This is a genomic window from Frateuria sp. Soil773, from assembly GCF_001428405.1.
Classification (GTDB): domain Bacteria; phylum Pseudomonadota; class Gammaproteobacteria; order Xanthomonadales; family Rhodanobacteraceae; genus LMSL01.
In genome coordinates this window covers 46,310-101,172 of the sequence record NZ_LMSL01000006.1, presented here as the reverse complement: position 1 = coordinate 101,172, position 54,863 = coordinate 46,310, and the positions used below count along the sequence as shown (strand labels likewise).

At 68.8% G+C, this 54,863-nt stretch carries 50 protein-coding genes and 12 tRNA genes (1 of these 62 cut by a window edge); 13 read left to right on the top strand and 49 right to left on the bottom strand.

Features of this window, described 5'->3' with window-relative positions:
• The 8 genes from ASG87_RS04470 to ASG87_RS04435 all read right to left on the bottom strand — a co-directional run.
• On the bottom strand, positions 1–45 hold the beginning of the coding sequence (locus ASG87_RS04470; RefSeq protein WP_056001427.1) for an S-methyl-5'-thioinosine phosphorylase. 708 nt of this gene lie to the left of the window's left edge; only the first 45 of its 753 coding nucleotides appear in the window; its start codon is at positions 43–45; its stop codon lies beyond the left edge, outside the window.
• A complete protein-coding gene (locus ASG87_RS04465; protein ID WP_056001424.1) occupies positions 42–584 on the bottom strand; it encodes an NADPH-dependent FMN reductase in 543 nt (180 codons plus the stop codon). The genes ASG87_RS04470 and ASG87_RS04465 overlap by 4 nt, the downstream gene beginning before the upstream one ends.
• 23 nt (positions 585–607) lie before the next feature.
• Positions 608–1,156 carry a hypoxanthine-guanine phosphoribosyltransferase gene (locus ASG87_RS04460; protein WP_056001421.1) on the bottom strand — a complete coding sequence of 183 codons (549 nt, stop codon included), beginning with the start codon at positions 1,154–1,156 and terminating at the stop codon, positions 608–610.
• Positions 1,153–2,169 (bottom strand): beta-N-acetylhexosaminidase, encoded by a 1,017-nt coding sequence (gene nagZ, locus ASG87_RS04455; protein ID WP_056001418.1) that lies wholly within the window; start codon positions 2,167–2,169, stop codon positions 1,153–1,155. The genes ASG87_RS04460 and nagZ overlap by 4 nt, the downstream gene beginning before the upstream one ends.
• Entirely contained in the window at positions 2,169–2,693 is a 525-nt protein-coding gene (locus ASG87_RS04450; protein WP_056001415.1) for a CYTH domain-containing protein, read from the bottom strand. The genes nagZ and ASG87_RS04450 overlap by 1 nt, the downstream gene beginning before the upstream one ends.
• A 272-nt stretch (positions 2,694–2,965) precedes the next feature.
• Complete coding sequence (rlmD, locus tag ASG87_RS04445) at positions 2,966–4,276, bottom strand: 23S rRNA (uracil(1939)-C(5))-methyltransferase RlmD (RefSeq protein WP_056001412.1); 1,311 nt, start codon at positions 4,274–4,276, stop codon at positions 2,966–2,968.
• 104 nt (positions 4,277–4,380) lie between these two features.
• Entirely contained in the window at positions 4,381–4,986 is a 606-nt protein-coding gene (locus ASG87_RS04440; protein ID WP_056001507.1) for a YdbL family protein, read from the bottom strand.
• A gap of 27 nt (positions 4,987–5,013) precedes the next feature.
• Entirely contained in the window at positions 5,014–7,032 is a 2,019-nt protein-coding gene (locus tag ASG87_RS04435; RefSeq protein WP_056001409.1) for a hypothetical protein, read from the bottom strand.
• Between the two features lie 45 nt (positions 7,033–7,077).
• On the opposite strand from ASG87_RS04435, the gene ASG87_RS04430 reads away from it, so the two are divergent.
• Positions 7,078–7,827: a response regulator gene (locus tag ASG87_RS04430; protein WP_235499562.1), complete on the top strand. Its 750-nt coding sequence runs from the start codon at positions 7,078–7,080 to the stop codon at positions 7,825–7,827.
• Positions 7,828–7,829: 2 nt separating this feature from the next.
• On the opposite strand, the gene recO is transcribed toward ASG87_RS04430, so the two are convergent.
• From recO to ASG87_RS04375, 11 genes are all read right to left on the bottom strand, one after another.
• The gene (gene recO, locus ASG87_RS04425) at positions 7,830–8,540 is read right to left on the bottom strand and encodes a DNA repair protein RecO (protein WP_056001403.1); all 711 of its coding nucleotides are present in this window, start codon (positions 8,538–8,540) and stop codon (positions 7,830–7,832) included.
• A 113-nt stretch (positions 8,541–8,653) separates the two neighbouring features.
• Positions 8,654–9,604, bottom strand: a complete 951-nt coding sequence (gene era / locus ASG87_RS04420; RefSeq protein ID WP_056001400.1) for a GTPase Era — start codon at positions 9,602–9,604, stop codon at positions 8,654–8,656.
• Positions 9,605–9,700: 96 nt separating this feature from the next.
• Positions 9,701–10,360 (bottom strand): ribonuclease III, encoded by a 660-nt coding sequence (rnc, locus tag ASG87_RS04415; RefSeq protein WP_056001397.1) that lies wholly within the window; start codon positions 10,358–10,360, stop codon positions 9,701–9,703.
• A 3-nt stretch (positions 10,361–10,363) separates the two neighbouring features.
• Positions 10,364–10,744: a DUF4845 domain-containing protein gene (locus ASG87_RS04410; protein WP_056001394.1), complete on the bottom strand. Its 381-nt coding sequence runs from the start codon at positions 10,742–10,744 to the stop codon at positions 10,364–10,366.
• Positions 10,745–10,894: 150 nt separating this feature from the next.
• Complete coding sequence (lepB, locus tag ASG87_RS04405) at positions 10,895–11,794, bottom strand: signal peptidase I (RefSeq protein ID WP_056001392.1); 900 nt, start codon at positions 11,792–11,794, stop codon at positions 10,895–10,897.
• 42 nt (positions 11,795–11,836) lie between these two features.
• A complete protein-coding gene (gene lepA, locus ASG87_RS04400; RefSeq protein WP_056001389.1) occupies positions 11,837–13,627 on the bottom strand; it encodes a translation elongation factor 4 in 1,791 nt (596 codons plus the stop codon).
• A gap of 166 nt (positions 13,628–13,793) precedes the next feature.
• Positions 13,794–15,269 (bottom strand): DegQ family serine endoprotease, encoded by a 1,476-nt coding sequence (locus ASG87_RS04395; protein ID WP_056001386.1) that lies wholly within the window; start codon positions 15,267–15,269, stop codon positions 13,794–13,796.
• A gap of 131 nt (positions 15,270–15,400) precedes the next feature.
• Entirely contained in the window at positions 15,401–16,054 is a 654-nt protein-coding gene (locus ASG87_RS04390; RefSeq protein WP_157510878.1) for a sigma-E factor negative regulatory protein, read from the bottom strand.
• A gap of 17 nt (positions 16,055–16,071) precedes the next feature.
• A complete protein-coding gene (gene rpoE / locus ASG87_RS04385) occupies positions 16,072–16,644 on the bottom strand; it encodes an RNA polymerase sigma factor RpoE (RefSeq protein WP_157510877.1) in 573 nt (190 codons plus the stop codon).
• A 168-nt stretch (positions 16,645–16,812) separates the two neighbouring features.
• On the bottom strand, positions 16,813–19,380 hold the full coding sequence (locus ASG87_RS04380; RefSeq protein WP_056001377.1) for a bifunctional diguanylate cyclase/phosphodiesterase: 2,568 nt from the start codon (positions 19,378–19,380) through the stop codon (positions 16,813–16,815).
• A 13-nt stretch (positions 19,381–19,393) separates the two neighbouring features.
• Positions 19,394–19,888 carry a hypothetical protein gene (locus tag ASG87_RS04375; RefSeq protein ID WP_056001374.1) on the bottom strand — a complete coding sequence of 165 codons (495 nt, stop codon included), beginning with the start codon at positions 19,886–19,888 and terminating at the stop codon, positions 19,394–19,396.
• 155 nt (positions 19,889–20,043) lie between these two features.
• On the opposite strand from ASG87_RS04375, the gene ASG87_RS04370 reads away from it, so the two are divergent.
• Complete coding sequence (locus ASG87_RS04370; RefSeq protein WP_056001371.1) at positions 20,044–22,113, top strand: 3-hydroxyacyl-CoA dehydrogenase NAD-binding domain-containing protein; 2,070 nt, start codon at positions 20,044–20,046, stop codon at positions 22,111–22,113.
• Between the two features lie 130 nt (positions 22,114–22,243).
• On the opposite strand, the gene ASG87_RS04365 is transcribed toward ASG87_RS04370, so the two are convergent.
• From ASG87_RS04365 to ASG87_RS04345, 5 genes are all read right to left on the bottom strand, one after another.
• Positions 22,244–22,813: a DUF2058 family protein gene (locus ASG87_RS04365; protein WP_056001368.1), complete on the bottom strand. Its 570-nt coding sequence runs from the start codon at positions 22,811–22,813 to the stop codon at positions 22,244–22,246.
• 20 nt (positions 22,814–22,833) lie between these two features.
• Positions 22,834–23,052 carry a SlyX family protein gene (locus tag ASG87_RS04360; protein ID WP_200948986.1) on the bottom strand — a complete coding sequence of 73 codons (219 nt, stop codon included), beginning with the start codon at positions 23,050–23,052 and terminating at the stop codon, positions 22,834–22,836.
• Positions 23,053–23,054: 2 nt separating this feature from the next.
• On the bottom strand, positions 23,055–24,392 hold the full coding sequence (locus tag ASG87_RS04355) for a UDP-glucose/GDP-mannose dehydrogenase family protein (protein WP_056001365.1): 1,338 nt from the start codon (positions 24,390–24,392) through the stop codon (positions 23,055–23,057).
• Positions 24,393–24,528: 136 nt separating this feature from the next.
• Entirely contained in the window at positions 24,529–25,293 is a 765-nt protein-coding gene (locus ASG87_RS04350) for an FKBP-type peptidyl-prolyl cis-trans isomerase (protein WP_056001362.1), read from the bottom strand.
• Between the two features lie 171 nt (positions 25,294–25,464).
• Entirely contained in the window at positions 25,465–27,231 is a 1,767-nt protein-coding gene (locus ASG87_RS04345) for a cation:proton antiporter (protein ID WP_056001359.1), read from the bottom strand.
• A gap of 168 nt (positions 27,232–27,399) precedes the next feature.
• Here ASG87_RS04345 and ASG87_RS04340 point away from each other — a divergent pair.
• The 3 genes from ASG87_RS04340 (at position 27,400) to ASG87_RS04330 (ending at position 27,712) form a co-directional block, all read left to right on the top strand.
• Positions 27,400–27,475, top strand: a tRNA-Ala gene (locus tag ASG87_RS04340).
• An 8-nt stretch (positions 27,476–27,483) separates the two neighbouring features.
• Positions 27,484–27,559: transfer RNA gene (locus ASG87_RS04335), tRNA-Glu, on the top strand.
• Between the two features lie 76 nt (positions 27,560–27,635).
• Positions 27,636–27,712: transfer RNA gene (locus ASG87_RS04330), tRNA-Asp, on the top strand.
• Between the two features lie 62 nt (positions 27,713–27,774).
• On the opposite strand, the gene ASG87_RS04325 is transcribed toward ASG87_RS04330, so the two are convergent.
• Positions 27,775–28,242: a DUF1249 domain-containing protein gene (locus ASG87_RS04325; protein WP_056001353.1), complete on the bottom strand. Its 468-nt coding sequence runs from the start codon at positions 28,240–28,242 to the stop codon at positions 27,775–27,777.
• 19 nt (positions 28,243–28,261) lie between these two features.
• Complete coding sequence (locus ASG87_RS04320) at positions 28,262–29,077, bottom strand: pyruvate, water dikinase regulatory protein (RefSeq protein ID WP_056001350.1); 816 nt, start codon at positions 29,075–29,077, stop codon at positions 28,262–28,264.
• A gap of 223 nt (positions 29,078–29,300) precedes the next feature.
• Here ASG87_RS04320 and ppsA point away from each other — a divergent pair, with 223 nt between their 5' ends.
• From ppsA to ASG87_RS04305, 3 genes are all read left to right on the top strand, one after another.
• On the top strand, positions 29,301–31,688 hold the full coding sequence (gene ppsA / locus ASG87_RS04315; RefSeq protein ID WP_056001347.1) for a phosphoenolpyruvate synthase: 2,388 nt from the start codon (positions 29,301–29,303) through the stop codon (positions 31,686–31,688).
• Positions 31,689–31,788: 100 nt separating this feature from the next.
• Positions 31,789–31,878: transfer RNA gene (locus ASG87_RS04310), tRNA-Ser, on the top strand.
• Positions 31,879–32,170: 292 nt separating this feature from the next.
• Positions 32,171–32,872: a protein phosphatase 2C domain-containing protein gene (locus ASG87_RS04305; RefSeq protein WP_056001344.1), complete on the top strand. Its 702-nt coding sequence runs from the start codon at positions 32,171–32,173 to the stop codon at positions 32,870–32,872.
• Here ASG87_RS04305 and dnaQ read toward each other — a convergent pair.
• Genes dnaQ through ASG87_RS04290 form a run of 3 tightly spaced genes read right to left on the bottom strand, consistent with a single transcriptional unit; the run spans position 32,869 to position 34,757 of the window.
• The gene (gene dnaQ, locus ASG87_RS04300) at positions 32,869–33,597 is read right to left on the bottom strand and encodes a DNA polymerase III subunit epsilon (RefSeq protein WP_056001341.1); all 729 of its coding nucleotides are present in this window, start codon (positions 33,595–33,597) and stop codon (positions 32,869–32,871) included. The two genes, ASG87_RS04305 and dnaQ, sit on opposite strands and share 4 nt — an antisense overlap.
• Positions 33,594–34,037, bottom strand: a complete 444-nt coding sequence (gene rnhA / locus ASG87_RS04295) for a ribonuclease HI (protein ID WP_056001338.1) — start codon at positions 34,035–34,037, stop codon at positions 33,594–33,596. The genes dnaQ and rnhA overlap by 4 nt, the downstream gene beginning before the upstream one ends.
• Before the next feature lie 30 nt (positions 34,038–34,067).
• Positions 34,068–34,757: a methyltransferase domain-containing protein gene (locus ASG87_RS04290; RefSeq protein ID WP_082582742.1), complete on the bottom strand. Its 690-nt coding sequence runs from the start codon at positions 34,755–34,757 to the stop codon at positions 34,068–34,070.
• Between the two features lie 215 nt (positions 34,758–34,972).
• Here ASG87_RS04290 and gloB point away from each other — a divergent pair, with 215 nt between their 5' ends.
• Both gloB and ASG87_RS04280 read left to right on the top strand, forming a co-directional pair.
• Positions 34,973–35,734 (top strand): hydroxyacylglutathione hydrolase, encoded by a 762-nt coding sequence (gloB, locus tag ASG87_RS04285; RefSeq protein ID WP_056001335.1) that lies wholly within the window; start codon positions 34,973–34,975, stop codon positions 35,732–35,734.
• On the top strand, positions 35,731–36,990 hold the full coding sequence (locus ASG87_RS04280; RefSeq protein WP_235499561.1) for a transglycosylase SLT domain-containing protein: 1,260 nt from the start codon (positions 35,731–35,733) through the stop codon (positions 36,988–36,990). Before gloB ends, ASG87_RS04280 begins: the two co-directional genes overlap by 4 nt.
• Before the next feature lie 257 nt (positions 36,991–37,247).
• Here ASG87_RS04280 and ASG87_RS04275 read toward each other — a convergent pair whose 3' ends face one another.
• The 16 genes from ASG87_RS04275 to rlmE all read right to left on the bottom strand — a co-directional run bounded on the left by ASG87_RS04275 (position 37,248) and on the right by rlmE (position 50,129).
• Entirely contained in the window at positions 37,248–39,152 is a 1,905-nt protein-coding gene (locus ASG87_RS04275) for a SurA N-terminal domain-containing protein (protein ID WP_056001333.1), read from the bottom strand.
• 86 nt (positions 39,153–39,238) lie between these two features.
• A tRNA-Asp gene (locus ASG87_RS04270) sits at positions 39,239–39,315 on the bottom strand.
• A gap of 9 nt (positions 39,316–39,324) precedes the next feature.
• A tRNA-Val gene (locus ASG87_RS04265) sits at positions 39,325–39,399 on the bottom strand.
• A 20-nt stretch (positions 39,400–39,419) separates the two neighbouring features.
• Positions 39,420–39,692 carry an HU family DNA-binding protein gene (locus ASG87_RS04260; RefSeq protein ID WP_019465590.1) on the bottom strand — a complete coding sequence of 91 codons (273 nt, stop codon included), beginning with the start codon at positions 39,690–39,692 and terminating at the stop codon, positions 39,420–39,422.
• Positions 39,693–40,017: 325 nt separating this feature from the next.
• A complete protein-coding gene (gene lon / locus ASG87_RS04255; protein WP_056001331.1) occupies positions 40,018–42,525 on the bottom strand; it encodes an endopeptidase La in 2,508 nt (835 codons plus the stop codon).
• 168 nt (positions 42,526–42,693) lie between these two features.
• Entirely contained in the window at positions 42,694–43,989 is a 1,296-nt protein-coding gene (clpX, locus tag ASG87_RS04250) for an ATP-dependent Clp protease ATP-binding subunit ClpX (protein ID WP_056001328.1), read from the bottom strand.
• A 106-nt stretch (positions 43,990–44,095) separates the two neighbouring features.
• Positions 44,096–44,725 (bottom strand): ATP-dependent Clp endopeptidase proteolytic subunit ClpP, encoded by a 630-nt coding sequence (gene clpP, locus ASG87_RS04245; RefSeq protein WP_056001326.1) that lies wholly within the window; start codon positions 44,723–44,725, stop codon positions 44,096–44,098.
• A gap of 40 nt (positions 44,726–44,765) precedes the next feature.
• Positions 44,766–46,058: a trigger factor gene (gene tig / locus ASG87_RS04240; protein WP_056001323.1), complete on the bottom strand. Its 1,293-nt coding sequence runs from the start codon at positions 46,056–46,058 to the stop codon at positions 44,766–44,768.
• Positions 46,059–46,126: 68 nt separating this feature from the next.
• Positions 46,127–46,211 (bottom strand) — tRNA-Leu (locus tag ASG87_RS04235).
• A gap of 453 nt (positions 46,212–46,664) precedes the next feature.
• A tRNA-Lys gene (locus ASG87_RS04230) sits at positions 46,665–46,740 on the bottom strand.
• Between the two features lie 13 nt (positions 46,741–46,753).
• Positions 46,754–46,830 (bottom strand) — tRNA-His (locus ASG87_RS04225).
• Between the two features lie 18 nt (positions 46,831–46,848).
• Positions 46,849–46,925, bottom strand: a tRNA-Arg gene (locus tag ASG87_RS04220).
• A gap of 22 nt (positions 46,926–46,947) precedes the next feature.
• Positions 46,948–47,024 (bottom strand) — tRNA-Pro (locus tag ASG87_RS04215).
• Between the two features lie 167 nt (positions 47,025–47,191).
• A tRNA-Arg gene (locus tag ASG87_RS04210) sits at positions 47,192–47,268 on the bottom strand.
• Positions 47,269–47,529: 261 nt separating this feature from the next.
• Positions 47,530–49,482 (bottom strand): ATP-dependent zinc metalloprotease FtsH, encoded by a 1,953-nt coding sequence (ftsH, locus tag ASG87_RS04205; RefSeq protein ID WP_200948984.1) that lies wholly within the window; start codon positions 49,480–49,482, stop codon positions 47,530–47,532.
• Positions 49,479–50,129: a 23S rRNA (uridine(2552)-2'-O)-methyltransferase RlmE gene (gene rlmE / locus ASG87_RS04200; protein ID WP_056001320.1), complete on the bottom strand. Its 651-nt coding sequence runs from the start codon at positions 50,127–50,129 to the stop codon at positions 49,479–49,481. The genes ftsH and rlmE overlap by 4 nt, the downstream gene beginning before the upstream one ends.
• Before the next feature lie 82 nt (positions 50,130–50,211).
• Between rlmE and yhbY the strand changes: the two genes are divergently transcribed.
• Together yhbY and ASG87_RS04190 are read left to right on the top strand one after the other, a co-directional pair.
• Positions 50,212–50,508, top strand: coding sequence for a ribosome assembly RNA-binding protein YhbY (gene yhbY, locus ASG87_RS04195; RefSeq protein ID WP_056001318.1), 297 nt, complete (start codon positions 50,212–50,214; stop codon positions 50,506–50,508).
• The gene (locus ASG87_RS04190; RefSeq protein WP_056001315.1) at positions 50,508–50,885 is read left to right on the top strand and encodes an Mth938-like domain-containing protein; all 378 of its coding nucleotides are present in this window, start codon (positions 50,508–50,510) and stop codon (positions 50,883–50,885) included. The genes yhbY and ASG87_RS04190 overlap by 1 nt, the downstream gene beginning before the upstream one ends.
• A gap of 21 nt (positions 50,886–50,906) precedes the next feature.
• Here the strand turns inward: ASG87_RS04190 and ASG87_RS04185 are convergent, their stop codons facing one another.
• The 4 genes from ASG87_RS04185 to surE form a co-directional block, all read right to left on the bottom strand.
• Positions 50,907–51,896 carry a peptidoglycan DD-metalloendopeptidase family protein gene (locus tag ASG87_RS04185; RefSeq protein WP_235499560.1) on the bottom strand — a complete coding sequence of 330 codons (990 nt, stop codon included), beginning with the start codon at positions 51,894–51,896 and terminating at the stop codon, positions 50,907–50,909.
• A gap of 70 nt (positions 51,897–51,966) precedes the next feature.
• On the bottom strand, positions 51,967–52,572 hold the full coding sequence (locus ASG87_RS04180; RefSeq protein ID WP_056001309.1) for a VTT domain-containing protein: 606 nt from the start codon (positions 52,570–52,572) through the stop codon (positions 51,967–51,969).
• 29 nt (positions 52,573–52,601) lie between these two features.
• Complete coding sequence (locus tag ASG87_RS04175; protein WP_056001306.1) at positions 52,602–53,297, bottom strand: protein-L-isoaspartate(D-aspartate) O-methyltransferase; 696 nt, start codon at positions 53,295–53,297, stop codon at positions 52,602–52,604.
• Between the two features lie 3 nt (positions 53,298–53,300).
• A complete protein-coding gene (gene surE, locus ASG87_RS04170; protein WP_056001303.1) occupies positions 53,301–54,080 on the bottom strand; it encodes a 5'/3'-nucleotidase SurE in 780 nt (259 codons plus the stop codon).
• Between the two features lie 140 nt (positions 54,081–54,220).
• On the opposite strand from surE, the gene ASG87_RS04165 reads away from it, so the two are divergent.
• A complete protein-coding gene (locus ASG87_RS04165; RefSeq protein WP_056001299.1) occupies positions 54,221–54,769 on the top strand; it encodes a Smr/MutS family protein in 549 nt (182 codons plus the stop codon).
• Positions 54,770–54,863: the final 94 nt, after the last annotated feature.

Genomic DNA, 54,863 nt, shown 5'->3' with positions numbered 1-54,863 from the left:
GCCGCTGCCGCCGATCACGGCCAGGCTGATCGAAGGGATGCTCATGGGAAGGTTCCGAGGAAGTTGCGGAGGTGGCGCGCCAGCAGTTCGCGGGTACGCTCGTCGGCCAGCCGGCCGTCGACGATCTTGGTATGCGCCTGGAACACCAGCACCTCGCCCTGCGGCTCGACCACCGCGCCGGCCCGGCGCAGGACCAGCCGCAACTGGTCCTGCGCGCGCACCGTGCCGGTGGCGCCCGGGCTGGCACCGGCAATGCATACCCGCTTGCCGGCCAGCGGCGCGGCGGGTCGCGCGATGCCGGGGCGCGAGACCCAGTCGATGGCGTTCTTCAGCACGCCGGTGATGCCGCCGTTGTATTCGGGACAGGCCAGCAGCAGGGCGTCGGCCTGCGCCACCGCGTCCTTCAGCGCGGCGACCGGCGCGGGGTCGCCCTGCTCCTCCACGTCCTGGTCGAACAGCGGCAGGCCGTGCAGGTCATGGATGGCGAGGCGCGTACCCGCCGGCAGCATTTCCCGCGCGGCGTGCAGCAGCGCGGTGTTGAACGAGGCCCGGCGCAGGCTGCCGGAAATACCGAGGATGACCATGCAAAGCTCCGGTGGCGCCGGATTCAGCGCAGCGCGTAGATGGCCGGCAGGTTGCGGCCCTGTTCGTGGTAATCCATGCCGTAGCCGAACACGTAGCGGTCGGGCAGCTCGACGCCGTTGAAGTCGGAGGCGATGCCCTCGACCACGCGGTCGTGCCGCTTGCTGCACAGGCTGGCGATCAGCACGCGCCTGGCACCGCGGCGCAGGCAGTCGTCGCGCACCGCCTTCAGCGTATGGCCCTCGTCGAGGATGTCGTCCACCAGCAGCACGGTGCGCCCGCGCAGCTCGGCCGCCGGCTCGCGCAGCCAGTGCAGCTCGCTGCCGCTGGTGGCGCCGCGGTAGCGGGTGGCGTGCACGTAGTCGAATTCCAGGTCGGTGCGGATCGACAGCGCGAGCTGGCCGGCGAACATCAGCGCGCCGTTCATCACGGTGAGGAACACTGCGCGCTCGCCGTCCAGCGCGGCGTCGATCTGCCGGCCCAGGTCGGCGATCACGCTTTCCAGCTCGGCGCGCTCGAACAGGACATCGGCATGGGCCAGCGCATCGGCCAGCGACGGGTTTGGAGTGGTCATGCGTTTCCCTCGTGGCTATCGAGCGCCGTGATGCGCGCGACGAAGCGGTCGCGCTGCGGGTTGTCGAGCAGTCCGGCCCAGGTGGCACCGACGGCGCCGCGCAGCGGCGCCAGCTTTCCGGCCGCGTCGGCCGGCGGCGCGGGCACGGCGGCGATCGCCTCCTCCACCACGTCCGGGAAGCAGGCCAGCACCAGGTCGCAGCCGGCCGCCAGATGCGCCTGCACGCGGCCGGCCACGCTGCCGGCCACGCCCGCCGCGGCCATGCTGATGTCGTCGCTGATCACCACGCCGGCGAAACCCAGTTCCCGGCGCAGCACCTGCCCGATCCACGCCGGCGAGTAGCCGGCCGGCTGCGTGTCCACGGCGGGATAGACGACGTGGGCCATCATCACCGCCTCGGCATGCGCCGCCATCGCCTCGGCGAACGGGCGCAGGTCGGCGGCGCGGATGGCGTCCAGGTCGCGCGGGTCGACCGCCTTCGCCTTGTGCGTGTCGGCCGCGACCGAGCCGTGGCCGGGGAAATGCTTGAGCACCGCGGCCATGCCGCCCAGGTGCATGCCGCGCACGTAGGCGGCGGCCAGCTCGGCCGCCGCCTCGGGATCGGCGTGGAAGGCGCGCGGGCCGATCGCCGCGTTGCCGCGCGCCAGGTCCGCGACCGGCGCGAAGCTGAAGTCCACGCCGCTGGCGCGCAATTCACTCGCCATCACCCAGGCGTGTTCCTCGGCCAGGCGGACGGCCTCCTCCGGGTCGCGGTCGTAGACCGCGCCGATCCTGGACAGCGCCGGCAGGCGGGTGAAGCCGTCGCGGAAGCGCTGCACCGGGCCGCCTTCCTGGTCCACCGCGATCAGCAGGTGCTCGCCGCCGGTGTCGCGGATGGCCCCGGTGAGCGCGAGCAGTTGCTCGCGGCTGGCGTAGTTGCGGGCGAACAGGATCACGCCGGCGACGCCGGGCGCGGCGAGCCAGGCGCGTTCATGCTCGGCGACTTCGGTGCCGGCCAGGCCGATCAGCAGCATCAGGCGGGTTCTCCGTCGGCGGCCTCGCGCTCGGCCGCCGACCATTCGGCATAGGGGTGCGCGATCAGGTTGACATTGTAGTAGCGCGCCAGCGCGCTCACCTCGCGGCCCAGCCAGTCCGGGCGCGGGAACGGCGCGTCGGCCGCCGGCAGCTCGATCTCGGCCACCACCAGGCCCGCGTTGGCGCCCAGGAACTCGTCGATCTCGAACAACGCGCCATCGACCGTCGCGTAGTGGCGGACCTTCTCCAGCACGCCGTCGCACAGTGTGGCGAGCATCTCGTCGGCCTCGTCCGGCGGCAGCGGCACTTCGTACTCGGCACGCTCCACGCCCAACCGCGCGGCCTTGACGTTGAGCCATGCCCGCCCGCCGCTGCGGCGCACCCGCACCGAGGCGCGCGCGCTGCCGTCATGGATCGCCTGCGCGCCGACCAGGTAGCCCTGCGCGATGCGTTCGCTGCGTTCCACCCGGGCGCGCCAGCCGTCGCCGCTCAGCAGGAATTTCCGTTCGATCTCGATGGGCATGGGTGTCTTGTCTCTCGAAGGGCGGTGCGGGCAAAGAGCGGTGCGGATGGCCTCCGCGCGTCATTCCGGCGAAAGCCGGAATCCAGTCGACTGCTCGTGCGAAGCACGCAAAACCTGTTTCGTGTGCTGTGCACGCATGCTTCACTGGATTCCGGCTTGACCGGCCCTGCGGCCGTTGAGAGCCGCCGGAATGACGGTGCTGGAATGCGAGGCGGGAATGACGGTGCTGGAATACCAGTATCGGAGCAGGAACGCCGATCCATGCCCTGGTCTTACCGCTCGAACAGCGCAATCGACTCCACGTGCGCCGTATGCGGGAACATGTCCATCACCCCCGCCGAAACCAGCCGGAAGCCGTGCCTGTGCACCAGGATGCCGGCGTCGCGCGCCAGCGAGGCCGGGTGGCAGGAGACGTAGACGATGCGCTGCGTCGCCTTGTGCGGCAGGTAGTCGAGCACCTTGTCGGCGCCGGCACGCGGCGGGTCGAGCAGCAGCTTGTCCCAGGGCTGGCGTGCCCACTCGGCGCCGCGCTGGTCCTCGAACAGGTTGGCGACGTGGAAGCGCGCGTTGGCGATGCCGTTGCGCGCGGCATTGTCGGCGGCCCGCGCCACCAGCCCGTGCTCGCCTTCCACGCCCGCCACCTCGGCGACGCGGCGCGCCAGCGGCAGGGTGAAGTTGCCCAGCCCGCAGAACAGGTCGAGCACGCGGTCGGCCGGCTGCGGGTCGAGCAGTTCCAGCGCGCGCGCCAGCATGCGGCGGTTCATGCCGGCATTGACCTGCACGAAGTCCAGCGGCTGGAACTCCAGCTCCACGTCGCCGGCGTCCGCGCCGGCCGGGATGCGGAAGGCCAGCCGCGGCTGCTCCGGCCACAGCGGATGCACGCTGCTGATGCCGCCCGGCTGCAGGTAGATGGCGAAGCCGTGCCGCTGGCCGAACCCGACCAGCGCGGCGCGGTCGCGCTCGCTCAGCGGCTGCAGGTGGCGGAACACCAGGGCGACCGTGTCGTCGCCGGCGGCGAACTCGATCTGCGCGATGTCGGCGGCGGCGTCCATCGTGCCGATCAGTTCGGCGAGCAGGCCGATCTTCGGCCCCAGCGCCGGATGCACCACTTCGCACTGGTCGATGTCGGCGACGAAGCGCGGGTTGCTCTCCTCGCGGAAGCCGACCAGCACGCGTCCCTTCTTCGCCACCGCGCGCACCGACAGGCGCCCCTTGCGACGATAGCCCCAGGCTTCGTCGGTGAGCGGCGGCAGCCAGGACTGCGGCTCGACCTTGCCGATCCGCGCGAAGTTGTCGGCCAGCGCGCGCTGCTTCACCGCGATCTGCGCCTCGGCGTCCAGGTGCTGCAGCGAGCAGCCGCCGCACTGGCCGAAATGCCGGCACTTCGGCTCGACCCGATGCGGCGAGCGGGTGAGCAGCTCGGCCACCTCGGCCTCGTCGAAATTGCGGTGGCGCTTGCGGATGCGCAGGCGCACCTGCTCGCCGAGCAGCGCGCCGCTGACGAACACGGCCTTGCCGTCGATGCGGGCGACGCCCTTGCCATCGTGGCTGAGGTCGGTGATTTCGGCTTCGAATTCTTTCATGGGGCTCGGCGTACCGTTCCGGTCTCTTGCGACAAAACGCGCGCGCCCGGATCGGCTGACCCGGGCGCGGCAATCGGGTGGAAGGTTGCGGGCGGCCGGAAAGCCTATTTCTTCTTCCAGGCGCCTGCGGCGTCCTGATAATACCAGCCCGCATGCGCGCGCTCGATCCAGCCCTTGGCGAAGGTGGCGCGGATCTGCGGCTCCCATTCCGGGTGGTTGTTGGCCGAAGCCACCTCGCGGTAGAGCGCGTTGCGGTCGCGGTTCTCGTCCGCCACCGCGGCGTTCACCTGCGCGCGCTGGCTGAGCGGCACCTTGCCGGCGTCGCGCACGGCGACCAGGCCGTCGCCGGTGAAGCCGACCGCGCCGCTGGCGAGCAGGCTCTGCAGCACATCCTGGTAGCGTGCCTTCATGCGGCCGCGGATCGCCTCGGTGGCGGCGGTCTGGATGCGCACGTCCGGGGTCTCGGCGGCCTGTGCGGCGGGAACCAGCAGATCCAGCAGCATCGCCGACGGCTGCCGGTCCTGCTTCGGCGGCGCCGGCCGGTCGTCGCGGTTGCCGGCCGCCGGCGCCTGGCCGTCGTCGATCACCGTGCCGATGAAGCGGTCGGCGGCCTTCTGCGCCGCCGCCTCGGGAAAGTAGACGTTGATGGTCACGCAACCCACCAGCGCGACCAGCAGCGTGGTCAGCAGGACGTAGACGAACTTGCGCATGACGGGCTCCATGGGGGGAATGGGGAATCAGCGGATCTGCGGGCCGTTGCCTTCGGTGGCCGCCTTCAGGCGGCGCACCAGGGTCGGCCAGTCGACGTTCTGCTGGTGGCCGATCACCTGCAGCCGCGGCAGGCCGCTGCCCTCGACGATAGTGTAGCCGTCTCCGTCGCGTTCCAGGCCGCTCATGTGGCAGACCGAATCCTGCAGCACGCAGTTGAGGCCGATGCGCTTGTAGCCGAAGGTCTTGAACAGTTTCAGCACCGCGCCCTGCAGGCCCGCCGCCACGCCGCCGCCGCCGACCGAGGTGAGGTTGTTCACCGCGCGCTGGCTGATCCGCCCGCCGCTGCCGGCGAGCAGCTTCGCGTCGAACGCCACCGGGTTCCAGTTCACCAGGCGCAGCTTGTCGATCGAACCGTCCAGCCGCCCGGTGATGTTGCCGAAGTCGAACACGCTGGTGAGCGCCCCGAGGTCGAGCTGGCGCAGGCTCAGGTCGCCGGCCAGCACCGGGCTCGCCCCGAACGGGTCCTGCAGCGAAAGCCGGGTGATGTCGACGAAGCCGTCGAACACGTTCATCGACAGGCCGCCGGCCAGTTCGAAGCGGTTGTCCACCCAGCGCAGCGAGGGGATCGCGCCGCCGAGGGTGCCGGGGAACTGCGGCCAGCCCACCGCCTTGCTGAAGGCGGCCATGTCCACGCCGCTCAGGGTCAGCGAGGTGGCCAGCCGCTGCCCCTTGGCCGCCGCCGGGCGCCAGTCCAGGTTGCCCACGCGCAGCCGGCCGTTCAGCAGCGGCACTTCGAGCGGGCGCTGCAGGCTCAGCGTGCCGTCCCTGCTTTGCCAGCGCGACTGCGCGGCGCCGTTCGCCATCCGGTAGACCATCAGTTGCCGCCAGGCCAGCGTGGTGGCCGGCCGCGAGCCCGCGACCGACCAGTCCAGCCCGCCGCGCAGGCCGCTCATCGCGAGGCGGCCATCGCCGTCGGCGACATCCAGCCCGTCGGTGTCGAACGCGAAGGCGTGCAGGCCGTCCTCGCGCAGGTCCAGGCTGCCGCTCAGGTTGCCGGCGATGCGCATCTCGCGCAGCCCCAGCGTGGCGAGCCAGGCCTGGCCGTAGCGCTGGTAGGCGGCCGGGAAGCGGGCCTGGAAACGGTCCAGCCGCAGCCGGGAAAGCGCGCCCTTGGCGTCGAAGGCGAGCGCGCCGTCCAGTTGCAGCGCATCGGCGTCGCCGACGTGCAGCCGCCCCAGCTCGAAGCCGCCATTCCTGGCCGTGGCGCCCAGGCCCAATTGCACCGGGTGCGCCGGCAGCTTCGCGTACAGCGGGCCGAGCAGCAGCTCGCCGCCGCGCAGGACGGCGTCCAGGTCGATCCGCGCCGGCCCGCCGGTGGTGTCGATGCCGATCCGGCCCGCGCCCTTCACGCCCTGCCCGGCCAGCGTGCCGGCCGGCGTGTCGAAGCCCGCGCCGTCGAGGCTGAACTGGCCGGAGGACTGGATGCCCTTGCCGCGCACGTCCAGCGCCAGCGAGGCGTCCAGCCGGCCGCCCGTGACCCGCCCCGACCATACCGTGCCGAGCAGCCCCTGCAGCCAGCCGGCCGGCAGGTTCTGCAAGGTGATCTGCGCATGGCTGGGCTGGTCCAGCGGCATCCACGCGCTGGCCGTCGCCTTGGACTGGCCGATGGTGGCCTGCAGCGTGTTGGCGCCCTCGTCGATCACCACATCGAGCGTGGCGTCGCTCAGGGCGCCGCCCGCCGCCCCCTGCAGCTTCAGCGCTCCGCTCAGCAGCCAGCGCAGTTGCGGGTCGCGGCGCAGGTTGCCGTCCAGGGTCAGGCCGACCCGCTTCCAGCCCATCGCGGCGACCTCGGCCTTGCCCGCCTGCAGCTTCACGCGCAGGCCGCCCTCGCCGTCCTCGCCGATCTGCACGGCGACGTTCTGCAGCTTCACGCCCGGCATGCCGATCTGCCTGGCGGACAGCGCGATGTCCGCCCGCGCAGGGGCGGCCAGCAGCACGCCGAACAGGACGAGGCACGAGAGCAGATGGCTTGATATGGAACGCATGTCCCGCCATTCTGCCAAACTCGGCTGAACGACATGGATTTCGTCATGCTTGACGCGCCCGCCACCGACGGAAAGACGCCGCGATCCGGCACGCGCATCCTGCGCGTCCTGGTCGCCGACGACGACCCGGCCAGCCGCCGCTTCCTCGCCGACGGCCTGCGCAGCCTGGGCGCCGACCCGCACGCCTGCGCCGACGGCGCCGCCGCCCTCGCCCATGCGCGCAGCGACGTCTTCGACCTGCTCCTGCTCGACTGCCGCATGCCCGGCGGCGGCGCCCGGCAGATCCTCGAAGCCTTGCGCAGCGACCCGACCGCGGCCTCGTCCGACAGCGTGGCGGTGGCGACCAGCGCCGAGGTAGGCCCCGGCGACCGCCAGCAATTGCTGGCCGCCGGCTTCGGCGAGGTGCTGCAGAAGCCCTGCGACCTGCGCAGCCTGCAACGCGTGCTCGCGCTCGTGCAGGCCGGCGGCTGCGAAGCGCCCCTGCTCGACGACGACGCCGCCCTGGTGAGCACCGGCGACGCGCGCACCATGCACGCCCTGCGCGGCCTGCTGCGCGAGGAACTGGCCAGCCTCTGCGGCGAGCTGGACCGGCTCGGCGCCGACCCCGGCGGCTTCGCCGAGCGGCTGCACCGGCTGCGTTCCTCCTGCGGATTCTGCGGCGCCGCCGCACTGTCGGCGCAGGTGATCGCACTGCAGCAGCGGCTGGCCCAGGGCCAGCCGGTCGCCCCGTTGCCGGTGCAGCGCTTCCGCGAGGCGCTGCTGGCGACCCTGGACGCCCTGGAACCGTCCGACTGAGCTCAGCGGCGCGACACAGCCCCGGCCAGCACGCGCCACGCACGCAGCTCGCCGCCACCCAGGTGGAACCGGATCACCTCGCGCATCATGCCGCGCAGGGCGGCCAGGCCGGCGGCGGAAGGCTTGCGGTCCTGCGCGAACGCCAGCAGGTCGCCGCCGCGCAGTGCGCGCGCCGTGCCCGGCGCGCAGCGGACCGGGCCATGCTCGGCGCGGTAGAGGTAGTCGCCGTCCTCGTCCAGGCTCTCTCCGCTGTCGGCATCGAACGAGAGTTGCAGGCCATAGCCGAGCGCGTCCAGCAGGTCGCGCTCGAAACGGCGCAGCGTCCAGCCCAGCCCGGCCGGCATGCACAACTGCGGCAGCGTCTGCGCATAGGCTTCGTACAGCGGCGGATGCGGATCCTGCCGCCCGGTCAGCCGCACCACCAGCTCGTTGAGGTACAGCCCGGCCAGCCCGGCGTCGCCCGGCAGCCGCAACGGCAGGCCGGCGGGCTCGGCGCCCAGCAGGGTAGCCAGCTCGCCGCGCAGCATCAGGTCGATCGCCAACGGCTGGAACGGCTCCAGTTGCGCCCGCTGCAGCCGCGCCCGCTCCCGCCGCACGCCGCGCGCGACTACGCCAAGGCGGCCATGGTCGCGGGTCAGGCATTCGAGCAGCAGCGACGTCTCGCGGTAGGGCCGCGCATGCAGGACGTAGGCGGGTTGCTGCTCGATGCGCATGGGGAATCAGGAGTGAGGTGAGAGGAGTGAGGAGTGAGAGAAAAGCTGGAGAGACCGGGCACCCTCGCTCGCCGCACACCGTTCTCTCACTCCTCACTCCTTATCTCTCACTCCTAATCCGTATAGCCGAACTTCTTCAGCATCGTCTCGTCATCCACCCAGCCCTCGCGCACCTTCACCCACAGCTTGAGGAAGACCTTGCGCTCGAACATGCGCTCCATGTTGCGCCGGGCGCCGCTGCCGACCGCCTTGAGCTGGGCGCCGCCGGCGCCGATCACGATCGCCTTCTGGCCTTCGCGCTCCACCCAGATCACCGCATGCACCTCGGCGACGCCGTCCGGGCGGTCGCTGAACTGCTCGATCTCCACCGTGGTGGCGTACGGCAGCTCCTGGTCGAGCCGCAGCATCAACTGCTCGCGCACCATCTCGGCGGCCAGGAAACGCTCGCTGCGGTCGGTGACCTCGTCCTCGCCGTAGACCGGCGGCCGCACCGGCAGGCGCGCGAGGATGCCCGCCTCCAGCTCCTTCAGCCCCTTCTGCTTGAGCGCGCTGACGTAATGCACCTCGTCGAAGCTGTGCCGGGTCATCAGCTCGGCCACGAAGGGCAGCATCGCGCCCTTGTCCTTGGCCAGGTCGACCTTGTTGATCGCCAGCAGCCGCGGCGTCTTCTGCTCGACCAGCGCCGCGTACAGCGCCTCGTCCTCGTCGGTCCAGCGACCGGCCTCGATCACCTGCACCACCAGGTCGACGTCACTGATCGCCGAGCGCGCGGCGCGGTTGAGGCTGCGGTTCATCGCGCGCTTGGCGCCGCGATGCAGGCCGGGCGTGTCCACGTACATGATCTGGCCGGCCTCGCTGGTGCTGATGCCCAGGATGCGGTGGCGCGTGGTCTGCGGACGCGGGCTGACGATGGACAGCCGGAAGCCGATCAGCGCGTTGAGCAGGGTCGACTTGCCGACGTTCGGCCGCCCGGCCAGCGCGACCAGGCCGCAGCGGAAATCCGGATGCGGCAGTTCATCGGGCTGCATGCCGGTGCCTGCGGCGGCGTCCAGTTCGTCGTTCATGGTTTCGATAGCTCTTGGTTTCGGATGACAAGCATGGCGCCGCCGGCCCGCGGATGCCAGCCGTGCGTGCGACGCGAAAACGGTACGGGGCGGAACTCAGGGCTGGCCGGCCTGCTCCAGCAGGTGGCCGAGCACGATCTCGGCCGCGTCCTGCTCGGCCGCGCGGCGGCTCGGGCCGCTGGCGTCCGCGCTGATCGCCGCCGGTTCGGCGATCGTGCAACTGACGTCGAAGGTCTTGGCGTGGTCCTCGCCGCGGCTGTCCTTCAGCACGTACGCCGGCAGCGGCAGGCCGCGCCCTTGCAGCCATTCCTGCAGGCGGGTCTTGGCGTCCTTGGAGGACTTCGGCAGCGCGTCGATGCGCGGCCGGAACAGTCCCCGCACCACCTCGCGGCAGGCGGCGAAGCCCGCATCCAGGTAGACCGCGGCGATCATCGCCTCGAAAGCGTCGGCGAGGATCGAATCGCGCCGGAATCCGCCGCTCTTCAGCTCGCCCGGCCCCAGCTTCAGCTCGTCGCCCAACTCCAGCTCGCGGGCGACCACCGCCAGCGCCTGGCCGTTGACCAGTTGCGCGCGCAGGCGCGACAGCTCGCCCTCGCTGGCCTTGGGGTGCGCCTCGTAAAGCATCTCGGCGACGATGGCGCCAAGCAGCGCGTCGCCGAGGAATTCCATCCGCTCGTTGTTCGGCTTGCCGATGCTGCGATGGGTCAGCGCGAGCTGCGCCAGCACCGGATCGTTGAAGCGGTAGTCCAGCTTCAAGGCTTACTGGCCCACGTTGCCCTGCAACTGCACGCTCTTCTCGAAGTGCAGCAGGAACGAGATGTTGTACATGAACGGGATCACCTTGTCGTATTCCACGTGGAGCTGGGCGCTGTTGTTGGCGCGCACCAGGGTGATGTCCTTCGGCTTGATGGTCGAGTCGTCCACGTACTGGAAGCCCATCTTGAACATCAGGTCACGCCGGATGTCGTCCAGCGTCTTGCCCTCGGTGCCGCTGCTGGCGATCTGGGTCATCGCCTTGCTCACGCCCATGTACTCCGAATAGGCCGGCACCAGCTTCATCGCCATGTAGCCGAAAAAGCCCAACACGATCAGCACGATCAGAAACCCGATCAGGGTGATGCCCGACTGCTTCGCTTTCATAGTCCCCTCGCCATGCCGCTGCGCGGCGTCCCCTGGATGATGTAAGACAAGCCACCGACCGCCACCCGGCGCCGGCCGCACGAGCTGCGGATTCTCCCGCGCCGGCCCGCAGCGGTCACCGGCGCAGAATCGACGCCCGTCACGCTTTCGTCAATGGATGACCGTGCCCATCCGCGAAAGGTCGAACCAGCCCGCATCCGTGCCCCGCCAGCTCAGCCAGATCAGGAACGCCTTGCCGGCCAGGTTCTGCTCCGGCATGCAGCCCCACCAGCGGCTGTCGGTGCTGTTGTAGCGGTTGTCGCCCATCACGATGTAGCAACCCTGCGGCACCACCGACGGGACCTTGTCGTTCGGGATCGCGTTGGGGGTGGTGTAGGCCGGCATCCGCGCGATCAGGTGGTTGACCTTGCCCAGGTGCTCGGTCCACACGGTGGCGCCGTAATCGAGCATCACCCGCGACTCGTCGCGCTTCGGATTGCCCTGGTACGGGCCGGCCTCGTCCGCCTGAACCGGCTGGCCGTTGATCAGGAGCTGGTCGCCGTGCGACTCGATGCGGTCGCCCGGCAGGCCGATCACGCGCTTGATCCAGTTCTGGTTCGGCACCGGCGCATGCGGGTCCGCGCAGCTCTGGTCGCCGCTGCGTACCAGCTTGCCGCTGCCGTCGTCGCACAGGTAGCCGGGGAAGCGGAACACCACCACGTCGCCGCGCTTAGGCTCGCCCAGGCTGACGAACTTGTTGTTGAACGCCGGCATGCGCAGCCCGTAGGCGAACTTGTTGACCAGGATGAAGTCGCCCACGTCCAGGGTCGGCATCATCGAGCCGGACGGGATGCGGAAGGGTTCGGCCACGAACGAGCGCAGCAACAGCACCACCAGCACCACCGGGAACAGCGAGCGCGCCCAGTCCACCGGCACCGGATCGCGGTATTCCGCGCCCGCGGCATCCAGGCGCGCCTTGCGCTTCTTGTACAGGAACAGGCGGTCCAGTCCCCACACCACACCGAACACCACGGTGAGGCCGAGCAGAATCGCCGAGAAATCGAATTCCATGCCTTGACTCCAGGTTTCCAGGTGGATCATCGCTGATCGCGTTTATTTGTCCACTTTCAGTACGGCCAGGAAAGCTTCCTGCGGAATCTCGACGCGGCCGACCTGCTTCATCCGCTTCTTGCCTTCCTTCTGCTTCTCCAGCAGCTTTTTCTTGCGGCTGACGTCGCCGCCGTAGCACTTGGCCAGCACGTTCTTGCGCAGGGCCTTCACGGTGGAGCGCGCGATGATCTGCGCGCCGATCGCCGCCTGGATCGCCACATCGAACTGCTGGCGCGGGATCAGGTCCTTCATCCGCTCGACCAGGTCGCGGCCGCGGCGGTCGGCGTGGCTGCGGTGCACGATCAGCGAGAGCGCGTCGACGCGGTCGCCGTTGATCAGCACGTCCACGCGCACGAACGGGCCGGCGTCGAAGCGGTCGAAGTGGTAGTCCATCGAGGCGTAGCCGCGCGAGACCGACTTCAGGCGGTCGAAGAAGTCCAGCACCACCTCGGCCAGCGGCAGCTCGTAGCTGATCTGCACCTGGGTCGCCAGGTACTGGATCGAGCGCTGCACGCCGCGCTTCTCCTCGCACAGGGTGATCACGTTGCCGATGTAGTCCGGCGGCGTGAGGATGTTGGCGACGATGATCGGCTCGCGGATCTCCTGCACCTGCGGCGACGGCGGCAGCTTGGCCGGGTTGTCCAGCGACATCGTCGAGCCGTCGCTCTTGAGGATCTCGTAGACCACGGTGGGCGCGGTGGTGATTAGGTCCAGATCGTATTCGCGCTCCAGCCGCTCCTGCACGATCTCCATGTGCAGCATGCCGAGGAAGCCGCAGCGGAAGCCGAAGCCCATCGCCTCGGAGGACTCCGGCTCGAAGAACAGCGCCGCGTCGTTCAGGCGCAGCTTGTCCAGCGCCTCGCGCATCGCCGGGTAGTCGTCGGCGGCCACCGGGAACAGCCCGGCGAACACGCGCGGCTGCATGGTCTGGAAACCGGGCAGCGGCTTCTCGGCCGGCTTGCCGGCCTGGGTCAGGGTGTCGCCCACCGGCGCGCCGTGCACGTCCTTGATCGAGGCGTTGATCCAGCCCACCTCGCCCGCGCTGAGCTTGTCCAGCTTCTTGCGCTTGGGCGTGAACACGCCGACGTCGTCCACCTCGTGCACGCGGCCGGTGGACATCACCAGCAGTTTGTCGCCCGGCTTGATCTCGCCCTGCATGATGCGCACCAGCGACACCACGCCCAGGTAATTGTCGAACCACGAGTCGATGATCAGGGCCTGCAGCCGGTCGGTGTCGCGCGGCTTCGGCGGCGGGATGCGCGCGACGATCGCCTCGAGCACCTCGACCACGTTGAGGCCGGTCTTGGCGCTGACCGCCACCGCATCGGTGGCATCCACGCCGATCACCGCCTCGATCTCGCCCTTCACCTTCTCGACGTCGGCGGTGGGCAGGTCGATCTTGTTGATCACCGGCACCACTTCCAGGCCCTGCTCCACCGCGGTGTAGCAGTTGGCGACCGACTGTGCCTCGACACCCTGGGCGGCATCCACCACCAGCAGCGCGCCCTCGCAAGCGGCCAGCGAGCGGCTGACCTCGTAGGAGAAGTCGACATGGCCGGGGGTGTCGATGAAGTTGAGCTGGTAGGTCTTGCCGTCGCGCGCCTTGTACGGCAGCGACACCGACTGCGCCTTGATGGTGATGCCGCGCTCGCGCTCGATCGGATTGGAGTCGAGCACCTGCGCTTCCATCTCGCGGTCGGCCAGGCCTCCGCAGATCTGGATGATGCGGTCGGCGAGCGTCGACTTGCCGTGGTCGATGTGGGCGATGATGGAGAAGTTGCGGATCAGTTCCATGGAGCACGCTGTCGGCTTTCACCGCCCGGCGCCGTGGCGCGGGCGGCGCGTCGCCGGGATGGCGACGCGAACCCGGCATTATCGCATGGAAACGGGGCGCGGCCGCCGGCCGCGCGATCGGAAACGGACGGAGGCCGGCGGGCCAGGCGGACCGCCGGCCCGGGCCTCACTTGTCGGACGGCACCGTCAGGCCGATGAACTGGCTCTGGTCGCCACGCTTCACCAGCAGCAGCACCGTGTCGCCGGCCTTGACGCCCTGGGTGGCGGTACGGAACGCCGCCGCGCTGCCGACCTTCTGCTGGTTCACCATCAGCACGATGTCCCCCGGCTGCAGGCCGGCCTGCGCGGCCACCGGGCCGGTGACGTCGCCCACCAGCACGCCCTCTCCAGCCTTCAGGCCGGCCTGCCGCCGGGCGTCGGCGTCGAGATCCTCCACCGACAGGCCCAGGGCGGCCGAGCCCGTCCGCGCCGCCGGCTGCTGCGCCGAAGCCAGGGAGCCGCTTGCGTCCTTGTCGCGCGGCGCGGCACCCACGGTCACCTCGACCGTCTGCTTCTTGCCGTGCCGGAGGATCTCCACGGGCACGCGCGTGCCCGGCTTGGTCAGGCCGACCAGCGGCGGCAGGTCCGGGCCCATGCTGATGGACTGCCCGTTGTAGCCGACGATGATGTCGCCCGGCTGCAGGCCCGCCTTCTCGGCCGCGCTGCCGGCGACCACGTCGGACACGATCGCGCCGTTGCTGTTGGGCAGCTTCAGCGCCTTGACCACGTCGTCGGTGAGCGGCCCCACCAGCACGCCGAGCTGGCCGCGCGTGACGAAACCCTTGTCCTTGATCTGCTGCACCGCGCTCATCGCCACGTCGATCGGGATCGAGAACGCCACGCCGAGGTAGCCGCCGGTGTTGGAATAGATCTGCGAGTTGATGCCGACCACCCGCCCCTGCAGGTCGAACAGCGGGCCGCCGGAATTGCCGCGGTTGATCGGCACGTCGGTCTGGATGAACGAGGTATAGGGCTGGTCGCGGTTGCCGAGGTTGCGGCCCACTGCGCTGACGATGCCCTGGGTCACGGTGTAGTCGAAGCCGAACGGCGAGCCGATCGCCAGCACCCACTGGCCCGGCTTGAGCGTGCGCGAGTCGCCGATGCTCACCGCCGGCAGGTTGCCGCCGGCATCCACCTTGAGCAGGGCGATGTCGTACTGCGGGTCGGTGCCGACCACCTTGGCGGTCAGGGTGCGGCGGTCCTGCAGGCGCACGGTGACCTCGTCGGCGTCGTCCACCACGTGGTTGTTGGTGAGGATGTAGCCGTCGCTGGAAAGGATGAAGCCGGAGCCCAGCGAGGTGCGCTCCTGCTCTTCCGGCGAAGGCATCATCGGCATGCCGAAGAAACGGCGCAGGATCTCCGCCTGGTCGTCCGGGATGCCCCGCGGCCCGGCCGCCGGGCCGCCGCGGCGGGCGCGCTTGCCGTTGTACTTCGCCTCCACGTGCACGACCGCGGGCGCGTTCTTCTGCACGATGCCGGTGAAATCCGGCAGCGCCTGGGCGGACGGCGCGGCGGGCGGCGCCGTCTGCGCCTGCACGCCGGCCGAGGCCGCCAGCGCCACCGCGACGGAGCAGGCCAGCATGCGCAGATTCGGTCGATTCATGGATTTCCTCCTTGGGCACGAGAGTCTTGGGTACGAGAGTGACGCACACGCCGGCACGCGGCCCGGAGCCGGGCCGGCGCAGACGGTTTCATGGGGGAACGGCCACCGCGGCGATCACACGCGGCGCCGCATCACTGTGCGCTGGCGGCGGCCTGGCGCGAAACGGGCCGCACGGCCGCGGGACGCGGGTCGACCAGCAGCAGGTAGGCGCCGTCGCGGTTGAGCTCGTGCGCGCGTTGCAGCCGGTACGGCGAAAGCTGGTTCGCGTACGGCAGGGACATGTCGCCGTACGCATCGCCCAGCGTCGCCGAGGCCCGCTGGCTGTACTGCGATACCGAGCTGGCGCTCAGCCACGGCGGCACCGCCGCGGGCGTGGCCGGCTGCTGCGCATGCGCGGCGCCCTCGGCCAGCGAGGTGTCCATGCCGGTCGTGCCGCCGGCCGCCACGGCGCGCCCGCGGTCGTTGCCGCCGGGCTGGGCCAGCATCAGGGCCGCGGCCGCCACGCTGGCGGCGATCGCCCCGCCGGCGGACCAGCGCAGCCAGTGCGAACGGCGTGCCGCCGGGCGCTGTTCCTGCCCGATGGCCTGCATGACGCGCTCGGCAAACCCCTCCGCGGCCAGCGGCGGCAGTTGCCGGCGCAGGCCGTCGCGCGCGACGTGATAGCGGGACCATGCCTCGCACAGGCCGGCGTCGTGCTCGAAGCGGCGCAGCAGGAAGCGCAGCTCCTCCTTCGACAGGGCGCCGTCCATGCCGGCGGAAAGGTGTTCACGATGGGCTTCAGTCATGTCCGGTCCTCGCGGCTTCACAACAGCGGCCGCAGTTTCTGGTCGATCGCCTCGCGTGCACGGAAGATGCGCGAGCGCACCGTGCCGATGGGGCATTGCATCACCTCGGCGATTTCCTCGTAGCTGAGGCCATCCACCTCGCGCAGCGTGATGGCCGTCCGCAGCTCCTCGGGCAGGGCTTGGACAGTATCGAACACGGTTCGTTCAATTTCCTGCCGCATCAGCTCGCGCTCCGGGGTCGCGCTTTCCTGCATGCGTTCGGCACCGGCCGCGAAAACCGCGTCGTCGGCCGCGATGTCGTCGTTCGGCGGGCGCCGGCCCATCGCCACCAGGTGGTTCTTGGCCGTGTTCACGGCGATCTTGTACAGCCAGGTGTAGAAGGCGCTGTCGCCGCGGAACGAGCCGATCGCCCGCCAGGCCCGCACGAACGCCTCCTGCGCGATGTCCTCGCATTCGGCGTAGTTCTTCACGTAGCGGGACACCAGCCCGATCACCTTGTGCTGGTACTTGCGCACCAGCAGGTCGAAGGCCCGCTTGTCGCCGTTTTGGACGCGCTCGACCAGCGCGCCATCCAGTTCGTTCTCGCCCATCCGGGCCGTCTCCCTCATCGCTGCCGCCACTGCTTCGGAGCCCCCGCCGGATGTGAACAGGCTGAGACAGGGTTTGCGCGCCCAAGTTCAGTCCGCACGCGGAAGGCCGGGTCTCGCCTCCCCCGCGTCGTGCGCCCGCGGAGCCGCAGGCGGTTCCGCGCGGCGCGCTCAGGCCATGGTAATGGGGGCCGGCCGGTCCGCGCTCAAGCCGGCGATGCCGGGCTGGGCGAACAGGCGCTGGCGCTCGGCCAGCAGCTTGCCGAAGCTCAGCGGCGTCAGCGGGCGGCTGAACAGGTAGCCCTGCAACTCGTCGCACTGGTTCGCACGCAGGAACTGCAGGTGCTGCTCGATCTCCACTCCCTCGGCCACCACGCCGCGCTTGAGACGGTGCGCCATCTCGATGGTGGCGCGCACGATCGCCTCGTCGTCCGGGTCGATGCCGATGTTGCGCACGAAGCTCTGGTCGATCTTGATGCGGTCGGCCGGCAGTTTGCGCAGGTAGTCGAGCGAGGCCGCTCCGGTGCCGAAGTCGTCGATCGCGATGCGGCAGCCGAGGCGGTGCAGGCCGTGCAGGTTCTCCACCAGGTTAGGCACGTCCTTGATGCTGATGCTCTCGGTGACCTCCATCTCCAGCAGGCCCGGGTCCAGCCCGGTATCGCGCAGCACCGTCGCCACCGTGTTCAGCAGGTCGGCCTCCATCAACTGCATCGCGGACAGGTTGACGCCCAGGCGCAGGCGCAGGCCGTACTCGCTTTCCCACGCCTGCGCCTGCCGGCAGGCGGTGCGCAGCACCCATTCGCCGATCGACACGATCAGCCCGGTCTCCTCGGCCAGCGGGATGAACACGCCCGGGCTGATCGGGCCCAGCTCCGGATGCTCCCAGCGCACCAGCGCCTCCATGCCGACGATGTCCTCGGTGCCGGCGTCCACCTGCGGCTGGTAGACCACGCGCAGTTCGCCGTTGCGTTCGGCATGGCGCAGCCGCGAGCGCAGCGCCACGTCCTGCTGCTGGGCATGCTCGGGGCTCATCTCGTAGATCTGGAAATTGTTGCGGCCCGAGTGCTTGGCCGCGTACATCGCCTCGTCGGCGTGCTTGAGCAGGGTCTCCGCGTCGGGCGCGTCGTCGGGGAAGAAGCTCACGCCGATCGAGGCGGTGACCTGCAGCGTCTTGCCGCCCTCGATCGCCAGCGGCGCCTCCATCACCTTCACGATCTTCTCCACCACGCGCAGCACGTCCTCGTTCTTCACGATGTGGCGCAGCACCACGGTGAACTCGTCGCCGGCGTAGCGCGCCACCGTGTCCGAGGCGCGGATGCTGCCGCACAGGCGCTCGGTGACGGACTTCAGGACGTGGTCGCCGGTCGCGTGGCCGTAGCTGTCGTTGATGTGCTTGAAGCGGTCCAGGTCGACGAACAGCACTGCGAAGCACTCGCCGGTGCGGTGGGCCTCGCGGATGATGGTGTCGAGGCGGTCGTTGAACAGCAGCCGGTTCGGCAGGCCGGTCAGCGCGTCGAGCAGCCCCTCCGCCCGGCCTTGCTCGCGGGTGCGGCGCAGTTCCAGCGTGTGCGCGAACCGCGCCGCTGCGCAGCGCAGCACCGGCTCGATGATCTCCATGTCGCCCAGCGCCGCGCGGCGGCCGGCCAGCAGGGCGCCCAGCACCGTGCGCCGCTCGTCGAACAGCGGCAGGCCGGCGAAACCGACCAGGCCGAGCTGCTCCAGCAGCGGATCGACCGCGGCCAGGCGCTGGGCATCGCCCGGGTGCAGCATGGTCTTGCCGTCCAGCACGCGGCGCAGCGAGCTCTGCTGCGCCGGCAGCAGGGCCGGCGGCTCGTCGCCGCGCCACAACTGCAGCAGCAGGGTCGGCGCGCCGCTTTCTTCCGGGCGGGCCGACCACAGGGCCAGGTAGTCGAGGCCCAGCTCGTCCAGCAGCAGGCGGGCCGCCAGGCGATGCGTGTCCATTCCGCCGGCCGCGGCGAAGATGCGCGACAGCAGGGCCAGCGCGGCTTCCGCCCGCATGTCGGCGCGGTCGCTGCGGAACAGCAGGGCCACCGCGTCGCGGCCGGCGTGGCGGACCCGCCGGGCGCTGGCCTGGCCGGTGTCGGCATCCTGGCGGCTGCGCCGCTGGCAGGCATGCCAGCGGCGGTCGGCCTGTTCGAGCACCTGCTCGATGGCGATGCCTTCGAAGCGCAGCACCTCGTGCAGCGGCAGGCGCAGCAGGGCGCCGGCGTCCAGGTGGCTGTGCCGCGCCACCGCCGGGCTCAGCTCGAGCAGGCGCTCGCTGTGCGGGTCGACGATCAGCCATTCGCTGTCGTCTTCCTCGAAGGCGAAGCGGTAATGGTCCGCCATGGCGGGAACGGGCAGCGCGGGCTGCCCCCTCAGCCCGCGCCAGCGCGCGACCAGCTCGTTGCCGATCTGCGCCGCGTGCAGCCAGTCCGAGACGTCGCCCGGCAACTGCCCCGGCTTGACCGCGGCGCCGTCGGCCAGCACGGCGATCAGCGGGGCCTCGGCGCAGGCCGGGATACGGCGCAACTGCTCGCAGCCGTCCCGCGCCTCGGCCTCGTCGCCGCCGAACGCCATCACCACCAGGCTCAGCGGCGTGCGACCGTCCAGCAGGATCGCCGCATGCGACAGGCCGCGCGCCGTATGGATGGTGTCCTGCCCCTCGCGGTCGAGCGTGTCGAACAGGGTCCGCCGCAGATCCCGCTGCGGGGCGACGATCAGGATGCCGGCTGTCATGCGCGCCTCCGGCTCAGGTGACCCAGCGCCCGTCGCGCAGGCGCGGCCGCTGCGGCGCGCTGGCCGGGCCCTGCAGGTGCAGCGCGAGTTCTCCCAGGTGTTCGACCAGCGCCGCCGGCGGATCGAGCAGGACCACCCGGCGCAGGTGCCCGGTGGTCGGGCGCGCGAGCTGGCGCAGCAGGGTGTGGTCCATCGCCGACAGCGGCAATTCCAGCCCGAGCAGCAGGTAGACGCCGAAATGCATGCTCTGCTGCATGTAGCGCAGCGCGCTGCCCAGCCGCTGGCAGCCCGGGACGCGGGCATGCGCCTCGCGCAGGTTGCCCAGGCCGCTGTCAGGCTGCCACAGGTAGATCGCCTGGCCGCTGTGCCGGGCGATGGCGCGGAAATTCGCGATCAGCGACTGGCTGTCGCCGCTCTCGAGCACGACCAGGCCGGCAGGCGCGGCGAGGATGCGATCGAGGATCTCGGTGCCCGCCTGGGGCGGAGCGGAGGCCATGAGGGAAGTCATCGGCGGCTACGTTTGCGCACTCCCGGGCGAATCGCAATAGTCACGGTTCACGTGCCGGGACATTCGCCGCGATGACGTAACTGCGACAGTCCGTGGCTCGCATTCGCCGCGGCGGAGCGGTATGTTCAGCCTCCCTCTCTCATGCCCGACATCCCATGTTCGAAGGACTGCGCTTCAACCACTGGAAGACGAGCGTGGACGACAGCGGCATCGTCACCCTTGCACTCGATCGCGCCGGCAGCGGCGTCAATGCGATCTCGCGCGCCGTGCTGGACGAACTGGGCCAGATCGTGGAGCGCCTGGCGATCGAGAAGCCCGCCGGCGTGATCGTGCATTCGGCCAAGCCATCCGGTTTCGCGGTCGGCGCCGACATCAAGGAATTCGTCGGCTACGCCAGCCAGGGCACCGTGCTGGAAAACATCGAGAACGGCCAGCGCGTCTACGAGGCGCTGGCCCGGCTGCCCTGCCCCACGGTCGCCGCCGTGCACGGCGCGTGCATGGGGGGCGGCACCGAGCTGGCCCTGGCTTGCCGCCAGCGCATCGCCGTGGACGACGACAAGACCCGGATCGGGCTGCCCGAGGTGATGCTCGGCATCCATCCAGGCTGGGGTGGCACGGCGCGGCTGCCGCGCCTGATCGGCGCCACCGACGCCTTGCCGGTGATGCTCACCGGCAAGGCGCTGTCGGCCAAACGGGCCCTGGCCCTAGGCGTGGTCGACCGGCTGGCGCGGCCGGAGGAATTGCTGGCCGAGGCGCGCGTGCTGCTGCGCCGCCCGCAGCCCCGCCCGCTGGCCCAGCGCGCCAAGGCCTGGGCGACCAACCTGTGGCCGGTGCGCCAGTTGCTGGCGCCGACGGTGGTCAAGCAGACCGCCGCCAAGGTGCGCAAGGAACACTACCCGGCGCCGTTCGCGCTGATCGACGTGTGGAGGCGTGGCGGCCCGAGCATCCAGCAGCGCCTGAAGCTCGAAGCGCGCTCGGTGGCGAAGCTGGCGCAGACGCCGACCGCGCACAACCTGATCCGCGTGTTCCTGCTGCAGGAGCGCCTGAAGGGCCAGGGCAGCGGGGTCGAGCACGGCATCGAGCACGTGCACGTGGTCGGCGCCGGCGTGATGGGCGGCGACATCGCCGCCTGGACCGCGCTCAAGGGCTTCCAGGTGACCCTGCAGGACCGCGAGATGAAGTACGTCCAGCCGGCGCTGGACCGCGCGCGGCAGCTCTACGAAAAGAAGCTGAAGGCGCCGGACAAGGTCGACGCGGCCATGGCCCGGCTGCGCGCCGACATCGAGGGCCAGGGCGTGGCCAAGGCGGACCTGGCGATCGAGGCGATCTACGAGAACGCCGAGGCCAAGGAGCAGCTCTACGCGAAGATCGAGCCGCAGTTCCAGGCCGACGAGATCCTCGCCAGCAACACGTCCAGCATCGCGCTGGACGAGCTGCGCAAGGGGCTGCAGGCGCCGCAGCGCTTCCTCGGCCTGCATTTCTTCAACCCCGTCGCCCAGATGCCGCTGGTCGAGGTGGTGCGCCACGACCGCCTCGATCCGGCCATCGAGAAGCGTGCGCTGGCGTTCTGCAAGGCGATCGGCAAGCTGCCGGTGGCCGTCAAGGGCACGCCGGGCTTCCTGGTCAACCGCATCCTGATGCCTTATCTGCTCGAGGCCCTGCGCCTGTACGGCGAAGGCGTGCCGGGGCCGGTACTGGACCGCGAGGCGAAGAAATTCGGCATGCCGATGGGCCCGATCGAGCTGGCCGACACCGTCGGCCTCGACGTATGCGCCTCGGTCGGCAAGGAGCTGGCCCCGTTCCTGGGCCTGGAGCTTCCGCCGGGGCTGGAAGTCCAGGAAGGCAAGCGCGGCAAGAAGGACGGCCAGGGGCTCTACGTGTGGGAGGACGGCAAGCCGCGCAAGCCCGAGGTCGATCCGGACTACGCCGCCTCGCCGGACCTGCAGGACCGCATGATCCTGCCGATGGTGAACGAGGCCGTGGCCTGCCTCGCCGACGGCGTGATAGACGACGCCGACCTGCTCGACGCCGGGGTGATCTTCGGCACCGGCTTCGCGCCGTTCCGCGGCGGCCCGATCCAATATGTGCGCAGCGAGGGCGCCGACGCCTTGATGGAGCGCCTGACCAGGCTCGCCGAACGCTACGGCGAACGCTTCACGCCCAAGCACGGCTGGGACGCGCCGGCGCTTCGGACGCCCCCCGCCACAGGCAACGCTTCGACCTGAAGCCGTCTTGCAGCGGCGACGGCGCGCGAAACCCGACCGGTCGCGTGCCGCCTGCGGCCTCAGGAAGAAAGCTGCCGCCTCGCCAGGAACGCCAACCGCGCACTTCGATACCGATCCGGCGTCGGCGGCCTCACCACATCAGGTCGTCGGGGACGCCATCGTCGGCGACATCCACCGCACCCGGGTCGACCAGCAGGGCCAGTTGGTGGGGATCGATCGCGCGCACCTGCTCGGCGACGTCCCGGCCGACCAGCAGGTAACGCCCGCCCTGCTGCACGACCCCGATCTGCCCCGCATTGATCGCCGCCAGTTGCGCGGCATCGACGTGGACGCGCCGGATCTTGCCTGCGTATTCGAAATGCCGCACCTGCTCGCCGTCGGCCTTGTTGAGCGCCCGGCCCTGCAGCAATTGCTGGATCTTCTGCTTCTGCTCGCGCTTCAGGCGCGCCTTCTCGGCAGCCTCCTGCTCGGCGCGCTTGCGTTCGGCGGCCTCGGCCTGCGCGCGGATCGCATAGGCCTTGGCCAGGTCGATCTCTTCCTGCGAACGCGGCGGCCGCGCGCCCTTCGGCTTGCCGCCGGCTGGCGCCTTGCCCTGGCGAAAAGCCTGCCTGCCGCCCGGCGGCGAGGCCGGGCGCTGTTCTTCGCGGACCTGTTTGACGATGCCGCTCTTGAGGAGCTGATCGCGCAGGGAATCGGCCATGTTCTTGTCCGTTCGTCGTTTCAGTAATGCGGCGGCGGCGGTTCGTCGTGCGCATCGTGCCCTTGCGACGCACGCATCGAGGACAGCTCGTTGCGCAGGTCGCGCAGCGTCCGCTCCAGCACCTCGATGCGCAGCGACTGCTCCGCATCCGCGGTCGCCAGCGCGTTCACCGTGTCGTCGAGGAAGGTGAGCCGTACTTCCAGCTCGTTCAGGCGTTGCTCCAGGGTATCGCCGGACATGTTCAGGACCTCAGCGAACGCCCGCGGCCGATGCCGTAGTAGGCCAGCCCGGCCTCCTCGACCGCCGCCGGCTCGTACAGGTTGCGGCCGTCGAAGATCGCCGGCTCCTTCAGCGCCGCGCGGATGCGCGCGAAGTCGGGGCTGCGGAACGCCTTCCATTCGGTGACGATCGCCAGCACGTCGGCCCCTTCCAGCGCCTCGTACGCATGCTCGCACAGCACCAGGTCCGCCCGCTCGCCGTAGATCCGCCGGGTCTCCTCGCGCGCCTCCGGGTCGAACGCGCGCACCTTCGCGCCGGCCGCCCACAGCGCCTCCATCAGGCGGCGGCTGGACGCCTCGCGCATGTCGTCGGTGTTCGGCTTGAACGCCAGCCCCCACAGCGCGACGGTACGGCCCTTCAGTTCGCCGCCGAAGTGGCGCGCGATCAGCTCGTACAGCTTGGTCTTCTGGTCGTGGTTCACCGCCTCGACCGCGCCGAGCAGGCGCGCCTCGTAGCCGACGCTGCGCGCGGTGCGCTCCAGCGCCTGCACGTCCTTGGGGAAGCACGAGCCGCCGTAGCCGGCGCCGGGGTAGATGAAGTGGTAGCCGATGCGCGGGTCCGAGCCGATGCCCTGGCGCACCAGTTCCACGTCCGCACCCACCCGCTCGGCGATGTTGGCGATCTCGTTCATGAAGCTGATCTTGGTCGCCAGCATCGCGTTGGCGGCGTACTTGGTCAGCTCGGCCGAGCGCTCGTCCATCACCACCGTGCGCTCGTGGTTGCGGTTGAACGGCGCATACAGCTTGCGCAGCAGGCCGACCGCCCGCTCGCTGGAGCTGCCGATGACGATGCGGTCCGGGCGCAGGCAGTCCTCCACCGCGTCGCCTTCCTTCAGGAACTCGGGGTTGGACACCACGTCGAACCCGATCGCCGCGCCGCGCGCGGCCAGCTCGGCGGCGATCGCCTCGCGCACCCGGTCGGCGGTGCCCACCGGCACGGTCGACTTGTTCACCACCACGGTATAGCGGTCCAGGTGCTGGCCGATGGTCTTGGCCACCGCCAGCACGTACTTCAGGTCGGCACTGCCGTCCTCGTCCGGCGGCGTGCCCACGGCGATGAATACCACCTCGCCGTGGGCGATGGCCGGCGTCGCCTCGGTGGTGAAATCCAGTTGGCCGGCGGCATGGTTGCGCCGCACGATCGGCTCCAGCCCTGGCTCGTAGATCGGCATCTCGCCGCGCTTCAGGCGCTCGACCTTGCCCGCCTCCACGTCCACGCACACCACGTGGTTGCCCATCTCCGACAGGCAGGCGCCGGTGACCAGGCCCACGTAGCCGGTGCCGAAAATGGTGACCTTCATGTCGCGTCAGTTCCCATCGAAACAACCGCGGATTCTAGCAGGCGCCTCCCTGCCCGGGCACCGCTCGCCGCCACAAAGCAAGAGGGCGCGAATCGCTTCGCGCCCTCTGCCGTACCCGACCGCTTGCGGCGAAAGCTTACTTGCCGCCCTGCGGAGCGCCCTGGCCGGCCGGCGTCGGGCCGGTCTTCACCAGGGTCACGTCGAAGATGATCGTGGCGTTCGGCGGGAAGCCGTTCTGCGGCTGCGCGCCGTAGGCCAGGTTCGACGGGATGAACAGCTTGTAGTGGCCGCCGGTCTGCATCAGCATCAGGCCTTCGCGGAAGCCCGGGATCACGCCGGAGAGCGGGATCGAAGCCGGACCGCCACCTTCATGGTCGGCCGAGGCGTCGAACTTCTCGCCGTTGACGAAGGTGCCGGTGTAGTTGACCTGCACGGTGTCGTTCGCACCCGGACGCGGGCCAGTGCCCTGGCTGATCACCTGGTACTGCAGGCCCGAGGCGGTGGTCTTCACGCCCGGCGCCGACTTGTTCTTGGCGATGAAGGCGTCGCCCTCGCTCTTGTTCTGCGCGGCGACCTTGGTGTACTCGGCCTTGGCCTTGGCCTGCAGGTTGGCGACGAAGGCGTCGCGGACGGTCTTGGCCTCGGCCTCGGTCATGGTCGGCTTCTGGCCCGACAGCGCCGACTGCACGGCACGGGCCACGGTTGCCGGATCGATCTCCGCGCGCACCAGCGGCGGCAGCTGGCTGGCCATGTCCCAGCCGACCACGTAGCTGGCCTTGGTCTTGTCGACCCCGGCAGGGGCGGCGGAAGACTTGGCGGCCTGGGCATAGGCGCCGGCGGACATGCCCAGCGCAACGGCCAACGAAGCCGCCGTCAGCGTGGGACGCAGAAAATGCTTCATTCGAAAACTCCCTCGTGTATGAAATGCCGGCATGCCGGCCGCGCCCTCCCCGATGGAGGCAGGCCTAGCATTGTGCGGCGCCTTTGGTGGTCTTGGCAACGACACGGACGCTCCGACCCGCAATCCCCGTAAAGGTTCACTTCGCCAACCCGCGACCAGGTCACGGTTGCGTCAATCCGGCTTGTCCGGCGGGGCCAGCGGCTTGTCCAGGGTCTCCTTCAGGGCCGCCTGGAAGCGGGCGTGCATACGCACCAGGCCGCGCCACAGCACCACCGCGGCCACCACGCCGGCCACGCCGAGCGAGATCGCGACCCCGCGCGGCGGCAGGATCGCCGAACCGAGCGCGCCGACCAGCACCGCCAGCAGCAGCAGGGTCGCCAGCGGGATCAGGCGCGCCAGCACGCTGCGGATCGCATGCGTATAGGACCCGGCGAAGCGTTCGCGGATGCCCAGCTCGGCCAGCAGCATGCCCAGCGCCTCCGCCTTGCGGTAGATCGCGATCAGCATGGGCAGCGACAGGAACAGCGCGCACGCCCAGATCAGCGAGTGGCGAAGGTCGCGGTTGATGCCCAGGCTGGTGAACCAGGCCCAGTTGTGCGCGTTCACGTACGCGCCGATCACGAACAGGGTCACCACCAGCATCACGTTGACCGCGATGTGCCACAGCAGGCGGCGCAGCATCGCCGCGATCACCGCGTTCTCGTCGACCGGCGCCAGGTTCGCCAGCCAGTTGCTGTAGCTGATCGCCAGCAGCCGCACCCAGCGCGGCGTCACGAAGCTCAGGCCGTCGACCAGCCGGTCGGCGTGGTTCACCAGGTACGGCGAGCAGGCCATGCAGACCACCGAGACAGCCACCGCGATCGGGTAGATGAAGTCGCTGACCACGCCCAGCGACAGCCCCAGGGTGGCGATCACGAACGAGAACTCGCCGATCTGCGCCATGCTGAGGCCGGTGCGGATCGACGAGCGCGGATCGTTGCCCAGGATGAAGACGCCGACGCTGCAGGCCACCGTCTTGCCCACGATCACCACCAGCGCGATCAGCAGCGCCGGCAGCGCGTACTGCGCCAGCATCGCCGGATCGATCTTCAGGCCGATCGCCACGAAGAACAGCGCCGCGAACATGTCGCGCAACGGCTCCACCAGGTGCACCACCCGCCCCGCGTTCCGCGCCTCGGCCACCACCGCGCCCGCCAGGAAGGCGCCGAGCGCCACGCTGAATCCCATCCACGCCGCGAGCAGGCTGGCGCCGAAGCAGATGCCGAGCACGCTGACCAGCAGCGTCTCGCTGCGCCCGAAGCCCGCCACGTAGTCGACCAGCCGCGGCAGCAGCAGCAGACCCAGGATCATCCCCGCCACCACGAACAGGCCCAGGTGCCCGACCACGGCCAGCGCGGTATCGGCCGCCACCGTACCGCTGATCGCCACCGCGCTGAGCATGGTCAGGATCACGATGGTGAGCATGTCCTCGGCCACCAGCATGCCCACCACCATCTGCGCGAACGGCAGCCGCCGGTGCCCGCGCTCGGCGAGCGTGCGCGTGGCGATCATGGTCGAGGACAGCGCGATGATCGCGCCGAGGAACACCGCGTCCATGCCCTTCCAGCCGAACGCCTCGCCGAGCCCGTAGCCCACCCACATCATGAAGCCGACCTCGGCCGCCGTCGCCACCAGCACGCCCATGCCGACCTGGCGCAGCTTGCGCACGCTGAACTCGAGGCCCAGGGTGAACATCAGCAGTACCACGCCCAGGTTCGAGATGTCGTTGATCGCGCGCGCGTCGGCGATCAGCACGCCCGGCGTATGCGGGCCGATCAGCACGCCGGCGAGGATGTAGCCGAGCAGCACCGGCTGCCGCAATCGCTGGAACAGCACCGTGGTGGCGCCAGCCACGATCATCACGATGGCAAGGTCGCGGATGAAGCCGATGTCGTGCATGCAGTCCCCGGAACGTGTCGTTGGCGATCAGCTTAAACCGAAGTGGCGCACGTTCCGGCGACGGCTTTCCGACGACGCGCTCGCCCGCCGCGCGGCGGACGAAAAAAGTTGTGAAAAAACGCTTGACGGATGTGTGACCCGCTCCTATTCTTTGCGGCTTCCAGCGGCGGGGCCATAGCTCAGCTGGGAGAGCGCCTGCATGGCATGCAGGAGGTCGGCGGTTCGATCCCGCCTGGCTCCACCAACTTATCCGTCCCCATCGTCTAGAGGCCTAGGACATCACCCTTTCACGGTGGCGACCGGGGTTCGAATCCCCGTGGGGACGCCAAGTTGGCCGCAATCGCAGCGATGCGAACCAGGTTCAAGCTGGAAGTATGAAGTAGCAAGACTGTTGCAGGAAATGTGGAGCGGTAGTTCAGTTGGTTAGAATGCTGGCCTGTCACGCCGGAGGTCGCGGGTTCGAGTCCCGTCCGCTCCGCCACCAACGGAAAGCCCGCCTCGCGCGGGTTTTTTGTTGCCTGCGATTCGCCGCGGCGCTGCCGCTCAATCCGTTTCGACGCGCTCCAGCGTACCGGCCGAATGGCCCTGCTCCGCCAGGTATTCCAGCCAGCGCGACAGGAACCCGTTCATCCGCAGGCGGTGCTGCAGCACGCTGTGCGCCGGCGGGAACGGCCCCAGCACCTGCCACAGGTGCCGCCCCGGATGGCAATGCAGGGCTTCGGCGACGTGCGCATCGGTATACATGCGCAACTGCGCCGAGGGCGAGCGATGCCCGGTATGCGCATCGACGAAGCCGTAGGTCAGTTCCAGTTCCAGCGTGTACGGGTGGCGCTCCTGGATCTGCAGGTGCACGTCGAGCCCGTCGTCCACGCTCGACACGTACTGCCCCGGCTCCAGCCGCTGCGGCGCGAACAGCCGGGCGAGCCGGTGGTAGTTCTCCGCATACAGCCCCATCAGGAAGCCGAAGCGTCCCGGCAGCAGGGCGGAGCGGTTGTCGAGCACGGCACTCATCTACGCGGTGGACTCCTGGTCAGAACATGGTCCGCTCGATACCGAAGCGGTCGAAGATCTTGCTGGCGATCTCCTCGATCGACACGTGGGTGGTATTGAGGCACGGAATGCCGGCCTGGCGCATCAGCCGGTCGGCCTGTTCCAGCTCCCAGCGGCATTGCTTGAGCGTGGCGTAGCGGCTGCCGGGGCGGCGCTGCTCGCGGATCTGCGCCAGCCGCTGCGGGTCGATGGTGAGGCCGAACAGCCGGTCCTTGTAAGGGCGCAGCCGCGACGGCAGTTCGAGCTTGTCCAGGTCGTCGTCGGTCAACGGATAGTTGGCGGCGCTAACCCCGTAATGCAAGGCCATGTAGAGGCAAGTCGGCGTCTTGCCCGAGCGCGACACGCCGACCAGGATCAGGTCGGCCTTGGCGTAGTCCACGTCGATGCCGTCGTCGTGCGACAGCGCATAGTTGGTGGCGTTGATGCGTGCCTCGTACTTGTCGAAATCGACCAGGCCGTGCGATCGGTTCACCAGGCCCGTGCGCTTGGCGCCCAGCTCGTCCTCCAGCGGCCCGATGAACGGCGCGAACACGTCGAGCATTAGCCCGCCGCTCTGCGCGACGATATCGCACAGGGTGCGGTCGGCCATGGTATTGACCACGATCGGCCGCTCGCCGGTCTGCGCGTAGCGCGTCTTGATGCGCAGCGCGGCCGCCTCGGCCTTGTGCGCGTCGTCGATGAACGGCAGGCGGTGCTTGTCGAACTCGATGCCCTCGAACTGGGCGAGGATCGAGTTGCCGATGGTCTCCGCGGTAATACCAGTGGAATCGGAGATGAAGAAAACCGTTCGCTGCATAGGATGCGTGCCGCCTGCCTCGGGGTGCCAGCCGGCACCTTAGCGCAAGCCGCAAAGGCTGTCTTCGCTTGACTCCCGCCTGACTGGTATGCCGTTGGCACGGCCCATCGGAGGCAATGGTCATCTTGTGCCATGCACCATGGACAGCGGACAATACCAGTCTTTGTGGCGGGCCTTCCGCCGCCATGCCTGGCCTACCTACCGAGCTCTTGAGGAGACTCCCTTGAACGATCTGGTGCTTTGGCTCGACCAACTGCGCATGACTGACCTTGGCAAGGTCGGCGGCAAGAATGCGTCCCTGGGCGAGATGATCGGCAACCTCGCCAAGCTGGGCGTCTCCGTACCCGGTGGCTTCGCCACCACGGCCGATGCCTTCCAGCAGTACCTCGAAAAGAGCGGGCTGGCCAAGCGCATCCAGGAGCGCCTCGCCGCGCTCGACGTGGACGACGTCGACACCCTGGTCGCCGCCGGCAAGGAGATCCGCGGCTGGATCGTCGACACCGCCCTGCCCGCCGAGCTGGAACAGGCGATCCGCGACGCCTACGCCAAGCTGTGCAAGGACGCCGGCGCCGACGACATCGCCGTGGCGGTGCGCTCCTCCGCCACCGCCGAGGACCTGCCCGACGCCTCGTTCGCCGGCCAGCAGGAAACCTTCCTCAACGTGGTCGGCATCGACGACGTGCTGCACAAGGTGAAGGAGGTCTTCGCCTCGCTCTACAACGACCGCGCCATCGCCTACCGCGTGCACCAGGGCTTCAAGCACGAGGACGTGTTCCTCTCCGCCGGCGTGCAGTTGATGGTGCGTTCGGACGTGGGCGCCTCCGGCGTGCTGTTCACGCTGGACACCGAGTCCGGCTTCCGCGACGTGGTGTTCGTTACCGGCAGCTACGGCCTCGGCGAGATGGTCGTACAGGGCGCGGTGAACCCCGACGAGTTCTACGTGTTCAAGCCCACCCTGAAGGCCGGCAAGCCGGCGGTGCTGCGCCGCAACCTCGGCGCCAAGCAACTGCGCATGGTCTATTCCAGCGCGCCGGGCGAACGCGTGAAGACCGAGGACACCCCGGCCGGGCTGCGCAACCGTTTCTGCATCAGCGACGACGACGTGCAGGAGCTGGCCAAGCAGGCGCTGGTCATCGAGCAGCACTACGGCCGCCCGATGGACGTCGAGTGGGCGAAGGACGGCAACACCGGCAAGCTGTACATCGTGCAGGCCCGCCCGGAGACGGTGAAGTCGCGCGCCCACGCCACCCAGCTCGAGCGCTTCCAGCTCGGCGAGAAAGGCAAGGTGCTCGCCGAGGGCCGCGCGATCGGCCAGAAGATCGGCGCCGGCAAGGCGCGCGTGATCCGCTCGCTGGCCGACATGAACAAGGTGCAGAACGGCGACGTGCTGATCGCCGACATGACCGACCCCGACTGGGAGCCGGTGATGAAGCGTGCCGCGGCCATCGTCACCAACCGCGGCGGCCGCACCTGCCACGCGGCGATCATCGCGCGCGAACTGGGCGTGCCGGCGGTGGTCGGCACCGGCAACGCGCTGGAGCTGATCCCGGACGGCGCCGACGTCACCGTGTCCTGCGCCGAGGGCGACACCGGCACGATCTACGAGGGCCTGCTCAAGTTCGAGCGCATCACCGCCGACCTGGGCGACATGCCCGAGGCGCCGCTGAAGATCATGATGAACGTGGCCAACCCCGAGCGCGCGTTCGACTTCGGCCTGCTGCCCAACGCGGGCATCGGCCTGGCCCGCCTTGAAATGATCATCGCCAGCCACATCGGCGTGCATCCCAAGGCGCTGCTCGAATACGCCAAGCAGGACGCGCAGACCAAGGCGAAGATCGACGAGCGCATCGCCGGCTACTCCGGTCCGGTCGAGTTCTACGTCGACCGCCTCGCCGAGGGCATCGCCACCATCGCCGCCTCGGTCTACCCGAAGCCGGTGATCGTGCGCATGTCCGACTTCAAGTCGAACGAATACGCCGGCCTGATCGGCGGCTCGCGCTACGAGCCGCACGAGGAAAACCCGATGATCGGCTTCCGCGGCGCCAGCCGCTACGTCGATCCGAGCTTCGCCGAGGCGTTCGGGCTGGAATGCAAGGCGGTCAAGCGCGTGCGCGAGGCGATGGGCCTGGACAACGTCTGGGTGATGATCCCGTTCGTGCGCACGCTGGGCGAAGGCCGCAAGGTGGTCGAGGTGCTGGCGAAGAACGGCCTGAAGCAGGGTGGCAGCGTCAACGGAGAGCAGGGCCTCAAGATCATCATGATGTGCGAGGTGCCGTCGAACGCCCTGCTCGCCGACGAGTTCCTCGACATCTTCGACGGCTTCTCGATCGGCTCCAACGACCTCACCCAGCTCACCCTGGGCCTGGACCGCGATTCGAGCATCGTCGCCGGCCTGTTCGACGAGCGCGACGCGGCGGTCAAGAAGCTGCTGGCGATGGCGATCAAGACCGCCCGCGCCAAGGGCAAGTACGTCGGCATCTGCGGCCAGGGCCCGTCCGACCACCCCGACCTGGCCGAGTGGCTGATGGACCAGGGCATCGAATCGGTGTCGCTGAACCCCGACACCGTGGTCGACACCTGGCTGCGGCTGGCGAAGAAAAAGGCCGGCTGAGGCCGTTCCCCGCGACCTTGGCAGGCCGGCATCCGCCCGCTTGTCACGGCCGCGGGCACCGCGTAGACTTGCCGGCTCGCGCAGACCACGCGACCCTTTCGGAGAGGTGGCAGAGTGGTCGAATGTACCTGACTCGAAATCAGGCGTACGTGTAAGCGTACCGTGGGTTCGAATCCCACCCTCTCCGCCAGAAAGCCAAGCGCCCCCTCGTGGGGCGTTTTGCTTTCCGGCGCGACGGACCCGGGGGAACCTGCGGTCGCCGCCTCTTTCCGGAACGAAGGCCAAGGCTGTCCGCCGCGCGCCCGATGACGCGAAGAGCACCGATCGCGATGGACCTCGTGCGCCGGTCCGCACGACGTGCCGTCCGGCAGCAAACCGTCCGGTCCAGAACTGCGTCGTCCAGAAAATCCCCACCGCATCGTGTTTTTGCGCAATCCCCCCACATCCGGCATGCTGCCGCCATCTGTTTTGCCAGACCGCCCATGATCGAATTCGGACACGGAACCCACGTCGGCCTGCGCCGCGCGCGCAACGAGGACACCTATTACGCGGATCCGGCGCTCGGGCTGTTCCTGGTCGCCGACGGCATGGGCGGCCACCAGCATGGCGAGGTCGCCTCGGCGCTGGCGCGCGACACCCTGGTGGACCTGCTGGCGCGCGGCCACAGCCTGATCGACGCGGTGCGGCGCGCGGACGAGCGGTTGATCGCGCAGTCGCGCGAGGGCATCAACGAACTGCCGATGGGCACGACGATCGCCGCGCTGCACCTGGACGGCGACGGCTACGAGATCGCCTGGGTCGGCGACAGCCGGGTCTACCTCTGGAAGAACGGCCTGCGCCAGGTCAGCCACGACCATTCGCTGGTGCAGGAACTGGTGGCCGCGGGGCAGCTCGACCCTGCCCTTGCCGCCCAGCATCCCCAGCGCAACGTGCTGACCCAGGCCCTGGGCATCACCGCGCCCCAGCAACTGCACATCGGCATGTCGCGGGGCCGGCTGGAGCCGGGCATGGCCTTCCTGCTGTGCAGCGACGGGCTCACCGAATCACTCGGCGACGACGCGCTCGCCCGCATCGTCTCCCGCACCGAACTGGCCGCACAGGAATGCGTGGACCACCTGCTGCTCGCGGCGCTCGACGGCTGCGCCGACGACAACGTCACCGCCGTGCTGGCGAGGGTCAGCTAGGCGACCGTCCCGGCCTCTACCGGCTCCCGCCGCCACAGGCTGCCACCGGCCGCCGACTTGTCCAGGGCATCCAGGCGGCTTTCGTGCGCGGCCAGTTCCTGCGCATCGGCCAGCCGCACCCGCGGCCGGCGCGTCAGCACGATGGGACCGATGGCGGCCTTGCTGTCCTGCTCGGCGGCGGCGTCGAAGCCCAGGTCGAGCGCGACCTGGCCGGACGTCATCGCGAGATAGACGTCGGCCAGCAACTGCGCGTCGATCAGGCCGCCGTGCAGGTCGCGGTGGGAATTGTCCACGCCCAGGCGCTTGCACAGCGCGTCCAGGCTGTTGCGCTGCCCGGGGTAGCGCTCGCGCGCCATCGCCAGGGTGTCGAGCACGCTGCAGCGGTCGCCGATGCGTCCCAGGTGCGCGCCGGCCCTGGCCAGTTCCGCGTCGAGGAAGCCGATGTCGAAGCTCGCGTTGTGGATGATCAGCTCGGCGCCGTCGATGAAGGCGAGGAACTCCTCGACCACGTCGGCGAACAACGGCTTGTCGAGCAGGAACTCGTCCTCGATGCCGGTTACCTGGCGGGCGCCCTCGTCGATCGCGCGCTGCGGGTTGAGGTAGGTCTGGTAGTTGCGCCCGCTCGGGCGCCGCTCGATCATCTCGACGCAGGCGATTTCGATCAGGCGATGGCCCTGGCGGACCTCCAGGCCGGTGGTTTCCGTGTCCAGTACGATCTGTCTCATACGCTGCCCCTGAATTGCTCGGCCTGCTCGCGGGCCGCCTGGTCGACGCGCTCGTTCTCGGCGTGCCCATTGTGGCCGCGCACCCACTGCCAGCGCACCTGGTGCCGTCCGGCCGCGGCGGCGAGCCGCTGCCACAGGTCCTGGTTCTTCACCGGCTTCTTGTCGGCGGTGCGCCAGCCATTGGCGCGCCACTTCGGCACCCATTCCTCGATGCCCTGCATCACATAGCGGGAATCGGTGGTCAGCAGCACCTTGCAGGGGCGCGTCAGCGCCTCCAGCGCGCCGATCGCCGCCATCAGCTCCATCCGGTTGTTGGTGCTGGCCGGCTCGCCGCCGGCCAGCATCCGTTCGGTGCCCCTGGCACGCAGCAGGGCGGCCCAGCCGCCCGGCCCCGGGTTGCCAAGGCAGGCGCCGTCGGTAAACGCTTCAACTTCGGTCATGCTCACTCGCAAAGGTATTCGTCGGGAATCTCAGGCGGCCGAACTGCGGCGCGCACCGGGCGCCAGGCCGGCGCCGACGGGATGGCTTATCGCCTTGGGTCGCAGCCGCACCGGCAGTTGCGCACGGCGGTGCTTGCGGGCGATCAGCAGGTAGCCGCCGCCGAGCGGGCCGGCATGGGAACGGCCGCCATCGCCCGAGCCGGCCGGCAGGGCGCTGCCGACGCGCCGCACACGCTCGACCGTCAGATCGGCATCGTGCAGCCAGCGCACCAGCCCCATCGGCGCGCTCAACGACAGGCCGCTACGGCGGGTGCGCCACAGCCACCACGGCGTCCAGGCGCTGAACGGGTGCACGCCGGTCAGCGCGAGAAGGCCACCGGGCGCCAGCACCCTCGCCGCCTCGTGCAGCAGCACTCTGGCCGACGGCGCCGTCTCGACGGCGTGCCGCAGCAGGACGAGGCCGAACGTATCGTCCGCGAACGGCAGCGGCTCGCCGGCGTCGCCGCGCAGGTCGCCCTCGTAGCCGGCGCGGGTCAGCCGCAGCCTCACCCAGCCACCCAGCATCGGCAATGCCGGCGGGTAGTCGTGCCGGGCCGCGGAAACCTGCAAGGCGTGGCTGCCGGTGCAGCGCTGCAGATCCGGCGCGAGCGCGGCCGTCTCCTCGGCCAGCAGGCCGCGGACCGGCAAGCTGGCGTAGATGTCGTGGTCGCGCTGTGCCATGCGTCGATCGACTCGCTCGCGTCGGTGCAAAGTCGAAGTGTAACGGCTGGCGGGCATGGGTCGCACCGGCGGCATGAACTGCCGCACGCGGCTGAACGCAGGTCGCTGCATTAACGAGCCGCTAACGAGCCAGGGGAACGCCCCACCTATAGTCGGTGGTTTCGCGCATGCCGGATGCCTGCGCCTGTCGATACGAAACCGCTGCGGAGCCTTCATTGCACGTCGTACCGTTACCGGCGCTGGCCGACAACTACATCTGGCTGCTGCACGACGATGCCGGCCATGCCGTCGCCGTCGATCCCGGCGACGCCGTGCCGGTCGAGGCGGCGCTCGTCGAACGTCGCCTCGAGCTGAAGGCGATCCTGCTCACCCATCACCATCCCGACCACATCGCCGGCGCGGATGCCCTGCGGGCGAACCACCGCGTGCCCGTGTACGCGCCGCACGACGAGCGCATCGCCATCGCCACGCGCCGGGTCGCCGATGGCGAGGCGATCGTGCTGGAGGCGCCGCGCGCGCGGTTCGAAACCATCGCCGTACCCGGCCATACCCTCAGCCACGTGGCCTACGCCGGCGAGGGCCTGCTGCTGTGCGGCGATACCTTGTTCAGCCTAGGCTGCGGCCGCCTGTTCGAAGGCACGCCGGCACAAATGCTGGCGTCGCTGGACCGCCTTGCGGGCCTGCCCGGCGACGTCCAGGTCTGTTGCGGCCACGAATACACCGCCGCGAACGGGCGTTTCGCGCAGACCGTCGACCCCGACAACCCGTCGCTCGCGGCACGCCTGCAGCAGGTGGCGGCGCTGCGTGCGGCAGGCCAGCCAAGCGTGCCGGTGCCCTTGCACAGCGAACTGGCATGCAACCCCTTCCTGCGCATCGACAGCGACGCCCTGGCCGACTGGGGGCATCGCCGCCATGTCGCCGACCGCGTGGCCCGCTTCGCCGCCCTGCGCGCCGCCAAGGACGACTTCCGCGGATGACGACGACACGCCTGCTCCGCCCGCTCCCGCTGATGCTGTCGGCCCTGCTGGCCGCCTGCGCGACGGCACCTGCTCCCACCGCCCGCCCGCCGAAGATCGCCGCCCCGCTTCCCGCCGTGACGGATATCCAGCCGTCCGTGGCCGCGGCGGCGACGCCAAGCCAGGGCGACGTCTGGGCGCGCCTGCGCAGCAGCTTCGCCATGAGCGACTGCGAGGCGGACCCGGCCATCCTGGCATGGGCCCGTCGCTACACGCAGAGCCCCAGGAGCTTCGAAGCGCGGATGAGCGATGCGCTGCCGCGCATCGTCTATGTTGAGCAGAGCGCGGCCAAACACGGAGTCGCCGGCGAATTCGCCCTGCTGCCCTGGGTGGAGAGCCAGTTCCAGCCCGTCGCCGGACGCAAGAACCGGCCGGCCGGCATGTGGCAGATCATGCCGGTTACCGCCCGGTCGATGGGACTGCCGGTCAACGCCCGCTACGACGGCAGGCTGCACCTGCCGACCGCCACCGAAGCGGTGATGACCACGCTGCGCCGCTACTACGACCAGTTTCGGGACTGGCGCCTGGCCGACTACGCCTACAACGCCGGCGAGTTTTCCGTGAGCAAGCTGGTGCGGCGCCACGGCGCGCCGCAGCACGAGCCGGTCATTCCGCACCTTCCGGTGCGCCGGGTCACCCGCGAGCACCTGACCAAGCTGCTGGCGATCGCCTGCGTCGTGCGCGAACCGGCGCGCTTCCATGTGAACCTGCCGCAGCTCGCCGCCGGCCAGGAACTGGTCCACGTCGACCTGGAGCACTCGATGCCCATAGCGCGCGCGGCGGCGCATGCGGGCATGTCGGAGGACGCGCTCAGGGACATCAACGCGGCCTTCCGCGGCGACACCATCGATACGCGCGACACCTCCCGGCTGCTGCTGCCGCTGGACCATGCCGAACAGTTCCGCAATGCGCAACTGCGCCAGTTCGCCGACGACAAGGACAGCCGCACCGCCAGCGTGACCGCCACGCCTGGCCTGCCGCCCCTGGCGTCGGACGAGATCGCGGCCGGCCAGGCCAGCGTCGAGAACATCCCCGCGCTCGCCAACGGCAAGCCGAAGGCACGCAAGCCACGCACGCATACGGTGAAACCGGGCGAGAGTCTGTGGCAGATCGCCCGCCGCTACGACGTCGGCGTCGCCAGGCTGCAGCAGTGGAACCGCCTGCACGACGGCAAGATCAAGCCGGGCCAGGTGCTCAGGATCAACGCTCCCCACTAAGAAGCTGGCCGCGAGCCGCAGGACCACGGGGCTACGGCGATCCTGGCGAGCCTCGAGCCATGGATGCGGGGCCCCGCTTGCGCAGATGCCGGGCACTCGGGAAAAGAAGGCATCGGCCGCATCCGGCGATACCCGCAGCGACAGCCCTCGAGGAACACGACCGCTCCCGCACCGGATTCGTACAGTAGGCATGGGCATGCCCGCATAAAAAAAGGGCGGCCACAGGCCGCCCTTTTCGAGAGACGAAGCCGGGAACCCTACATCCGGTCCGCAGCCACCTTGATCTCGACGTGCTTCTTCATCTCGTCGATGAAGCCGGTGGTAGCCACGTTGCCGTAGGCCTTGAGCATGCTCTGGCGCAGCGCGCTGCGCTGTTCCGGCGTGACCTTGGAAAGGTCGGCGTCCTGCACCTTGTCCACCGCCAGCAGCGCGTAGGAAGCGTTCGGCAGCGCGACGTCGCCGAACTGCGGCTTGCCGTCCTGCGGATGCGGCATCAGGAAGGCGGCATCGCGCACCTGCTCGGGCACCGAGGCTTCGACGCGCACGGCTTCGCGTGCCGTCTGTACGCTGCTGCCGGCCGAGGCGGCGACCGCCGCCATGTCCTCGCCCTTGCGCAGGCGCTGCAGCAGTGCGTCGGCCTGCTTCTTCGCGGCCGCCGCCATCCGGTCGTCCAGGATCTTCTGGCGCACCAGGTCGCGCACCTCGGCGAGCGGGCGTGCCGCGGCCGGCAGGTGCTTGTCGACATGGATGACCACGGCATGGTCCGGCCCCAGCTCGATCAGGCCGGAGTTGTTGCCCTGCACCAGCACGTCGTCGGAGAACGCCGCCGCGAGCAGCTTCTCGTTCGCGGCGATGCCGCTGCCGCCCTTGCGCGCGAACAGGCCGGTTTCCTTGATCGGCAGGCCCAGCTCCTGCGCGGCCGGCTCCAGCGAAGCCGGGTTCTGGTAGGTCTTGTCGGACAGCTTGCCGGCCACTTCGTTGTACTTGCGGTCGCGCTCGCTCGCCAGCACTTCCTGCTCGAGCTGCCCGCGCACCTCGTCGAACGGCTTGGCCTGGCCGCTGCGCACGTCGCGCAGCCAGAGCACGTGGTAGCCCTCGTCGGAAAGCACCGGCTTGGACACCTGCCCCTTCTGCATGGCGAACAGCGCATCGTCGAAGGCCGCGTTGGTGACGCCCTTCTCCAGCCAGCCCAGATCGCCGCCTTGGCGCTTGGAGCCCAGGTCGTCCGAATCCTGCTGGGCCAACTTGGCGAAGTTCTCCGGATTGGCTTCGCCCGCGATCTTCTCGGCCTTGGCCAGCGCGGCCTTCTGCTGGTCCGGGCTGGCGTTCTTCGGCACGTTGACCAGGATGTGCGAGACCAGCCGCTGCTCCGGTTGCACGAAACGCTGCTTCTCGTCCTCGTAGCGCTTCTTCAGCTCCGCCTCGTCCGGCTTGCCGTCCAGCTTGAGGTCGGCCCCGTTCACTTCGAGGTACTTCACCGAGACCTGCTCGGGGTTCATGTAGTCGGCCTGGTGCGCCTTGTAGTACGACTCGATCTCGGTGTCGGCCACCTGGCTGTCGGTCAGCTTCGGCTGCGCGAGGGTGAAATAGCGCAGGTCGCGGCGCTGCAGGCGCAGGTTGAGGAAGCGGTCGATCTCCGCATCGGTCACGATCGTGCTTGCGTCGATCGCGTCGGGCAGCAACTGGGTGGACAGTGAGGAACGCACGTCGTTCTCGAACGCGGCCGGCGTGCGCCCCGCGCCCGCGAGCGCGGCGCGATAGGTTCCCGGATCGAACTGGCCGTTCACCTGGAACCCGGGAATCGACGCGATGGTGTCGCGCACCGCCTGGTCGGACACCTTCAGGCCGAGATCCTCGTTGGCCTGCTGCAGCAGTTGCTGGTCGATCATCGCGTCCAGCACGCGCCGCTTCATCTGCGGCTGCTCGTACACGCTCGCGTCGAACTGGTCGCCCAGTTGCTGGCTGGCCTGCTGGCGCAACTGGTTCAGCCGGTCCTGGAACTGCTGCTGGCTGATCTCGTGCTTGCCGACTTTCGCGACGAAGGTTTCGGTCTGCGACGTGAAGTAGCCTTCGATGCCGAAAAACGACATGGCGAACACGGCCACGCCCAGCACGATGATCGCCGGCCAGCCATGGATCTTGTTCCTCAGATTCTGCAGCATGAAACCCTTCCCGCAATCGTCGGTGACGCACCAGAAGTGCAAAGCATAAATGACAAGGGCGCCACGCGGGCGCCCTTGCTGACTAATGGCGGAGTGGACGGGACTCGAACCCGCGACCTCCGGCGTGACAGGCCAGCATTCTAACCGACTGAACTACCACTCCGCGTTTTTCTGGTGGGTGCTGTAGGGATCGAACCTACGACCCTCGCCTTGTAAGGGCGACGCTCTACCGCTGAGCTAAGCACCCGAAACCAAGCGGATAGCCGCTTAGTTTAGGGCATCCTTGAGCGTCTTGCCAGCCTTGAAGGCGGGGACCTTCGAGGCCTTGATCTTGATCGTTTCGTTGGTGCGCGGATTGCGGCCGGTGCGTGCAGCGCGCTTGCGCACGGTGAACGTACCAAAGCCGACCACCGACACATCGTCACCCTTCTTCAGGGCCTTCTGCACGGTCTCGAAGAACGCTTCGAGAGCACGACCGGCGTCGGCCTTGGTGAGTTCGGCCTTCTCGGCGATGGCATTGATCAGATCGGTTTTATTCATTGAGACACTCCCTTAAACGGTTCTTGCAGCACGCGTGGTCAGTCCGGGACGAAACGACGCCGCCACTGAATGTTGGCTCCTTGGACGGGGCCGCCTCGCAACCCGCATCGCTGCGCAAAACATCATCGCGCCGAGATTGCGGTAGCGCCTTTATACCAGCGCCTCACCGGGCTCCGCAATACAAGCAGTACCAAGGCTTTCAGCGATCCGGCGGGTTAAAAATCGCTTGCAAAGTCACCTCGCCGGAGATATGCGCGGACGTTCAGGTGCGATCGCGAAAGAAAGCCTGCCCGACACATGTCGGGCAGGCTTTCGGCTGGCGTCCTCAGTGGGCGCGCGTGCGTGCCTCGGAGGCCTCCTCCACGGCCGGCTCGACCTGGCCGACCTCGCCGCCGTCGGTCCCCGCCTGGAGCGGCTGCAGCGGGCGCTCCAGGGCGATGTCGAGCACTTCGTCGATCCAGCGCACCGGATGGATCTCCAGCGAGCCGGTGATGTTGGCCGGAATGTCCGCCAGATCCTTCTTGTTCTCCTCCGGGATGATCACCGTGGTGATGCCGCCGCGGTGGGCCGCCAGCAGTTTCTCCTTGAGCCCGCCGATCGGCAGCACGCGGCCGCGCAGGGTGATCTCGCCGGTCATCGCCACTTCGGAGCGCACCGGAATCTTGGTGAGCGCCGACACCAGCGCGGTGCACATCGCGATGCCCGCGCTGGGGCCGTCCTTGGGCGTGGCGCCCTCGGGCACGTGGACGTGCACGTCGAATTTCTGGTGGAACTCCGGATCGATGCCGAGCCGGTCGGCACGGGCGCGCACCACCGACATCGCTGCCTGGATCGATTCCTTCATCACGTCGCCGAGCTGGCCGGTATGCACCAGCCGGCCCTTGCCCGGAACGATCGACGACTCGATGCTGAGCAGGTCGCCGCCGACGGAGGTCCAGGCCAGGCCGGTGACCAGGCCCACCTCGTTCTGCAGTTCCTTGCGGCCGAAATCGAAGCGGCGCACGCCCAGGTAATGCTCGATGTTCGCCGAGTCCACGCGTACCGCCGCCGGCGCCTTCCTGGCCTTCGGCTTGGCCGTCTTTACGGCCGTGGACGGAGCCTTCGCCTTGACCTTGCCGATCGCGCCCAGCGCCAGTTCCTTCACCACCTTGCGGCAGATCTTGGAGATCTCGCGCTCCAGGTTGCGCACGCCCGACTCGCGCGTGTAGTAGCGCACGATGTCGCGCACCGCCTCGCCGTCGACGCTCAGCTCGTCCGCGGTCAGGCCGTTCGCCTTGAGCTGCTTGGGCAACAGGTATCTCTGCGCGATCGCCAGCTTCTCGTCCTCGGTGTAGCCGGGGATGCGGATCACCTCCATGCGGTCCAGGAGCGGGCCGGGGATGTTCAGCGAGTTGGCCGTCGCGATCCACATCACCTCGGACAGGTCCAGGTCCACTTCGAGGTAGTGGTCGTTGAACGCGTGGTTCTGTTCCGGATCGAGCACTTCCAGCAGCGCCGACGAGGGATCGCCGCGGAAATCCATCGACATCTTGTCGATCTCGTCCAGCACGAACAACGGGTTCTTCGTGCCGACCTTGTTGAGGTTCTGCACGATGCGCCCGGGCATCGAGCCGATGTAGGTGCGCCGATGGCCGCGGATCTCCGCCTCGTCGCGCACGCCGCCGAGGCTCATGCGGACGAACTTGCGGTTGGTCGCCTTGGCGATCGACTGCCCCAGCGAGGTCTTGCCCACGCCCGGCGGACCCACCAGGCACAGGATCGGGCCCTTCATGGTGTTCACGCGCTGCTGCACGGCGAGGTACTCGAGGATGCGGTCCTTCACCTTCTCCAGGCCGAAGTGGTCCGCGTCGAGCACCTCCTGCGCGAGCTGCAGGTCCTTGCGCACCTTGCTGCGCTTCTTCCACGGTACGCCGATCAGCCAGTCGAGGTAGTTGCGCACCACGGTGGCCTCGGCCGACATCGGCGACATCTGCTTGAGCTTGCCGAACTCCTGGCGCGCCTTGGCCAGCACCGGCTTGGGCATGCCGGCCGCGTCGATCTTGCGCTGCAGTTCCTCGATCTCGTTGGGGCCATCCTCGCTCTCGCCGAGCTCCTTCTGGATGGCCTTCATCTGTTCGTTGAGGTAGTACTCGCGCTGGCTCTTCTCCATCTGCGACTTCACGCGGCCGCGGATGCGCTTCTCGACCTGCTGCAGGTCCATTTCGCCGTCCACCAGGCCGATCAGCAGTTCCAGCCGCTGGCCGACGTCGGCCGTCTCCAGCACCTTCTGCTTGTCGGCCATGCGCACCGAGAGGTGCGCGGCGATGGAATCGGCCAGCCGCGAGGGATCGTCGATGCCGGACAAGGTCGCCAGCACTTCCGGCGGCAGCTTGCGGCTCTGCTTGACCAGTTGCTCGAACAGCGAGACCAGGGTGCGCGACACCACGTCCAGCTCGCGCTCCTTCGCGTTGTAGACCGGCTCGATGACGCGCGAACTCGCCGCCAGCATGCCGTCGTCCTCGTGGTAGTCCTCGATCGACACGCGCGCCTGTCCCTCGACCAGCACCTTGACGGTGCCGTCGGGGAGCTTGAGCAGTTGCAGCACGCCGGCCAGGGTGCCCACCTTGTGCAGGTCGCCGACTTCCGGATCGTCGATGTCCGGGCTCTTCTGCGCCACCAGCAGGATCTGCCGCTCGCCTTCCATCGCGCGCTCGAGGGCGCGCATGGATTTGTCGCGGCCGACGAACAGCGGGATGACCATGTGTGGGTAGACGACCACGTCGCGCAGCGGCAGCACCGGCAGTGAAGCGAGCGTGGTGCCCGTGGCAGCCGGAGATGAAGCGCTCTTTGCCATCGAAATCGTTCCTCGGGGGTATTCAGTTACGCCCCCGACACTGCGCCGGAGGCATCTGCACGTCAAGTGGAGGCGCAGGCCGTTTCATGCAAGTGCGCGCAGGCCCTTGAAAGCAAAACGGCTCCGGCGGAAACCGGAGCCGTTCATTCGCCCGCGGGCGCCGCGCCGTCAGGCCGCGTCGCCGCCCTCGCCCGCCGCGCGCTGCTGCTGCAGGTTGCCGCGGTAGATCAGGTAGGGCTCGGCCTGGCCTTCGATCACGGCGTCGTCGACCACCACCTTGCTGACGTGCTCCAGCGAGGGCAGCTCGTACATGGTGTCGAGCAGTACCTGCTCCAGAATGGTGCGCAGGCCGCGCGCGCCGGTCTTGCGCTTGAGCGCCTTCTTGGCGATCGCCTGCAGCGCCTCGGGACGGAACTCCAGCTCCACGCCTTCCATCTCGAACAGCTTCCGGAACTGCTTGGTGACGGCGTTCTTCGGCTCGGTGAGGATCTTCACCAGCGCCGCCTCGTCCAGTTCGTCCAGCGTCGCCACCACCGGCAGGCGGCCGACGAACTCCGGGATCAGGCCGAAGCGCACCAGGTCGGCCGGCTCCACCTCGGCCAGCACCTTGCCCAGGTTCTCGGTGCGCTCCTTGGAGCGCACCTCGGCCGAGAAGCCGATGCCGGTCGTCTCGGAACGCTGCTGGATCACCTTCTCGAGGCCGGCGAACGCGCCGCCGCAGATGAACAGGATGTTCTTGGTGTCGACCTGCAGGAATTCCTGCTGCGGATGCTTGCGCCCGCCCTGCGGCGGCACCGAGGCCAGCGTGCCCTCGATCAGCTTCAGCAGCGCCTGCTGCACGCCCTCGCCCGACACGTCGCGGGTGATCGACGGGTTCTCGCTCTTGCGCGAGATCTTGTCGATCTCGTCGATGTAGACGATGCCCGACTGCGCCTTGTCGACGTCGTAGTCGCACTTCTGCAGCAGCTTCTGGATGATGTTCTCGACATCCTCGCCCACGTAGCCCGCCTCGGTCAGCGTGGTGGCGTCTGCGATCGTGAACGGCACGTTGAGCAGGCGCGCCAGCGTCTCGGCCAGCAGCGTCTTGCCCGAGCCGGTCGGGCCGATCAGCAGGATGTTGGACTTGCCCAGCTCGACCTCGTCGCTCTTCTGGCGCGACTCCATCCGCTTGTAGTGGTTGTACACCGCCACCGCGAGCGCCTTCTTGGCGCGGGTCTGGCCGACCACGTACTGGTCGAGCGTCTCCATGATCTCGCGCGGCTTGGGCAACTGGCTGCGCCCGGAGGCGGCCTTCTCCTCCAGCTCTTCGCGGATGATGTCGTTGCAAAGCTCCACGCACTCGTCGCAGATGAACACGGACGGGCCCGCGATCAGCTTGCGTACTTCATGTTGGCTCTTGCCGCAGAAGGAGCAGTAGAGAATCTTGCCGCTGTCGTTGGAACGGCCCTGCCGCTCGTCGCTCATGCTGTAACCCTGCTGTAAATCGATTGCGTCGCGAGAATAGCACAGCGCTCCGCGTCTGCTGCCAGACGCGGAGCCTGCCATCCAAATGCCTGAAACAGCGCCGGATTCAGGCCGATTTGACCGTTTCGCCGGCGCGCCGATCGAGTACCGAATCGATCAATCCGTACTCCTTCGCCTCGGTCGCGTTCATGAAGCGGTCGCGCTCCATGTCGCGCTCGATCTTCTCCAGCGGCTGGCCGGTATGGTCGACGTAGAGCTGGTTCAGGCGCTTGCGGATGTAGAGGATCTCGCGCGCCTGGATCTCGATGTCGGTGGCCTGGCCCTGCGCACCGCCGGACGGCTGGTGGATCATGATGCGCGAGTTGGGCAGCGAGAAGCGCTTGCCCTTGGCGCCGGCCATCAGCAGCAGCGAACCGGCGCTGCACGCCTGGCCGATGCACATGGTGCTGACGTCGGGCTTGATGAACTGCATGGTGTCGTAGATCGCCAGCCCGGCGGTCACCGCGCCGCCCGGGCTGTTGATGTACAGATGGATGTCCTTGTCCGGGTTCTCCGACTCCAGGAAAAGCATCTGCGCGATCAGCACGTTGGCGACCTGGTCGTTGACCTCGCCGACCAGGAAGATCACGCGCTCCTTCAGCAGCCGCGAGTAGATGTCGTAGGAACGCTCGCCGCGAGCGGTCTGCTCGACGACGATGGGCACCAGGTTGAGGTTCTGGATCGGGTCCATGGCCATGCTTGCGGCTCTCCGGAGTAATGGGCCTGAAAGTTAGGGCTCAGGCGCTGGCCGGGCGCATCACCTCGTCGAAGCCCAGGTTCTGCACGGTGGTCTTGGCGTGCTCCGCCACCCACTCGGCCACCTGGTCTTCCATCACGCGGTTCTGCAGCCCGGACATCAGTTGGGGGTCACCGTTGTAGAGTTCAATGACCTTCTCCGGCTCCTCGTAGGTCGAGGCGATCGCGGCCAGTTGCTCGGCCACGCGCTTGCGGTCGATCTTCAGCTCCTGCTTGCGGGCGATCTCGCCCATCAGCAGGCCGGCGATGACGCGCTTGCGCGCGACCGGCACGGCCGCCTCGACCAGCTGCGGCGGCGGCTGCTGGCCGCGCGGCACGCTGCCCGCGGCGAGGTTGCGGGCCTCGGACTGCACCATCAGGTTCGGCACGTCCAGCTCGGCGTGGGCGTCGGCGATCTTCTCGGCCACCTCGGACTTCAGCCGCGCCATCAGGGTCGCCTTCAGCTCGCGCTCCAGGTTGGCGCGCACCTCCTTGCGGAAATGCTCCAGGTCGCCATCGGCGATGCCGAACAGCTTGGCGAACTCGGCATCGACCTCGGGCAGCTTCGGCTCCTGCACCTTGACGATCTTGAAGCTGACCTTGGCGGTCTTGCCGGCCAGTTGCTCGTTGCGGAAATCCTCGGGGAACGCGATATCGGCCTCGAATTCGTCGCCGGCCTTGCGACTGGTCAGCGCCTCGTCCAGCGCCTTGAACAGGGTGCCCGCACCCAGCACGCTGCCGGCACGCTCCAGGCCCTCGGCCGGGAAGCGGTAGTCGCCGGCGACGGCGGCGTATTCGAACATCACGAAGTCGCCCTCGGCCGAGGCGCGCTCGACTTCGTCGAAGCTGCGGCGCTGCTGGCGCAGGGTCTCGATCATCTTCTCGATGTCGGCGTCGGTCACCTCGGCCGTCGGCCGGGCGATCTCCAGCGCCGCCACGTCGACTTCCGGGAACTCCGGCATCACCTCGAAGGTGGCGGTGTAGGCGATCTCGCCGTTCTCCGGCTGGCCCGTGGTGTCGATGGCAGGATTGGCGATCGGGCGGAGGTTTTCCTTCTCCACCGCTTCGCGCAGCGTGCTGCCGATCAGGTCGGACAGCACTTCGCCACGCACCTGCGCGCCGAAGCGCTGCTGGATCACCGTGGCGGGCACCTTGCCGGGGCGGAAACCCTTCAGGCGCACGGTACGTCCCATCTCGGCGATGCGTTCGCTCACCTGCGACTCGAACCGCTCCGCCGGAAATTTCACCGTGAGCTTGCGCTCAAGCTTGCCGACGTTCTCAACCGAAAACTGCATGACGTCTCCTGGATCACTCAGTAGTGGACCGCCCGCACCCGGCCGGCCGCATATAAAAACCCAAGGGCTGGTGCGAAAGGAGGGACTCGAACCCTCACGGGGTTAACCGCCAGAACCTAAATCTGGTGCGTCTACCAATTCCGCCACTCTCGCATCGAACGACACAAGTACGGCACAAGCGATGGATTTCCAACGAATTTCACTGGGGCTGCCACCTCGCCGCCGCCGCGCTGGAATCCAGTCCGCCGAACCGCTCTTAAGTCGATGATTCCCTTACACCAAAGCAGGCCATTCTAAGGTTGCGCGACTGGTCAGCACAAGCGCGCCGCATCGCACGGCGGGCATCCGGCCCGGCCCGCCCGGAAAGCGGCGCGCCGCGCTCCCCAGGGCGCTGCAAGCGGTACGGCAGGCACGGGAAGGCCGGTTCGCGATGGCGCAAGCCATTGCCCGTTCGACGGGCTTGGCGCCGGACCGGCTGGAGTGTCCCGAAGGGTATCCCTGGTCGTGCGGAAAGCCCGATTGCCGCCACGGCCGTCGCGCGACCCCATGTGGGAACCCACGGCCAAAAAAAACAGGCGCCCAGGTTTCCCTGGGCGCCTGTCGGATTGGTGGGCCGTGTAGGATTCGAACCTACGACCAATTGATTAAGAGTCAACTGCTCTACCAACTGAGCTAACGGCCCTGAAACTAAAATTTGGGGTGAGCGATGGGACTCGAACCCACGACATCCGGAATCACAATCCGGGACTCTAACCAACTGAGCTACGCCCACCGTAAAACTTTTTTGAACTGGCGCGCCCGACAGGAATCGAACCTGCAACCGTCGGCTTAGAAGGCCGATGCTCTATCCGGTTGAGCTACAGGCGCGTGAGTCGAGCATAACGCCTGATGGTCGGGGCAGAGGGATTCGAACCCCCGACTTTTGCGTCCCAAACGCAACGCTCTACCAGACTGAGCTATACCCCGGTTCCGAACCTTCGATCGCCTTGGCGCACCGAAGCCAGAAAATGCTACGGGTGACGCTTCGCCCAGTCAATCCATTCAAAAAGCACTTCGGACGATCCTTGTCCGAGCCATCGACAACTTTCTGCCGACGGGCCGGATCGCAATGCGACATCGCGATCCGACAGAATTGGCGCGCCCGGAGAGATTCGAACTCCCGACCACCTAGTTCGTAGCCAGGTACTCTATCCAACTGAGCTACGGGCGCAGGGTAAAACAGTGAAGCTACATCTCCTGCTTCGCATCGCGAACCCAGCGGATTGGGAAGGCGCCGAAGCAAGAAGCGGAATTATTCAGATTTGAGCCGCAGGCGTCAACACCTTTTCGACATTTTTTTTCACGAGCCGGCATCCGCATCCAGACGACCCGCACCCCGCCTCGCATCCATGCCGGCGTTTGGCCGTCCAAACGCAGTGCCGTCCATCCCATCCGAGAGCGAACGGCGGCCGTGACCGCCCTCGCCGTCCGGTCAGCCGTCGATCGAGCGGTTCTGCGTGGCCGGATCGCCCACCTTCGCCGAACCGGCATCGCCGCGCGGCGGCGGCGGGGGCGGCGCGGAACCCGACGAGGCGGTCTTCGACCAGTCGGCCGGCGGGCCGGGCGTGCGGCCAGCCATGATGTCGTCGATCTGGTGCGCGTCGATCGTCTCGTACTGCAGCAGCGCATCGGCCATCACGTGCAGCTTGTCGATGTTGTCGGTGAGCAGTTGCTTGGTGCGCGCATAGGCCTGGTCGAGGATCGAGCGCACCTCCTCGTCGATCTTGCGCGCGGTCTCGTTGGAGACGTTCTTGTGCTGGGTTACCGAGCGGCCGAGGAACACCTCGTCCTCGTCCTCGCCGTAGGTCATCGGGCCGAGCTTGTCGGACAGGCCCCACTTGGTGGCCATGTTGCGCGCCATCTTGGTGGCGCGCTCGATGTCGTTGGAGGCGCCGGTGGTGACCTTGTCCTCGCCGAAGATCAGCGCCTCAGCCACGCGGCCGCCGTACAGCGAGCACAACTGCGACTGGATCGCGACGCGGTTGACGCTGTACTTGTCGCTCTCGGGCAGGTACATGGTGACGCCGAGCGCGCGCCCGCGCGGGATGATCGTGACCTTGTAGACCGGGTCGTGCTCGGGCACCAGCCGGCCCACGATGGCATGGCCGGCCTCGTGGTAGGCGGTGAGCTTCTTCTCGTCCTCGCTCATCGCCATCGAGCGGCGCTCGGAGCCCATCAGGATCTTGTCGCGCGCCTTGTCCAGGTGGCTCATGCGCACCTCGCGCGCGTTCTCGCGCGCGGCGAACAGGGCCGCCTCGTTGACCAGGTTGGCCAGGTCGGCGCCGGAGAAGCCCGGCGTGCCGCGGGCGATCACCATCGGCACCACGTCGCTGGCGGTGGGCACCTTGCGCAGGTGCACCTTGAGGATCTGCTCGCGCCCCTTCACGTCGGGCAGCCCCACCACCACCTGGCGGTCGAAGCGGCCCGGGCGCAGCAGCGCCGGATCGAGCACGTCGGGGCGGTTGGTCGCGGCGATCACGATGATGCCCTCGGTGCCCTCGAAGCCGTCCATCTCGACCAGCAACTGGTTCAGCGTCTGCTCGCGCTCGTCGTGGCCGCCACCCAGGCCGGCACCGCGATGGCGGCCGACCGCGTCGATCTCGTCGATGAAGATGATGCACGGCGCATGCTTCTTGGCCTGCTCGAACATGTCGCGCACGCGGCTGGCGCCCACGCCCACGAACATCTCCACGAAATCCGAGCCGGAGATCGAGAAGAACGGCACCTTGGCCTCGCCGGCGATCGCCTTGGCCAGCAGGGTCTTGCCGGTGCCGGGCGGGCCGACCATCAGCACGCCGCGCGGAATCTTGCCGCCCAGCTTCTGGAACTTGCCCGGGTCGCGCAGGAACTCGACCAGCTCGCCGACCTCCTCCTTGGCCTCGTCGCAGCCGGCGACGTCGCTGAAATTGACCTTGACCTGGTCCTCGCCCTGCAGCTTCGCGCGCGAACGGCCGAAGCTCATCGCGCCGCGCCCGCCGGCGCCGGCCTGCATCTGCCGCATGAACCAGATGAACACGCCCACGATCAGGATGATCGGCAGCCAGTTGACCAGCAGGCCGATCAGCGAGAATCCGTTGTTGGACGGCTCCTGCGTCACCACCACGCCCTTGGCCTGCATCTGCGCGACCACGCCGTTGGTGGAGAAGCCCAGCACCGGCGCCACCGTGCGGAACGCGCTGCCGTCCTTCAGCTTGCCGCTGATCGTGGCCGGGTTGTCGGCGCTGATCGTGGCGTTGGCGACGTTGCCGTTGTCCACGCTCTGCACGAAGCTGCTGTAGGGCAGGTCCGAGGACGATCCACCGTGCGGATTGAAGCTCTGGAACACGGTCAGCAGGACCACCGCGATGATCAGCCAGAGCAACAGGTTTTTCGCCATTTCGTTCATGCGCGGTTCTCGTCCTTTCGCACGCCGCCGGCCTTGCGGCCGGTGGCAAGTGCATACACCTCCCGCGAACGCGCGCGCGAGGCCTTGGGTTTACGCATGGTTACGCGCGTGAAGTCCGCGCGCAAGCTGCGCAGGTAATCGTCGAAGCCGGCCCCCTGGAACAGCTTGATCAGGAACGCCCCGCCCGGCTTGAGCCAGTGCCGGCTGAAGTCCAGCGCCAGCTCGGCCAGGTCCATCGCCCGGATCTGGTCGGCCAGCGCCACACCACTCATATTGGGGGCCATGTCGGACAGCACAAGATCGACCTGATGGCCCTCGAGCCTGCTCTCCAGCTCGCGCAGCACGCTTTCTTCACGAAAATCGCCCTGCAGGAAATCCACCCCGCCGATCCCCTTCATCGGCAGGATGTCCAGCGCGACCACCGTGCCGGTATCGCCCAGCCGCTGGCGCACCAGTTGCGACCAGCCGCCGGGCGCCGCGCCCAGGTCGACCACGCGCATGCCCGGCTTCAGCAGCCGGTCGCGCTCGATCAGCTCCTCGAGCTTGAACACGGCGCGCGAGCGCAGGCCCTCGGCCTGCGCCTTCTTCACGTAGACATCGTCGAAATGCTCCCGCAGCCAGCGGGAACTGCTTTTGCTGCGAGACATCCGGCAACGGCCACAGATAGGGGGAAGAAGGACTGCATGATACCCTTTGCCGTCCATCGACCGCGAATCCCGGACTGAACGCATGCCTATCTCCCCCTCGCAGCGCCGCTACCTGCGCAGCCTCGCCCACGACCTGAACCCGGTCATCCTGCTGGGTGCCAAGGGCGCGACCGAGGCGGTGGCGAAGGAACTAGACCTGGCGCTGTCGCACCACGAACTGGTCAAGGTGAAGCTGTCCGGCGGCGACAAGGAGGAGCGCGCGGCGCAGATCGACTTCCTGGTCGCCGGCACCGGCGCCGAAAGCGTGCAGCAGATCGGGCGCACCGTGGTGCTGTTCCGCCGCAACGAGGACGAGCCCAAGCTCGCCCTGCCCCGCTGATGGACCTTTCGCTCGACCGCCCCGGCGAGTACCTGTTCGTGCGCCGCGTGGACGAGCGCGCGATCACCGTGGTCGACCGCGAACTCACCCGCAGCTTTCTGCTGGCGCCGGACCGCCTCGTCGAGGACTGGCCGGTCGGCGACGCCGGCATGCTGGACGCCGGCCACGTGGAGGCCATCCTGGCCCTGCAGCCGGAACTGGTCCTGCTCGGCACCGGCCCGCGCCAGGTATTCCCCGCCGCGGCCTTCATGGCCGGTTTCCTGCGCAAGGGCATCGGCGTCGAGGCGATGAACAACGCCGCGGCGGCCCGCACCTACGACCTGCTCGCCAGCGAGGGGCGGCGCGTCGCCGTCGCCTTCATCCTCCCCGCCGCCTGAGCGGCGTGGACCCAGCGCGTCTCAGCGCGGCGGCAGGTAGCCCAGCGGATCGACCGGATTGCCGTCGCGGCGGATCTGGAACTGCAGCTCGTCGCGCGATGCGCCGGTGGAGCCCAGCTCGGCGATCTGCTGGCCGGCGCTGACCCGCTGACCTTCCTTCACCAGGCGCTTGCGATTGTGCCCATAGGCGGACAGGAAGCTGTCGTTGTGCTTGATGATGATCAGCTCGCCGTAGCCCACGAGCCCGTTGCCGCTGTAGACCACCACGCCGTCGCCCGCGGCGAGCACCGGATCGCCTGACTTGCCGGCCAGCTCGATGCCGGGAATGGCATCGCCGCTGCGGAAACCCTTGATCAGCTTGCCCTGGACCGGCCAGCGCCATACCACGCCCCCCGCTGAGCGGGTCGCCCCGGCGGGCGCGGCCGGAACGGGCGCCGGTGCTGGCGCCGGGACGGCCGGCTTGGGCGTGGGCAACCCGGCGACCGGCACCACGGTGGTGGTGCTACCGGGAGCCGGTACGGCAGGAGCGGGAGCGCCGGCGGCGGGTGGCTTCGCGGAAAGCGGGGCCGCCGGAGCGGGCACGGAGGCGGTGGCGGACGACGGAGCAACCGGCTCGAAGACCGGAGCGGCAGGCGCCGGCGGCGCGCTGGCGGAAGGATGCGCGGGCGACGGTACCGGGGCGGCATGGGCGGAGGCCACCTTCGCCGGGGGCGAAAGCCGCAGGACCTGGCCGGGCCAGATCGTGTACGGCACGGCGATCCCGTTCCAGCCGGCCAGGTCGCGGAAATCCACGCCGTTGCGGAAGGCGATCGAATACAAGGTGTCGCCGTGCGCCACCTTGTAGCTGCCGCCGGGGACGCGCGTATGCGCCGGCGCCGGCGCGGCCGTGTTGGTGCCGACGGGCCGCACGCCCGGGGCCGGTTCGACCACCACCGAGCTGCGCGTGATGGCGCAACCGGCCAGCACCAGCATCGCACCGCTTGCCGCAAACCAACGCAGAGATCCATTCATGGCATCGAGCATACCGAGACGGCGCGGCATTTTCATATGGCGGACTCCGGTCCTGCGGGCATGCCGGCGTTCAACGCAGCCAGACCCACCACACCAGCAGCGCGGCCAGCGCGACCAGCGCGACCCAGCCGATCCACTCGATGTGCTTGTGCATGATCCGCTCGGCGCGTTCGCCGAACAGCCGGATCAACAGGGCCAGCAGCCAGACGCGCTTGCCGCGCCCGACCGTCATGCAGGCCAGGAACGGGACGATCGGCACGCCGACGATGCCGGCCGCCCAGGTCACGAACTTCATCGGCACCACCGGCTGCAGCGCGGCCAGGGTCAGTGCCACCAGCATGCCCAACCAGTGCTGGTTCATGTCCGTGCGCAGGTTTTCCACGCCGGTGTTGATCGTCGCCAGCAGGTGGTCGCTCAGCAGCGGGCTGATCGCCTGGAACGCCCAATGCCCCAGCGCGTAGCCGACCAGCGAGCCGAGCAGCGAGAACAGCAGGCTCAGGTTGGCGTAGCGGAACGCCTTGTGCCGCTTGCCCAGCATCATCGGCGCCAGCATCACCTCCGGCATGATCGGGAAGATGAAGGCCTCGACGAAGCTGAGCCCGCACAGGTAGTAGACCGCCCTCGGGTCGCGCGCCCACGACAATGCGCGCGCATAGAGCTTGCCGAACAGGCGCATCTAGCGACTTCCTTGTGGAAACGGGCGCATCAACCGATGCCGCCAAGCAAGGGGACGAAACTGACCGCGCCCAGTTCCTCCTGGATGAAGTCGCCCTTCCCGTCGCCGCGGATGCGCAGCAGGGTCTGGCTGCTTGGCGAACCGACCGGCGCGACCAGCACGCCGTCCGGCGCCAGCTGGGCGAGGATCTGGCTGGGAATCGCGTCGCCGGCCGCGGTCAGGATGATCGCGTCGAACGGCGCCTCGTCCGGCCAGCCGAGCTTGCCGTCGTCGTGCCGCGAGCGGATGTTGGACAGGCCGAGCTGGCGGAAGCGCCGGCGCGCCTGGCGCAACAACTCTTCGATGCGCTCGACGGTGAACAGTTGCGGCACCAGCGCCGCCAGCACCACGGCCTGGTAGCCCGAGCCGGTGCCGATCTCCAGCACCTTCTGCGGCATGCCCTGCCTGGCATCGAAGGGTTCGAGCAGAGCCTCGGTCATCCGCGCCACCACCCACGGCTGCGAGATGGTCTGGCCGTGGCCGATCGGCAGCGCGGTGTTCTCGTAGGCGCGCGAGTGCAGCGCCTGGTCGATGAAATGGTGGCGCGGCACGTTGCGGATCACCTCGATCACGCGCGGATCGCGGATGCCGCTTTCCTTCAGGCTGTTGGCGAGCCGGTCGCGCGCGCGCTGCGAGGTCATGCCCTCGCCCCTGAACGCCGACGCCGGCAGCGGGTGGATGTTCATCGCTCAGGCCGCCTCGTCGTTCATCGTGGCGGTCATCGCCTGCACCCAGCCGCTGACCTTGTCCAGCGCCTGATAGCGGGTGAGGTCGACGTGGATCGGCGTCACCGACACGTAGCCGCGCTGCACCGCGTGGAAATCGGTGCCGGGGCCGGCGTCCTCGACGCTGCCCGCCGGTCCGATCCACCAGATCGGCCGGCCGCGCGGGTCGGTCTGCGCGATGCAGGGCGCGGCGCGATGGCGCTTGCCCAGCCGGGTCACCTCGAAGCCGTGGATCTCGCTCCAAGGCCGGTCGGGCACGTTGACGTTGAGGATGGTGTCGGCCGGCAGCGGATCGACCAGCAGCCGCTGCATCAGCAGCAGCACCGCCTGCGCCGCCGAGGCGTAGTGCTCGCCCTTGTGGTCGTGGCTGACCAGCGACACGGCGATCGCCGGCAGGCCGAGGAAGCGCCCTTCCATCGCGGCCGAGACCGTGCCCGAGTAGATCACGTCGTCGCCGAGGTTGGCCGAGTTGTTGATGCCCGACACCACGATGTCCGGCTCGCTGTCGAGCAGGCCGGACAAGGCCAGGTGCACGCAATCGGTCGGCGTGCCGGCCACGCGGTAGAAGCCGTTGTCCATCCTCAGCGCGCGGATCGGCGCGTCCAGGGTGAGCGAATTGCTCGCGCCGGAGCGGTCGCGGTCGGGCGCCACCACCGTCACTTCGCCGACCGCGCCCAGACGCTCGGCGAGTACGTGGATGCCGTACGCATCCACGCCATCGTCATTGCTTACCAGAACTCGCATGATGATCCGTTCAGAGCTGTTGCATGGCGCGCCGGCGCACAGCGCCGTACCGTGCGCGCCCAGGCCACGGAGTCTACCGGAGCGGGGCCCCGGTTTCACATGATGGCGGCCGCGACCCGGGCTCTTGCTAGCATGTCCGCATGAAGCGCCGTACGCCCGCCCGTGTCGACGACGACGATGCCCGCCTGTTCCGCGAGGCGGTCGGCCCCGTGCGCGAGCTGGCGCCCGTCGCGCCCGCGCCGGAAACGCCCCGGCCCGAGCCGCGCGCGCGCATGCTGGAAGCCGACGAGGCCGCCGTGCCGGGCGAGCTGCTGGACATGGCCTTCGATCCGGCCCTGATGGAGATCGGCGAGGAACTGGGCTACCTGCGCGACGGCTATCCGCCGAAACTGCTCAAGGCGCTCAAGCGCGGCCAGTTCAGCGTGCAGGACGAGATCGACCTGCACCAGATGAACGCCGCCGCGGCCCAGGCCACCATCGCCGACTTCCTCGCCGAGGCCCGCCACAACGGCCTGCGCTGCGTGCGCATCGTGCACGGCAAGGGCCTGCGCTCCAAGGCCGCCGGGCCGGTGCTGAAGATGCTCACCGACCGCCTGCTGCGCCGGCGCGACGACGTGGTCGCGTTCGCCTCGGCAAGGCCGATGCAGGGGGGGACGGGGGCTGTGATCGTGTTGCTCAAGGGGCAGTGAAGAAGAGGAGTGAGAAACGAGGAGTGAGAGAGAGCCGGAAAGTCGCTGCTTGCACGCTTTCTCTCACTTCTCACTCCTCTCCTCTCGCTCCTAA

Coding starts and splice junctions, on each gene's coding strand:
- ASG87_RS04430 (WP_235499562.1), top strand. CDS start 7,078: ATGCTTGACGCGCCCGCCACCGACGGAAAGACGCCGCGATCCGGCACG.
- ASG87_RS04185 (WP_235499560.1), bottom strand. CDS start 51,896: ATGAATGGATCTCTGCGTTGGTTTGCGGCAAGCGGTGCGATGCTGGTG.
- ASG87_RS04350 (WP_056001362.1), bottom strand. CDS start 25,293: ATGAAGCATTTTCTGCGTCCCACGCTGACGGCGGCTTCGTTGGCCGTT.
- ASG87_RS04280 (WP_235499561.1), top strand. CDS start 35,731: ATGACGACGACACGCCTGCTCCGCCCGCTCCCGCTGATGCTGTCGGCC.
- ASG87_RS04390 (WP_157510878.1), bottom strand. CDS start 16,054: ATGACTGAAGCCCATCGTGAACACCTTTCCGCCGGCATGGACGGCGCC.
- ASG87_RS04450 (WP_056001415.1), bottom strand. CDS start 2,693: ATGCCCATCGAGATCGAACGGAAATTCCTGCTGAGCGGCGACGGCTGG.
- rpoE (WP_157510877.1), bottom strand. CDS start 16,644: ATGGGCGAGAACGAACTGGATGGCGCGCTGGTCGAGCGCGTCCAAAAC.
- ASG87_RS04410 (WP_056001394.1), bottom strand. CDS start 10,744: ATGAAAGCGAAGCAGTCGGGCATCACCCTGATCGGGTTTCTGATCGTG.
- nagZ (WP_056001418.1), bottom strand. CDS start 2,169: ATGCTGCTGATCGGCCTGGCCGGCACCGAAGTCGCCGAGCATGAACGC.
- ASG87_RS04360 (WP_200948986.1), bottom strand. CDS start 23,052: ATGTCCGGCGATACCCTGGAGCAACGCCTGAACGAGCTGGAAGTACGG.
- ASG87_RS04355 (WP_056001365.1), bottom strand. CDS start 24,392: ATGAAGGTCACCATTTTCGGCACCGGCTACGTGGGCCTGGTCACCGGC.
- ASG87_RS04465 (WP_056001424.1), bottom strand. CDS start 584: ATGGTCATCCTCGGTATTTCCGGCAGCCTGCGCCGGGCCTCGTTCAAC.
- ASG87_RS04275 (WP_056001333.1), bottom strand. CDS start 39,152: ATGCTGCAGAATCTGAGGAACAAGATCCATGGCTGGCCGGCGATCATC.
- ASG87_RS04175 (WP_056001306.1), bottom strand. CDS start 53,297: ATGAACATCCACCCGCTGCCGGCGTCGGCGTTCAGGGGCGAGGGCATG.
- ftsH (WP_200948984.1), bottom strand. CDS start 49,482: ATGAACGAAATGGCGAAAAACCTGTTGCTCTGGCTGATCATCGCGGTG.
- ASG87_RS04345 (WP_056001359.1), bottom strand. CDS start 27,231: ATGCACGACATCGGCTTCATCCGCGACCTTGCCATCGTGATGATCGTG.
- ASG87_RS04370 (WP_056001371.1), top strand. CDS start 20,044: ATGTTCGAAGGACTGCGCTTCAACCACTGGAAGACGAGCGTGGACGAC.
- lepB (WP_056001392.1), bottom strand. CDS start 11,794: ATGGAATTCGATTTCTCGGCGATTCTGCTCGGCCTCACCGTGGTGTTC.
- ASG87_RS04435 (WP_056001409.1), bottom strand. CDS start 7,032: ATGCGTTCCATATCAAGCCATCTGCTCTCGTGCCTCGTCCTGTTCGGC.
- recO (WP_056001403.1), bottom strand. CDS start 8,540: ATGCGCATCGAGCAGCAACCCGCCTACGTCCTGCATGCGCGGCCCTAC.
- ASG87_RS04395 (WP_056001386.1), bottom strand. CDS start 15,269: ATGAATCGACCGAATCTGCGCATGCTGGCCTGCTCCGTCGCGGTGGCG.
- era (WP_056001400.1), bottom strand. CDS start 9,604: ATGAACGACGAACTGGACGCCGCCGCAGGCACCGGCATGCAGCCCGAT.
- ASG87_RS04440 (WP_056001507.1), bottom strand. CDS start 4,986: ATGCGCAAGTTCGTCTACGTCCTGCTGACCACGCTGCTGGTCGCGCTG.
- dnaQ (WP_056001341.1), bottom strand. CDS start 33,597: ATGAGACAGATCGTACTGGACACGGAAACCACCGGCCTGGAGGTCCGC.
- ASG87_RS04165 (WP_056001299.1), top strand. CDS start 54,221: ATGAAGCGCCGTACGCCCGCCCGTGTCGACGACGACGATGCCCGCCTG.
- ASG87_RS04325 (WP_056001353.1), bottom strand. CDS start 28,242: ATGAGTGCCGTGCTCGACAACCGCTCCGCCCTGCTGCCGGGACGCTTC.
- ASG87_RS04380 (WP_056001377.1), bottom strand. CDS start 19,380: ATGACAGCCGGCATCCTGATCGTCGCCCCGCAGCGGGATCTGCGGCGG.
- yhbY (WP_056001318.1), top strand. CDS start 50,212: ATGCCTATCTCCCCCTCGCAGCGCCGCTACCTGCGCAGCCTCGCCCAC.
- ASG87_RS04375 (WP_056001374.1), bottom strand. CDS start 19,888: ATGACTTCCCTCATGGCCTCCGCTCCGCCCCAGGCGGGCACCGAGATC.
- ASG87_RS04460 (WP_056001421.1), bottom strand. CDS start 1,156: ATGACCACTCCAAACCCGTCGCTGGCCGATGCGCTGGCCCATGCCGAT.
- lepA (WP_056001389.1), bottom strand. CDS start 13,627: ATGGAACTGATCCGCAACTTCTCCATCATCGCCCACATCGACCACGGC.
- ASG87_RS04320 (WP_056001350.1), bottom strand. CDS start 29,077: ATGCAGCGAACGGTTTTCTTCATCTCCGATTCCACTGGTATTACCGCG.
- rnhA (WP_056001338.1), bottom strand. CDS start 34,037: ATGACCGAAGTTGAAGCGTTTACCGACGGCGCCTGCCTTGGCAACCCG.
- ASG87_RS04290 (WP_082582742.1), bottom strand. CDS start 34,757: ATGGCACAGCGCGACCACGACATCTACGCCAGCTTGCCGGTCCGCGGC.
- ASG87_RS04365 (WP_056001368.1), bottom strand. CDS start 22,813: ATGGCCGATTCCCTGCGCGATCAGCTCCTCAAGAGCGGCATCGTCAAA.
- surE (WP_056001303.1), bottom strand. CDS start 54,080: ATGCGAGTTCTGGTAAGCAATGACGATGGCGTGGATGCGTACGGCATC.
- ASG87_RS04190 (WP_056001315.1), top strand. CDS start 50,508: ATGGACCTTTCGCTCGACCGCCCCGGCGAGTACCTGTTCGTGCGCCGC.
- rlmD (WP_056001412.1), bottom strand. CDS start 4,276: ATGAAAGAATTCGAAGCCGAAATCACCGACCTCAGCCACGATGGCAAG.
- ASG87_RS04260 (WP_019465590.1), bottom strand. CDS start 39,692: ATGAATAAAACCGATCTGATCAATGCCATCGCCGAGAAGGCCGAACTC.
- ASG87_RS04180 (WP_056001309.1), bottom strand. CDS start 52,572: ATGCGCCTGTTCGGCAAGCTCTATGCGCGCGCATTGTCGTGGGCGCGC.
- clpX (WP_056001328.1), bottom strand. CDS start 43,989: ATGAGCGACGAGCGGCAGGGCCGTTCCAACGACAGCGGCAAGATTCTC.
- tig (WP_056001323.1), bottom strand. CDS start 46,058: ATGCAGTTTTCGGTTGAGAACGTCGGCAAGCTTGAGCGCAAGCTCACG.
- rlmE (WP_056001320.1), bottom strand. CDS start 50,129: ATGTCTCGCAGCAAAAGCAGTTCCCGCTGGCTGCGGGAGCATTTCGAC.
- lon (WP_056001331.1), bottom strand. CDS start 42,525: ATGGCAAAGAGCGCTTCATCTCCGGCTGCCACGGGCACCACGCTCGCT.
- ASG87_RS04305 (WP_056001344.1), top strand. CDS start 32,171: ATGATCGAATTCGGACACGGAACCCACGTCGGCCTGCGCCGCGCGCGC.
- clpP (WP_056001326.1), bottom strand. CDS start 44,725: ATGGCCATGGACCCGATCCAGAACCTCAACCTGGTGCCCATCGTCGTC.